The sequence below is a fragment of the Enterococcus canintestini genome (assembly GCF_001885735.1).
Classification (GTDB): Bacteria; Bacillota; Bacilli; order Lactobacillales; family Enterococcaceae; genus Enterococcus_C; species Enterococcus_C canintestini.
Window position 1 is genome coordinate 1 of record NZ_JXKG01000003.1, and the last position, 57,671, is coordinate 57,671.

The window sequence follows — 57,671 nt, forward strand, 5'->3', positions numbered from 1 at the left end:
TTAGAGCTATGAATTATTCAGGTTAAAATAAACTCAAAATCAGTTTGTAAAGGAGCACGAAATAACGATGGATTTAAAAGAAATGGTCGGAAAAGAAGCTTGCAAACATATAAAAAGCGGGATGACAGTCGGTCTTGGAACTGGTTCAACAGCCTATCATATGGTGGCAGAAGTAGGTCGCATGATAAAAGAAGAAAATTTGACAATTACAGGGGTCACAACTTCCACCCAAACCTTAATCCAAGCTCGTGAGTTGGGAATTCCATTGGCTTCAATTGATGAAGTCGATCACATCGACATCACCATTGATGGCGCAGATGAAGTCGATCCAAACTTTCTGGGAATTAAAGGCGGCGGTGCTGCTCTTTTATATGAAAAAATTGTGGCAACTTATTCAGATAAAGTGATTTGGATTGTCGATGAATCTAAAATGGTACCACAATTAGGCAAGTTTCCCTTACCAGTTGAAGTGATTCCTTTTGGTAGCCAACAAATCTTTAATATTTTAGAAAAACGCGGCTACCGTCCAACTTTCCGCAAAACCAGCGATGGTGAATTTTTACACACGGATAGTGGTAACTATATTATTGATCTTCACCTAGAAGCCATAACAGATCCTCACGCCCTAGCCGAAGAATTAATTCACATGACAGGGGTCGTGGAACATGGTTTGTTTTTAGATATGACAAACTTTGTCATCGTCGGTGAAAAAGAAGGCCCTAAAACACTGCTTAATCCAGCATTAGAAAAATAATTAACCATAGCGGTGTAAAGAGGCGTGACAAAATTTGGTCACGCCTCTTATTTTCGAATAAAGATTGCAGCAGAAGTAGCTTCTATCACAACCTCTTTTTGCAAATCTACGGTGTTAGAATAATAATTTCTTCTTACCTAGGCCAAACATAAGCCAAAATTTTTGAAATTTTAAGCAGCAATTAAAAAAATCCCTTCTTTTTTCTTACAACTGATCACTTGTTCCCACCGCTTTTTTCTCCATCAAGAGTATCTGATCAACAACTTATCTCATCACATCTTTTACCTGCAATTTTTAAGACTATAGATCCTTGTAATTTTCACTCTTTAGTTTTTTTGATTTTTTTGCAAGAAACGGTACCATTTTCACGGAGTTTATGCTACATTTTTCTTAATGAAAATGAAGACTGAGAGGATTTATCATGACAATTTTTGGCTATGCCCGGACAACAATCAACGACAATGATTTAGATTCCCAATTGAAGTCTTTGACTGACTATGGTTGTGCAACAATTTTTCAAGATACTTTTGAACAAAAATATCACGAAGAAAATCATGCGGATTTAGACACTGTGATTGCACAAATGCAACAAGGAGACGCTTTGGTGGTGTCCGATTTGCATCGCTTGGGACGTTCTACGCGTCAATTGACAGAATTAACTAGTTTATTTAAAAAGCGTAACCTTCATTTAGTCAGCTTGACTGAAGGTATCGATACTCGTAGCGAAATGGGCGATATTTACTTTAATTTAATGGAAGGTTTAGCCCAAATGGAATGTGCGCTAATTAAAGAGCGGACCTTAGTCGGCTTAAACAAAGCTCGCCAAAAGGGAAAAATTGGCGGTCGTCCTAAAATTGATATGAAGACCGTCAAAAAAATTCGCCAACTTTATTACGATAAAAAAGAAACAATCCAATTCATTTCTTCCAAGTGTGGTGTATCAGTGGGAACTTGTTATAAATACATTAATTTAGCTCCTGATGAATTGGCAAAAATTACAAATTAAAATGACGCACAGCAGCCTATTCTCACCTGAGAAACAAGTTGCTGTGCCTTTTTTTAGTAGCAAAATGAACCAAAACAGTGTACAATATGGAAGGAATTGAAAATTTCAGAAACCAAATGACAAAGGAGAGTTATTCATGCCAAAATTAGTATTTTCTCGTCACGGTTTGAGCGAATGGAATGCATTAAACCAATTTACTGGTTGGGTTGACGTAGACCTAGCTCCAGAAGGTGTTGAAGAAGCAAAAGAAGGCGGCCGCAAAATTAAAGAAGCCGGCATCGAATTCGATATCGCTTATACTTCTGTATTAAAACGCGCTATCAAAACTTGTAACTATATCTTAGAAGAATCTGACCAATTGTGGGTACCACAAATTAAATCATGGCGCTTAAACGAACGTCATTACGGTGCATTACAAGGTTTGAACAAAAAAGAAACCGCTGAAAAATACGGTGACGAACAAGTTCACATCTGGCGTCGTTCATACGACACATTACCTCCATTATTGGATGCAACTGATCCTGGTTCTGCTGCAAACGATCGTCGTTATGCAATGTTAGACCCTCGTGACGTACCTGGTGGGGAAAACTTAAAAGTTACTTTAGAACGCGCATTACCATTCTGGCAAGATGAAATTGCCCCTGCATTAAAAGACAACAAAACTGTTTTAGTTGCAGCTCATGGTAATTCATTACGCGCTTTGGCAAAACACATTGAAGGAATCTCTGATGATGACATCATGGATCTTGAAATTCCAACTGGCCAACCACTTGTTTATGAATTAAACGACGATTTAACAGTAGCGAAAAAATACTACTTATAATTAGCAATAAAAATAAGGTATGACAAGACTCTTGTCATACCTTATTTTTTTGAATAAACGATGTTTCAAAAGCAACTGCTACTTACATAAGCTAAAATTTCGCAAAAACCTGAGTAGCAGTTTTTCTTAAAATTCCTTCTTACTGCTTGAAGCAGAACACTTCTGTCACAATTACTTTTATTTCAACATGCTAGCAAAATGTGCCATTGCTTCTTTTACTTCTGTTTGATACTCAGGCGCAATTAAAGGCAGCAACTTTTCTCTTACATTCGTAAATTCTTCAGTTGTAAATTCATCAGTGGCTAATTTGGCAAAAGCATCGACTAAAATTGCTTCAATTTGTTCTTCATTTCCTTTAACAGCACGTTCTTTGATGAAGTTTAAAAACATTTCTTGTTCTTTTAACATCGCAATTACTCCTTTTTACAGATAGTTTTGTTCTGTCATGCTCGCTTGATAAATTTTAACAACATCTTCCACTTGTAATGGTACAAAAGCATCGGTGGCAATTTTACTATAAGCTACAGCCTGTTGGGCCATTTCTTCAAATTTACTCTCATCTTTAATCCCAACTTCAGGTAACGTCATTGGAATCTGGCAATCTTTGAAATAATCATAAGTTTTTTGAATCGCCATGCGGGCAGCCATCATCGGTACTGTTTCGGTAATTCCCCATACGTTACGACCGTATTGGGCAAATTGGGGTGCGTTTTCTTCATTTAAAACGTGATGCATCCAACGCGGCGTTAAAATTGCCAAGCCAATCCCGTGAGTAATATCATAAAAAGCACTCAATTCATGCTCCATCGCATGACAAGACCACGTTCCGCCTTTACCACTACCAGTTAAACCATTTAAAGCTAAGGTGCTCGCCCACATCAAGTTAGCCCGGGCATCATAATCATCTGGTGTTTCTAAAGCAATTGGACAATTTTTAGTAACTGTCCGCATTAATCCTTCACTGATGCCATCTTGAACATCGGTTGCTGGTGTATTGTTGAAATAATTTTCAAACAAGTGACTCATAATATCGGCTGAACCAGCAGCTGTTTGATATTTGCTGACACTAAACGTATTTTGAGGATCTAAAAAGGAAACTTTTGGCAATAGATTTTTACCACCCATACCTAATTTTTGGTTGGTTTGCCAGTTAGTAATCACCGCACCGCGATTCATTTCACTACCAGTGGCAGCAAGCGTCAAAATGGTCACAATCGGTAAAGCAGGTCCATCGTAACTTCTTTTTTCAATTACAGCCCACGGTTCCAAATCAGGACTACCATAAACCGCAGCTACCGCTTTGGCACAATCAATCGTTGAACCACCACCAACTGCTAAAATAACATCCACTTCATTTTCAGCACAAAGTTTAGCACCTTTTGCAACTGTTTCAATTCGCGGATTTGGTTCCACACCAGCTAGTTCAATGATAGTAAAATCACGCAACTCTTTTAAAACACGGTCATACAAACCATTTTTCTTAATACTACCACCACCGTAGACTAGTAAAACGGTCTTGCCAAATTCTGTCAAAACAGGCGCTAATTCTTCAAGCCGATCTTTTCCAAAACGAATATCCGTTCCAACTTGAAATGTAAAATTATTCACTGACGTCACTCCCTTAAAAATTAATTGATACTTTTACTTTAACGCGAAGTTTAAATAAAAGAAAGTCCGGGCTCCTCTAACTACAAAAAGAAGAGCCACTAAAGAAAGGTCTTCTTTAATAGCTCTTTTTTCTTAATCTTTAATTGCTGTTTCTAAGCCGACTTCAATCATATCATTAAAGGTTACTTGGCGTTCTTCAGCAGTTGTTTCTTCACCAGTAATCATGTGGTCACTTACCGTGCAAATAGCTAACGCTTTAACGTGGAATTTAGCCGCCAAATAATAAAGTGCTGCTGCTTCCATTTCCACACCTAAGATTCCCATATCAGCTAAGGCAAATGTTTCAGTTAAATCATCTTTATAAAAAGTATCTTCTGATAAAATATTCCCAACGTGAGTCGTAAAACCTTTGGCTTGGGCGATTTCATAAGAATTTTTCAATAGTTCAAAATCAGCAATTGGCGCATAATGAAACGATTGAAAGTTCTTTTGAACAATCGAAGAGCTAGTGGTAGCAGCTTGGGCAATAATTAAATCTCTGACGTGTACATCTTCTGATAAAGCGCCACAAGTTCCTACTCGAATCAATTTTTTCACACCATAAGAGTTGATTAACTCATGGGCATAAATACTCGCAGAAGGCATCCCCATCCCTGTTCCTTGAACAGAAACACGTTCTCCTTTATAAATTCCGGTATAGCCTAACATGCCCCGCACATTATTATAGCAAATGGGATCTTCTAAAAATGTTTCGGCAATATATTTGGCCCGTAACGGATCTCCTGGTAACAAAATTTTATCGGCAATTTCACCGGCTTGTGCTTCAATATGAACGCTCATGAATAACTTCCTTTCTGGGTAAATGTCAGTATAACTTTTTTATAATTGGGCTAATGTTTCTTTTACTAAAGCTTTGAATTCTGCTTTCACACGTTCTGTGGTTTCCACAACTTCTTCGTGGTTCAGATTTTTTTGCATTCCAGCAGCCAGATTAGTGATACAAGATATCCCTAAAACTTTCAAACCACTGTGGGCGGCAACGATTACTTCTGGCACAGTAGACATCCCTACCGCATCTGCTCCTATCGTACGAGCAAAACGAATTTCAGCCGGTGTTTCATAAGTTGGACCAGAAAAGCCCATATATACGCCTTCTTTTAAATGTAACCCAGAAGCTTTGGCTACTTCTTTAGCGACTGTCATATATTCAGGTGTATAAGCTTGGCTCATATCCGGAAAGCGCGGTCCCAATGTATCTTCATTTGGACCAATTAAAGGGTTTGCCCCCATAAAGTTAATGTGGTCAGTAATTAACATTAAATCACCGGGCGCAAATGTTTCATTTACTCCACCACAGGCATTGGTCACAATGACTGAATGCGCATCTAGCGCTTTCATGACCCGCACAGGATAAGTCACTGTTTGCATTGCGTTTCCTTCATAATAATGGAAACGTCCTTGCATCGCTAATACTTTTTTACCGGCCAACTGGCCATAAACTAATTGTCCTGCATGACCGACAACCGTGGAAATGGGAAAATGCGGAATTTCATTATATGGAATGACGACCGGATTTTCGATTTCTTCGGCCAATTCTCCTAAACCAGAACCTAAGATTAAGCCAAATTCAACGTCTTTTACCCCTTGTTCTTTAATAAAATCAGTTGTTTCTTTTAATTGTGCTAAAATCGCTGTCATAAAGACCTCCACTAAATAAAATTTAAATAAGCGGTTTGTTTTCTTACACGCTTAAAATAAGCTAGTTACTAAAAATACGTTTGTTAACTATCACTAAGCAAAAAAACTATTTTAAAGCGGCTAAGAAGCTTTTGCCATTTTCTGTCGCCGGAACCGCAAAGTTTTCTGCAATAGTTGCCGCAATATCCGCATAAAAACCTTGTGGCAAAGCGCCTTGTCCTTGCATTTTTTTACTGTAAGCTAACAATGGTACATATTCTCGTGTATGGTCAGTTCCTGAAAAAGTCGGGTCATTGCCGTGATCAGCGGTAATTAACAACAAATCATCTTCAGCTAGATTGTCTAAAATTTCTGGAATCCGCAAATCAAAATCTTCAATCGCATGAGCATAACCGACAACATCACGACGATGACCATATAATGCGTCAAAATCAACTAAGTTTGTAAAACTTAAACCGGTAAAGTCTTTTTTCATTACCGTTAATAATTGATCGACGCCATCCATATTGCTCTTAGTGCGAATTGCTTCTGTAATCCCTTGACCATTAAAGATATCATTAATTTTACCAACGGCAATTACATCTTTGCCATTATCTTTTAGTGAATCTAATACCGTTTTTCCAAAAGGATCTAAGGCGTAGTCATGACGATTACTAGTGCGGGTGAAATTACCTGGTTCGCCAACATAAGGTCGGGCGATAATGCGGCCAATCATATAAGGTTCATCTTTGGTAATATCCCGGGTAAACTGGCAAATACGATACAATTCTTCTAAAGGAATGATTTCTTCGTGAGCTGCGATTTGTAACACCGGATCAGCTGACGTATAAACAATCAAGTCTCCTGTTTTCATTTGATGTTCGCCGTAATCGTTAATTACTTCTGTCCCAGAATAAGGTTTATTGCAGACGACTTTACGACCAGAAAAATCTTCAATTTGTTTTAATAATTCATCAGGAAAGCCATTAGGAAAAACACGAAAAGGCTTTTTAATATTTAGTCCCATAATTTCCCAGTGGCCTGTCATTGTGTCTTTACCAACAGAAATTTCTTCTAATTTTGTCGCATAGCCTTGGTGATCTTTTTCATCTTTTACACCGGCTAGTGGGCGAATGCTGCCTAAGCCCAATTGTTCTAAATGAGGAATAGTTAAACCAGCTTCTTTAGCAATGTGTCCTAATGTATCGGCACCGACATCACCAAATTTTTCAGCATCTGGCGCTTCACCAATTCCAACTGAATCCATGACGATTAAATGTACACGTTTAAACATTTTATTCCCTACTTTCTATAATTTTAAGTTATCTCTATCTTACTAGATAGTTGCCTTATTTGACAGTTGTAAACAACTAAAAAGGGCAGAACAAAGCAACAATGTCCCTTAGTCCCACCCTTTAAATAAACTATTTTGATTTAATATAATTTGTACCATTAGCTTTAGGGCCAGAAGCTTTCCCTAAGAAGATTACCAAGACTAAAATGGTTAATACATATGGTGCTGCTTGCAAGTAAACCGCTGGAATTGAAGAGATGATTGGCAATTTTGAACCCGCGATACTGATGTTTTGCGCAAAGCCAAAGAATAAAGCTGCCCCCATCGCACCCAGTGGATTCCATTTACCAAAAATCATTGCTGCCATGGAAATGAATCCTTGACCAGCAATTGTAGTTACCGCAAAACGGCCGGAAATAGATTGTGCAAAAACAGCACCACCCATACCGCCAAGAAAACCAGAAATTAATACGCCAGAAAAACGCATAAGATAGACGTTAATTCCTAATGTATCTGCCGCTTGGGGATGTTCCCCGACTGAACGCAGACGCAGGCCAAATTTTGTTTTAAAGATAATAAACCAAGCTAAAACTGCAATTAAAATCGCCACATAAGCTGGTAAAAAAGTATCTTTAAAGAAAATTGGTCCAATGACTGGAATATCTTTTAAGACAGGAAAACTAAAGTAACCTAACGTGCCATTAATGTTATCAGTTTGGCCTTTGCCATAAATAGCTTTAACTAAAAAGACAGCTAAAGCAGGCGCCATTAAGTTCATAACCGTACCAGAAATGATGTGGTCAGCCCGAAAGTTAATTGTTGCTACTGCATGTAAAAGTGCAAAAATAACTCCGGCTAAACCGCCCACTAAAACACCTAACCAAGGTGTCATCGCACCTAATTGATCATACATCTCCAAGTTGAACACGATGGAGGTAAAGGCCCCCATTACCATGATTCCTTCTAATCCCACGTTAACAATCCCGCTACGCTCTGAGAAAACACCACCCAAAGCTGTCAAGATTAAAGGCGTCGAATAAATCAAGGTTTGGGTTAAAATTGAGGCAATCAAATCAATATTCATTAGATTTTCCCTCCTTCTTCATCTTGATCGCTTGGATTAGCTTCCACTTCTTCTACTACCGCAACTTCTTTTTTAGTACCAAAGAATTTTGCCAATACAAAACGGATCACAAAACTAATTCCGACAAAGAAAATAATAATCGCAATATTCACATCGACTAATTCAGATGGAATACCTGCTACCTGCATCCCTTGACCGCCAAGTTTTAAAACACTAAACAATAACGCTGACAATAAAATTCCGACTGAATTACCACTCCCTAATAACGAAACGGCCATCCCGTCAAAACCAATTGATAATGAGGACCCTTGGATAAAGAAGTTTTGGAAGGTTCCTAAGCCTTGAACGACACCACCAAGACCTGCTAAAAAGCCTGAGATTACCATCGAGATAATGATCGTTCGCTTACTACTCATCCCCGCGTATTCTGAAGCAAAAGGATTTAACCCGACTGACCGAATTTCATAGCCTAATGTTGTTTTCTTCATTAAAAAGTAAACGAGAACTAAGAAAATCAAAGCCAGAAAAATCCCCATGTTTAAACGGGAGTGATCGGAAATTTCCGTCAAAAAGTTAGTCCGTAATGAACCGTTTGCCCCAATCATTTTGGTGACACCTTTATTGCTCATCAACTTTTCGTCCATTACATTATTGACGATATGTGTACTGGTATATAACAAAATGTAGTTCATCATAATCGTTACAATAACTTCACTTGTACCAAACAACGCTCGCAATATCCCTGGAATTGCAGCTGCCACTGCCCCAGAAAACGCACCAGCAAGAATCGCTAAAGGTAAAACAACAATTTTGGGCGCATCTGGCATGGCTAAAGCGACCCAAATACTAGCCACCCAGCCACAAAGGGCTTGGCCGGAAAGACCGATATTGAAAAAGCCAGCCGAATTAGCCACTGAAAAGCCTAGCGCGGTAAAAATTAACGGTCCTGCCGTCACAAAAATTTCACCGATATTCCGTGGATTAATGGCACCTGTTTGGGGATTTAAAAAGGCTGTTTTAATCATTTGACTATAACCGGCCATTGGACTAAAACCAAAAGCTGCCATAATGATGCCGCCAATTACAAAACCAAGTAATACAGCGATAATCGGCACCAACATATTTCGAATTTTTTCGGAACGATTATTCAACTGCCTCACCTACTTCCTCAGCTTGTGCTTGTTTGTTTTCTTTAATTAATTCAGCCCGTGCTTCTTCTAAGGAATACCCTGCCATTAATAAACCAAGTTCTTTTTCACTAGTTTCTTTAGGATTAACTTCCCCAACGATTTCACCAGCGTGTAAAACCACGATGCGATCGGAAACATTCAAAATTTCTTCTAATTCAAAACTGACCAATAAGACAGCTTTAAATTTATCCCGTTGTTCAATTAAACGTTTGTGGATAAATTCAATCGCGCCTACGTCTAATCCACGCGTCGGATTGGCAACAATTAGTAGATCCGGATCGCGATCTACTTCTCGTGCGATAATAGCTTTTTGTTGATTCCCACCAGATAATGCTTTAGCAGGTACCAATTCATTTGTGGTTCGTACATCGTATTCTTTAATTAAGTCCCGGGCTTTTTCGTTAATTTCACTATAATTTAAAAAGCCATTTTTGCTTAACGGTTCTTGATAATACGTTTGTAATGCCATATTTTCAGCCAATGTCATCTCTAAGACAAGCCCATATTTATGTCGGTCTTCTGGTACATGACCGACCCCTTTTTCCACGATTTGCCGTGGTTTTTTATTGGTAATATCATCACCATCTAAAAAGACTTTACCACTTTCGACTTTCCGCAATCCTGTTAGTGCTTGAATCAGCTCAGACTGACCATTGCCGTCAATTCCGGCAATCCCTAAAACTTCTCCTGCCCGCACTTGTAAGCTTAAGTTTTTCACCGCTTCTAAACCACGGCTTTCTTTTACAACTAGATTTTCAACTGACAAAATAACTTCTTGCGGATTGGCATCTTTTTTCACTGTTTTAAACGAAACAGCACGTCCTACCATCATATCGGCTAATTCTTGACTGGTCACATCTTTAACTGCCACCGTGCCAATTCCTTTACCACGTCTAATGACGGTACATTGATCGGCAACTTTTTTGATTTCATCCAATTTATGAGTAATTAAAATAATGGATTTACCTTCTTTAACTAACCCATGCATGATAGCGATCAACTCATCAATTTCTTGAGGCGTTAAAACGGCTGTCGGTTCGTCAAAAATCAACACTTCGGCACCACGATACAAAGTTTTTAAAATTTCTACCCGTTGTTGCATTCCGACTGAAATATCCCGCACATAGGCATCCGGATCAACAGCTAAACCATATTGTTCAGAAACCCGCATGATTTCTTCCCGGGCTTTTTTCCGATTAATGACGCCGCCTTTTGTCGGTTCACTACCCAATATGATATTTTCAGTTACAGTAAAAGCATCCACTAACATAAAGTGCTGATACACCATACCGATACCTAATTTATTGGCAGCAGTTGGGCTTGTAATGTTCACTTTTTGCCCCTTCATAAAAATATCGCCAGAAGTAGGCTCTAATAATCCGGACAAAACATTCATCAAGGTTGACTTACCGGCACCATTTTCTCCTAAGAGAGCGTGAATTTCTCCTGGTTTGACCCGTAGATTGATATCGTCATTGGCTTTGAAATCGCCAAAAGCTTTGGTGATATGTCGCATCTCAATGACATATTTCTCTTCTTGTGCCAAATTTTTTCACATCCTTACTTTTTGTCTTGCGCAACTTGTAAAATGAAATACGTTATCTATAAATGCAAAAATTTTTGCGGCATTACCGCCAGGAAATTGCTTTCCTTAAAACTAAGTTTGGCTTACTTTACCGTTTTTTTACGTAAATTTAAGCCAGTCAAACTCACTATTAAAGAAATCAATTGAAAAATCAGGTCTTGTCCGTCAAACAGACAAGACCTGAAAAATTAATTATTTAACATCTTTTGGTGTTTCAGGAACTTCAACTTTACCGTCAGCAACTTCAGTTTTCACTTCGTTAATTGCATTTTTAGCATCGTCTGATAAGAAACCTTCTGTTAAATCAACACCGCCGTCTTTAAGACCATATACTAAGTGTTCGCCACCAGGGAATTTGTCTTCTAAAGCACGGTTAGAAATATCTTGTACTGCTGCACCGACACCTTTAAGGGTAGAAGCTAGTGTACAGTTGTCTTCTTTACCATCAGCAGTTTCAAATTTACCTTCTGCTTCTTGGTCACTATCTACACCGATAACCCAAACTTTGTTGTCTTTTAATTCTGCTTCAGTTGATTTTTTGTTTAATTCTTTTGCTTCAGAGAAGACACCGGCACCAGTACCACCAGAAGCGTGGAAGATTACGTCTACGCCATCACGGTACATTGCTGCTGCTAAAGCTTTCCCTTTAGCGGCATCGTTAAATGAAGCTGCATATTCGTTTTCAATTGTAATTTCTTTGTTTAATTTTTTCGCTGCATCTTTAACACCTTGTGTAAAACCAGCATCAAAACGGTCGATTACGGCACCTTCTTCACCACCGATAAAACCAACTTTATTAGTTTTTGTTGTGTAAGCTGCTGCGTAACCTGCTAAATATGAAGCTTCATTATCTTTAAAAGTTGCAGAAGCGACGTTGTTTTTGCCATCAATAACGCTGTCGATGATAACAAAATTAGTATCAGGATTTTGATCTGCCGCTTGGCTGATTGCATCTGTTAATAAGTAACCTACACCAAAGACAGTTTTAAAACCATTTGAAACAGCAGTGTCAATGTTTGTTGTGTATTGTGACGCATCATCTGATTGGAAGTAGTTAAAACCGCCCACGCCTTTTTCCAACTTGTGTTCTTTACCCCAAGCTTGTAAACCTTCCCAAGCAGATTGGTTGAAAGAACGGTCATCAATCCCGCCAATATCTGTTACGATTGCTGCACTGTGTTTTGGATCTTTGCCTTCGTCTGAACCGCCACCTGTGCTATCAGTGCTGTTGCTACCGCCGCTACCGCAGGCACCCAACAACATGATTGATGCTAACGCAACTGTTGCTAGACCAAATAATTTTGCTTTTTTCATTTCTGTAAAGCCCCCTAAAAGTAAGTTTTTTTCAACAGCCCGAATGACTGAATGAACATAGTTAGCGACTAGTCAAAACTAGTCAAAATCTTTGTCAGTAAAAGAATATGGTAATAATTCTCCTACTGTCATCTCTTTTGTCACACCGTTTTTACCCACTAATGTAACAGGCATATCCGGCGGGCAAAATTCTGCCATCACTTGGCGACAAGCGCCACATGGTGAAATGGGTTCTGGCGTATTTCCAGCTACCACTAAATGACTAAATCCTCTTTCGCCTTCAGAAACTGCTTTAAAAAAAGCGGTCCGCTCGGCGCAATTGGCTAGCCCATAAGAAGCATTTTCAATATTTAGCCCTTGATAAACTTTGCCTTGTTTTGTAACTAAACAAGCCCCCACAGGAAAATGAGAATAAGGCACATAGGCTTTTGTTAGCGCATCTGTAGCCACTTCAATCCATTCTTCTTTTGCTTTCATTTTTTCACCTGACCTTAATTATAGATCTCAGATTGCATATTAATTGCGTTTAATAGCCGCCACCTTGTGCACCAGTTACAATCGCAATACTAGCAGAAGTACCTAAGCGATTAGCACCAGCTTCCACCATTGCCATTGCTTCTTGTTCGTTGTGGATGCCACCAGATGCTTTCACACCCATTTCAGGTCCTACAGTTTGACGCATTAAACGAACATCCTCTACCGTTGCCCCACCAGTTGAAAAACCAGTAGATGTCTTAACAAAATCCGCTCCCGCAGCTTTGGCTAGCTCACAAGCTTTGACAATTTCTTCATTCGTTAACAGCGCCGTTTCAATAATTACTTTGACTAACGCTTTATCTTTAGCAGCATGAACTACTGCTTCAATATCTTGTTGTACTTTTTTGTATTGGGCAGATTTTAACGCACCAACATTAATGACCATATCAACTTCATCAGCACCATTATGAATCGCATCTGTTGTTTCATAGGCTTTCACTTCAGATGTATTTGCGCCTAAAGGAAACCCAATTACGGTACAAACCGCTGTTGGTTCACCTTTTAATTGTTCTGCTGCAAAACTTACCCACGTTGGATTGATGCAGACAGAATAAAAATGATATTTTTTTGCTTCTTCAATAATTCGCAATACGTCTTCTTGTGTCGCGTCTGCTTTTAAAATAGTGTGGTCAATCATGCGATTTAATTCCATTTTGGACAACTCCTAAATATTTAGTTTGTAAATTTTTTATCCTTTACAAAACCCAATTTTTTAAAAAACTTTCATCATTCTTATTTTACCATGTATTCAGCTAATCAAAAAATGATTCCTGTAAAGACACTTATTCAGTAATAATGTCATGAATAAGTGGTGGTTCACTACCGTTTTCACCAATGGTAATATTGTTATAAAGCAATTCTTTAACATTTGTGACATCTTCTGTGTTGCTGTAAATTGTCAGTAACGATTCACCTTTTGCTACTTTGTCACCAACTTTTTTATGCAGTTTTAACCCGACTGCATAGTCAATTTCATCTTCTTTAGTTTTTCTTCCCGCCCCTAAAAGCATGGCGGCAATACCAATTTCATTGGCAACAAGTTGGGTCACTACCCCGCTTTTTTTAGCCGGTAAAGCAATCTCATATTGAGCGGTTAGTAAACGTTGGGGCGCATCAACTATTGTTTCGTCGCCACCTTGATTTTTAATCATCTCTTTGAATTTTGCTAATGCCTTACCAGAAGATAGGGCTTCTGCTAACATTTCCCGCGCCTCTTCTAAAGTTTGCGCTTGTTTGGCTAACACTACCATTTGGCTTCCTAAGGCATAACACATTTCGACTAAATCTTCAGGGCCATTACCTTGTAGCGTTTCAATTGCTTCCACTACTTCTAAACTATTACCAATGGCTTCACCTAAAGGTTGGGACATATCAGAAACTACTGCCATTACTTGGCGATTGGCTAATTTCCCAATTCGTACCATCGTATGGGCAAGGCGGCGGGCATCTTTAATGTCTTTCATAAAGGCGCCATCTCCTGTAGTTACATCTAAGACGATAGCATCTGCACCGGCCGCAATTTTTTTACTCATAATGGAGCTGGCGATTAATGGAATCGAGCTTACTGTCGCCGTCACATCTCGCAGGGCATAAAGTTTTTTATCCGCAGGGGCTAAATCACCTGATTGTCCAATCACCGCTACTTTACTTTCATTTACAACCCGAATAAATTCTTCATCCGTAAGTTCAATTTTAAAACCAGGAATTGCTTCTAATTTATCCAATGTGCCACCAGTAAAACCAAGACCACGACCAGACATTTTAGCAACTGGAACCCCGACACTTGCCACAAGGGGAGCTAAAACCAAAGTCGTCGTGTCTCCCACACCACCAGTAGAATGTTTATCGACTTTTATACCGTCAATAGAAGACAAATCAATCACTTCACCAGAATGCGCCATCGCTAAGGTTAAGTTCGTAATCTCCTCATCTGTCATGTCGGTAAAATAAATTGCCATTAGTAAGGCACTCATTTGATAATCAGGAATTGTACCTTTAGTGTATTCCGTAATAATAAAGTCAATTTCTTCTTTAGATAACAATTGACCATCACGCTTTTTTTCGATCAAATCGACCATTCGCATGCTTTTTCCTCCTCAAGTCCAGTGTCATTATACAACAATTTTTCGATTGGTAAACCACTTTAGTAAAACAGTTTACCTAATAAACTCCATTGCGCTAAAGCGCTTACAGGAGCAATATACTGTATTAATTCTCGCTTGTCAAGGTCCTCACACTCTCACGAATAATTAATTTAGTATCAAATACTTTATTCGGAATTCGGCGTTCTGGAAACTCAATCGCATCGACTAAAAACTTCGCGGCATAAAAACCAATATCAAAAGCTGGCTGTAAGACCGTCGTCAGTGGAGGTGTGACGTATTCTGTTAAATTCAAACCATCAAAACCAATCACAGAAATATCTTCTGGTACTTTTTTACCTAACTCGTAAATAGCTTGGTAACACCCAATCGCCATGGAATCATTGCTACAAAAAATAGCCGTTAACTCTTTTTGCCGTAGTAATTCTTTAGCCGCCTGATACCCACCAGCTACTGTCAATTCATTTTCCACCACGTAACGACTTTTATAAGCAATTCCGTGATCTTTTAGACAGTGACGGTAACCATTAAAACGTTCTTGGAGTTGATAATAACCCGTACTTTCCTTTAACATACCAATATTTTTATGTCCTCGTGAAATTAAATGATTAATCGCCTGGTAAGCACCTTCATAATCTTTCACAATTAAACGACCACTATTACGCTGATTAATCCCACGGTCGATTAAAATCGTTGGCATATTGTTATAAATCGGACTCCCCAACTCATAGCCACTTGCTAGTAAATGCGGTGTCGCCAATAAAACACCATCGACAGAACGATGACTCAATTCCTCCAGATAAGTAATCTCTTTTTCCTGACTTTGCTGGGAGTTACAAAGAATAATCATATAGCCGAGTGGATTAACATAGCGTTCTGCGCCTTCCACCACTTTTGAAAAGAAAAAGTCGGTCACATCTGGAATAATCATTCCAATCGTTTTGGAACGCCGATTAATTAAGTTTGAGGCAAAAAAATCGGGTTTGTAATGGTATTTATTCACAATATCCCAAACTCTTTGTCGTGTTTCACTACTAAAACGTGTTCCTTTGTTATTTAAGATTTGCGAAACCGTCGTCACCGAAACGCCCGCCATCTCTGCTATTTGCTTAATTGTCAGCTTCATTTTTATCCCCCCATACGCAATAGTGTACCAAAATCTACTTTAAAAAAATAGGGAGTTAAAAGAGGATGTAAGAAATTACAAAGTACTATTTCATTTCTAAAATACATTCATGCATCAAAAATCTTTCCCCTTTTCCATCAAAAAAATCTCCTCCACCAAATCGGCAGAAGAGATTTTTAACGAATGATTAAGCGGTGTGGGATCGTCAGTTGAGCATTTTTTTCTTCATAAAAAAGTTGAAAGGCCGCTTTGCCACATTGTTTTAATTGATGATCAACAGTCGAAAATTGCAACAATTGGCTGACTAACAAATTCTCCCGACCAATTACAAAAGGCTTTTGCTCGGGCGGGTATTGGGCTAAAATCATCGCTGCTACTTCATCCCCATTAGTGATAATTCCGTCTACTTGGCGCTTTTGGAAAAATTCTGCGGCTTGAAAACCATCTTCAGCATGAATACAGTCCCAGAAAATATCCGCTTCATCAAAATCAGGAAAATACTTTTTGCTTTGGGCAATCGTTAAAATTGAGTTGCCACTTAGCCGTTTACTACGCCCTAAAGTTAGGCCTAAACGCTTTATACCTTGCTTTTTTAAATATAGAATACTGGCTTTTAACGAAGCGGCCAGATCAATGGCGACAAAACGGACTTCTTTTAAATCTGATGCTTCACAAAACACAATATTATTTTTCGCTAAATAAGGTAAAAAAACATCCATATGATTGGCTCGCGTGGTGACAATTAGACCGTCAAAACTTTTAGCGGCTAATTCTTCCAGATAACTTTTTTCCAATTTTTCGTCATAATTTGTCGGTAATAATGTAATTTTATATTGGTGGGCAAAAGCGGCTTTCATAATTCCCTTTAATAACTGATTATAAAAAGGGTGATCGACAAAAGGCACGATAACTCCCACATTCTTCGTAATGCCTTTGCTCAAATTTTGCGCCGTTCGGTTAGGCTTATAATCTAGGGTGTTCATGACTTCCAAAACTTTTTGTCTTTTTTCTTCTGCCACATAAGGATGATTGTTAATCACCCGCGAAATGGTCGTCACCGAATACCCCGTCATTTTTGCAATATCTCGAATATTTGCCACTTTTCCCACCTCTAATTTATCTTACTTAGACAGCTACTTGTAATTGTTGATAAAGATAGTCTATCACAGCTAGGCCTGCTTCATAAACTTGGCAACTCATTTCTCCTTTACCAAAAGAAAAGCGACGACCGCCATAATATTCATCAAAAACCTGCCAATCTAATTCACAAATATCTTCTGCTAAAAGCACTTTTGATTGCAAGCCGCTAACATCAGTTAATATAATTTTTTCTGCTTTAATCTCCACTTGCACATAATAAAGTTGCGTAATGCCATTTTGAGTTAATTTCACATAAGTAAACATAAACCTTCCTCCTATTTCTGTTTCAGATTGCCGGTTAAAAAGCGCTTTTTTAACTACATTCAAAGCATAATCTATGAAACTCGTTTCAGAGCAAGGAAAAAAACTCACTTTTTATCAGAAAAACTGAATGAACGTGGTTAGCTCTTAAGTAATAAGCCATAATCTTGATAAATTGTTTGGCAAAATTCTTAAATTTCCGGCTGATTAACGCAGAGAGTTCGTTCATGCTGCTAGATCAATAGAAAAGCTAAACAAATGCGTTTAACTCTTTAGCATTCAGGCAAAATGATACGAAATTTGAGGAGAAATTCGCTATCATTTCGCCTGAATGTCGCTAAGAGTTGGTTTGCAAAACTAGATCAGTATATATCCCGCCTTACAAAAAAACGCCAGCCCCTCATTAAGTTTGCGAGAAGCTGACGTTTTTTTATTAATCTTCTTTGATGCTTTGTAAAATATAGTAGCCTTTATCTTTGGTTAAAATTGTGCAGTTGCCAAAAACTTCTTTCATTTTTTTCTCGGCGCTCGGTGCACCTTGTTTTTTCTGAATGACCACAGTTAGCGTTCCACCTTCTGTTAAAAGCGGATAGGCGTCACTTAAAATCGTGTGGACGACTTTTTTACCTGCGCGAATCGGCGGATTACTTAAAATTGCCGCATAAGCTGTTTCGTTCACAGTTTCGTAAATGTTGCTTTCATGAATTGCGACATTTTCAATCTGGTTGCGCCCAGCATTGCGTTTTGCTAAGTCGATGGCACGTTGATTGACATCGATCATTTCTACAAAGCGCTCAGTAGTTGCGGCCAATGTTAAACCGATTGGTCCATAGCCACAACCCACGTCTAAAAGTGGGCCTTTAGGCAAATCCGTAGCCGAAAAAGTTTCAATTAAAACTCTTGAACCAAAGTCGATTGTATTGCGGGAAAAAACACCACTATCTGTTACAAAATGAAATTTATGTCCTTTTAATTCAAAATCAAATTCAGTAAAGTCGTGGTCCGCATGGGGTTGGTTGGTATAATAATGATCACTCATAATTTCATCCTAATAATTTATTTTTAATATCACGAGCAATTAAAGCTCCTAATAAATGATACCCAAATTTAGAAGGATGTAAACCATCACTTTGTAAAAATTCTTCTGGCTCTGGGTAAACTGACATATGATGATACATATCAATGTAATTGACCCCTGTTTCTTGGGCAATATCTTTTGCCATTGCAATGTATTTTAGTAGTGTTTCTTTATCGCCAGTGGTGCGAATTGTAAAATCAACCCAACTCGGTCCTACCAAAATAACTTTTTCAGCGGGGAAAGAAGCAATCATTTTCTTTAAGTTTTCGCCATAGCCTTGGATATTTTGACCATCATTTAAAGCGTCATTAATCCCCACATTTAGCGCGATAAAATCAGGATTTTCCGCCACCGCTTGAGGTAATTGTTCTAATGCTGTAGTCGTTGAAGCTCCTCTTTCACCTAAATTTACGACTGTATAATCAGGAAAACCCATGCCAGTCAATGTTTCTAAAACATATTCATTTAACAAATTTGTTACTTCGCCTTCAAAAAAACCAGCTGCGATACTATCGCCCATGATGACAATTTTTTTCATCTTCCTCGCTCCTTTTTTAATTTTCGCACGTATTTTGTCTCTTTTTGTCAGACTCTTCCTCTTTATACTAGCAGAAAGGTTGGTAAACTGCATTTATTTGTGTTTTCACTAATAAAGCGGTCTGTTTTGTGTTAAAATGTTCGCGAAGTCTGCCAATCAGGTAGTCCACCATTATTTTGTCAGTATCTTTTATTACGCATTAATTAATGGTAGCAAAGCAACCTAAAGGAGTCGCTTATGGAGGAAAAAATCAATTACTACAAAATCTCGCGCCAAGAATGGCAAGGATTTTACAATAGTAAGAATATGCCACTAACCCAAGAAGAATTAGATGGCATTAAAAGTTTAAATGATCGCTTATCCATGCAAGATGTGGAAGATGTTTATATTCCGTTGTGCCATTTGATTCACCTTTATATGAAAGAAGCGGAATCTTTAAATTTAAGTAAAGGTCTTTTTTTACATCGCTATGTCAAAACACCGCCTTTTATTATTGGAATCGCCGGTTCGGTTGCTGTAGGAAAATCAACGACTGCCCGCTTAGTCCAAACCTTGCTGTCTCGTCTGTTTCCAAGACGCAACGTCCAATTGATAACTACAGACGGTTTTTTATACCCTAATGCTACACTCCAAGAAAAAGGCATCATGGATCGCAAAGGTTTTCCTGAAAGCTATGATATGGAGCGATTAATTCAATTTTTAAATGAAGTCAAGTCAGGTAAAAAAGAGATTAAAGTGCCAGTTTACTCTCATAGTGTTTATGATATTGTGCCCGATCAATTTGAATTAATTGAACAACCAGATATTTTAATCGTTGAAGGAATCAATACTTTACAACTGCCACAAAATCAACAAATTTACGTCAGCGACTTTTTTGACTTTTCTCTTTTTGTGGATGCAAAACCAGAATTAATTGAACACTGGTATCTGGAACGCTTTGAACAATTACTCGACACCGCCTTTTTAGATCCAACCAATTATTACTATCAATTTGCTATTGGAGACCGCAAAAAAGCGCTCGCTATGGCTGAAAACGTGTGGCAAAATGTGAATTTGAAAAATTTAGAGGAGTACATCTTGCCTACTAGAAGCAGAGCAGATATAATTCTCCATAAAACAAACCATCATTTAATTGATGAAATCTATTTGCGAAAATATTGATTTTATTTTCATGCCTGTTAAACTGCTTGTAAGAAGCTTACTTCTTTACAATAAATAATCTAAAGAATCGAGGGATTTAACTGTGACAAATGTTGACCACCTACCCACAGTCGAAAAGATTATCGTTTTAGACTATGGTAGCCAGTACAACCAATTGATTACACGCCGCATCCGTGAGTTTGGTGTCTTTTCTGAATTGATGAGCCACAAAATCACTGCAGAAGAAGTCAAAGCCATTAATCCAAAGGGAATTATTCTTTCTGGCGGACCAAATAGCGTTTATGATGAAGGCGCCTTTGGCATTGATGAAGAGATTTTGAAGTTAGGAATCCCAGTTTTAGGTATTTGTTACGGCATGCAGCTAATCACTTATAAATTAGGTGGTAAAGTTGAGCCCGCATTAAACAAAGAATATGGTAAAGCCGAATTAGAAGTAACCGCAGATGACGCGGAGCTTTTTGCTGGCACACCGAAAAAACAAACCGTTTGGATGAGCCACGGTGACTTGGTAACCCAGACACCAAGTGGTTTTGAAGTTGTTGCAACAAGTAAAGATTGCCCAATTGCTTCCATCCAAAATAAAGCAGACAAAATTTATGGTATCCAATTCCATGCTGAAGTTCGTCATTCAGAACACGGCAATGAATTATTAAGACACTTTGCAATGGACGTTTGTCAATGTAAAGGCGACTGGTCAATGGATAACTTTATTGACATGCAAATTGCTGAAATTCGCAAAACTGTTGGCGACAAAAAAGTCTTACTTGGCCTATCAGGCGGGGTAGATTCTTCTGTTGTTGGGGTTTTATTACAAAAAGCCATCGGTGACCAATTAACCTGTATTTTTGTAGACCACGGCTTGTTGCGTAAAGATGAAGGCAAACAAGTAATGGAAAGTCTTGGCGGCAAATTTGGTTTAAACATTATTAAAGTAGATGCCAAAGATCGTTTCTTAGACAAATTAAAAGGCGTCTCTGATCCTGAGCAAAAACGTAAAATCATCGGGAATGAATTCGTCTACGTCTTTGACGATGAAGCAACTAAACTTGCCGGTAAAGAAGGCATTTCCTTCTTAGCCCAAGGCACACTTTACACTGACGTAATCGAATCTGGAACTGAAACTGCCCAAACCATTAAGTCTCACCATAATGTTGGTGGTCTTCCTGAAGATATGCAGTTCAAATTAATTGAACCATTAAACACTTTATTTAAAGATGAAGTGCGGGAATTAGGAACACAACTAGGCATGCCGGATGCTATTGTCTGGCGCCAACCATTCCCAGGCCCAGGTCTTGGCATTCGTGTCTTAGGTGAATTAACCGAAGAAAAATTAGAAATCGTCCGTGAGTCAGACGCCATTTTACGAGAAGAAATCGCTGCAGCAGGTCTTGATCGAGACATCTGGCAATACTTCACTGTATTACCTGGCATCCGCTCTGTCGGTGTTATGGGTGATGGCAGAACTTATGATTACACAGTCGGTATCCGTGCAGTAACATCAATCGATGGCATGACAGCCGATTTTGCCCGTATCCCTTGGGATGTATTGCAAAAAATTTCTGTCCGCATCGTTAACGAAGTAGATCACGTTAACCGCATCGTGTACGATATTACCTCTAAACCACCTGCAACTGTGGAGTGGGAATAAAGAGCCAACATAATATGGATGGGGAATGCCTATAAATCAACATTCTTCAGTTGCTAAAGTGCTTGATTTTCATTAAAAATGATATGGTTCCCTACCATTTTCCCTACCAAAAATCCCTTGTCAGATTAATATTTGACAAGGGATTTCTTTATTTATCCTACTATAAAAATTGGAGTGTTTTTTAGTTTGATAAGTATTTTTAGTAACATCTGCAATTTCTAATAATTTTAGAGAACAATAATCAAGACATCTTTTTCGATACATTGATACATTATAGTAACTATTCTTCTGTTATCTCTACATAAGTTGACCAATAAGTTTAACTAAACTGGATTTATGAGTTTGTTTTATCTTCAGTAACTAACCCATAAAAATTATTTTTTTTAACATTAAAGAAATTACGAGTAGAAAAGTCTTCCCCAATTGTTTTAGCCACATTAAAATAATAGGTTTTATCCGCTTCGATTGTCATAAGGTATCCCCAACTCATTCCTAAAACTACCCAATTTTTAATCTCGAATCGCTTTATCTGTTTTTTGGGAATTCGAATAACATTTCTGTCAAAGCTTTTTTCTTTAATTTTCACTAACGAAAATCCACTGCCTACTTTTTTAATAACCAATTCATTTGGGGTAAATACAAGTAGGTTAACCTTTACCAGCATAGCCTGAACAACTGCTTTAAAAGGAATTATCCCTAAAATTGGCAAGGGGTACCTATAACACGTAAAAAAATTAGATTGAGATTTAATACCAAGATAACTTAAAAATTTAATTGCTTGTTGCTCAATTTTAGCATCTGAATCCACGTTTAATCCACCTTTGATCTAATTTAAAAACAAGTAGGATTCATTTTGAAGTCCTACTTGTCATATTATATCCTAATTTCCCCAACAAGAGACAGCATTTATTGCTACACTAGCAGCAATGGTTATAACATTAAATTTTGCAAATTGTGACGGAGTTAAAGATTCTTTAGCAATATCGAGTAAGATATCAACTGCTTTATCGTAGTTTGCACCCTGTAGGTAATTAATTAAAGTCTGCATAATATTCTCACCTTCAAGAATATCCCAAATAACTCCTCCAAATGGAAGTGAATTAATTACGACACAAGCAGCATATTTTTGTAAGTCATCTCCTAAGGCAGGTATAACAAAGTTTTCATAAATGAATTTTCCCGATTGACCTTCAGCACCTGGCAACTCAGCTTTCTCCTTCAAAGCTGCTAAATCTGTAGGTATATATTGATGAGTTACAGGATCAATATATCCTGCATCTTCCAAATAGAACTTCAAACTTTGAACTGCCTGTTCTTTCATTTCTTGTTCACTAAGAATCGCTTCTTGTGCGTCATTATTACTCTCACTAGCATAAACGCTAGATCCAGCAAACACAAACGAAGCACTAGCAAATAGAGTAGCAACAAACGCAATAACAATTTTTTTCAAATTCATTTTTTTCACCCTTTCTAAATTAAATATCCCCGACTTTTCTATTTTTTCTCTTGTCTCAAAATCTCCGGCTTCTTAGGTTCGTAAAAACCTAATTGACATTTAGCACCATCACCAAAAATAAACCCTAGCTTCTCGACAACTTTTGCTACCATTCCTGCTTCTTTCATACTTTTCCTCCTTAAAATATATTATTTGGTATTAGAAATATGATTGCTATCCCCATACCGTAAGCCATTAATAACCCAAATTTAATTGGTAACGAATATGAAACACAAAGCAAAATCAAAAAAGTAATCAGACAAATATATTTTAAAAATTTTACTTTTTTTTGATTATTCGTATATGAATTTTCAGTAAATGAAGGGGCAAATAAGCAGATAGCAATCGATCCAAATGTGCCAAATACTACGAAGAAGAATAAAGTTGACCCCTGCTGAATTTGTCCAATCACATTATCAAGAACGAATGGAAGAACTGAAAACAAAAAGACACTCGATAAGTTACAAATAGTATTCGATTTGGCATGGTAGCCAAATCCAGATACCCGTAACAGACAAAACGGAACATAACAAATCAAAGTTTCCTTTAATGAATAGAGTAATACTGAAACAAGTAAAATCAATAAAACTTTAAATAGATTGTAAAATAGAACCGTCCAACCATAGACTATTCTTGCTTTTTCATAATCTGAACGTTCTTGCTTTGCTAGACTTTGTTCATAAACCCATAATGCTAATCTTTCTTCCACCATCTGGTTCCTCCTTGTGACTATTTTGGCACGAAAGTTATACCTATAGTTGATTTCTGCCTAAGAGGTCAAAATTTATGCCTGAACGCAAAAGAAAAAGCCATCTTAATGATGACTTTCCAACTGGTTCAATAAATTTTTTTGAAATCGAAGAGAAATATAACAAGTTTCTCCATTTTCAAATGTTACTATTCGTTCTTTCACGTCAACACTTCTAATGTTCTCAATGTTTACCACAAATGATTTATGACTTGCGATAAATGAAGAATGTAGTTTAACGATATCCGTTAGTTTCCCATAAAACTCAAACTGCTGATTTTTTAAATGAACTTCAATTCGGTGTGACTTAAAGGAACTTTCAAAAAATAGAATTTTACTTACTGGAATCCTTTCAATTTGATCGCCAATCTTCAAAGTAATCATCTCTTCTTTTGAAGCACTACTTAAAAAAAATCGTTCAAGAGCTTTATCTATACAACTTTTTATTCTATCTTCTACTGTAGCATACTGATCCTTTTCAATATAATCCATGGTTTCTATTTGATACTGAAATACAAGGGAATAAAGCTCCCCATGAGTAGTAATAAAGACAATTTTTGCATTTGGATCACGAGCTTTAATCTCTTCAGCTAACTCTATCCCAGTTACAGTTGCTTTTAAATCTACATCAAGAAAAAATAAATTGTCCTCCTCAATATTCTGTTCAACCGCATTTAAAATTTTGTTAGGATCTGTCGTACTCAATTTCAACACGACTTGACGGGTCTTAAAAAGGATATAATTTTGAATAATCCTAGTAAGTTGATTGAGGTAATGTTGCTCATCATCACAGACAAAGATATTCATCATGAATCATCCCTTCCCATTTCAGATAAGATCACTATTTTCTGCATAAAGTAATCATTTTCAATTTTTGTCTCTAAAAAAACATTATCTACCTCATGAATTAATTCTTGTAGTATCGCTAATCCGTGCCCTCTTCCAGCCCCTTTAGTAGAAAAGCCACTTTGTTTTATCTGATGTAAAGGTGGAATATTTTCTAAGCAAGAATTTCGAATAATAATCGTCAATGTTCTTCCAACCTCAAACATAGCTATCCTTAATTCAGGATTTTCGCTCTTATCAGCACCTTCAATAGCATTATCCAAAATAATTCCCAATGCACGAATTAATAGCATAATTAAGTTATCAGGAAGTTCTTTTATTAATTTGGGGATTTCGATGATTGTGTTAATCCCCTTTTGTTGAGCAATTAACACTTTGTTCACCACTAAGCTCTTTACTTCTCTACTTTCAATGTTTGAAGCCTTTGAGATTTTAAAACTATCTTTCTCTAAATAGGTAACTGTGGGCATAATAACCTTTCGAAAATAGTGATCTAGGGCGGAATAATCTTTTTCATCTAGATAACCTTCAATTGTCAACAAAATATTTTTATAATCATGTCTAAAGTTTCTTATTTCATTGTTAGTTAACTCTAGCATCTTCATATATTCCGTTAAACTTTGATATTCTTGTTTCAGAAGCCTATTTTTGATAGATTGTTTAATCAAACCTACTGAAAAAAATGCACCAATGATTAAAACACCTGTATACATACTAACAAAAAATAAGTTAGTTAATCCATAGTAAGAATGAACATTCAAATAAGATTCTTCAATGATTAGAGCATAGTAGCTAATAAGAACTAATATACATAGGATACTAAGAACCCAACCTACTTCTTTTTGCTGAGTTAAATGCAATAAAAATTTTTTTATCTTCATTGATAAAACTAAACCAATAATCAAGTAACAGGTAATAATCGTTCCTAAAATTTGCACCATATTTAAACGATCATAAATGTTTAATTTTGTTAAAGCAAAACCCACTACATAATTTAAAAAGATGTACATTCCTAAAGACATTGTACTGGTAATGATAGCAACAAATTTATCTTTTTCCAAATTGAACGATAGTATCAACAATAATATGCCAAAACAGACAGAAGAAATATTGCCAAAACTGTAAAATAGAGCCACGCTCATGATTATTATTACGAACGACCATAAAAAATACTTTTTATCAAATTTTCTTTCCAGCATTCTCCCGTTTATAAACCCAATTGAAAAGTATTCTATTCCCAAAAGCAGTAATTCAAATAACGTTGCCATATAGACCCCTCGCTTATCCAAAAGCTTTCTAAGTTTATCCTCAATTCTATTGTTTATCTTAATCTTTCTATCTGTTTATCAATCTCATCTTTAAACATAGACAAAGTTTCTGAAGTTTGAATTTCTCGGTACACATCTGAATCTTTATCGTATATAAACGTTTGTATATGAGGTGTCATTGACTTTTTCTGAATACCATAAAAAATTATCCTTGAATTTTTCAAGGACAAGCCAATTTGATTAAAATTTTCAGTAAATACTACATGTTCATGTGCTTTTTCTATAAAGTCAGGATACTTATAAAAAAGCTTGATATTTTCCTCAACAGGAGTAAAAGGCATGATATGTAAAATATTGTTATCTATATCTGAGTAAGCATAATACTTTACATTCTTTTTATTGAAATCCTCTCGCTGTTCAATAAAATCATTTTGATACTCTGCCATGTATAGACTGGAAATTCCCAACATAGATTCGTAACTATATCTTCCCACAGCCTTTCCACGTCTACCATGTTCAAGAAAGTATTTTCCAATTGAAAGCCAAAGAATATCATCATAAGAACGTTCTTCTGGAGGAATACTTTCAAAAATTTCAAATAAAATATTATCACTGAATTTAACATCTAAATTCTGACTAAATAAATCATAAAGGTATTCATCAGCTCGTCCATATAAAATCTGATCTGGCATCATTTTGCCTAATAACGCAATTTTGTCTAACTTGTCCTTTTTGGGAATACTCACTCCTTTTTCCCAGTTGTTAACAGAGCTTCTAGGAATATCCCCGATTACTTTGCCAAATTCGTCCATACTATAACCTAAGTCAGTTCGTATTTTTTTTATTCTTTCACCGACTTTTCTCTTATCAGGTTTCATTTAAATTGATCTCCTTATCTTTCAAAAAGATTCTCAGCTTTCCAGACAATTTAATCATATCAGAAAAACAAAATAAGTAAATTATTTTTGTACTATTTTTTGTACTAAAAAAGTTGACAAACAAATCAAATAGGTTTATTCTATTTTTGTACTAAAATATGTACTAAAAAGAAAGAGGGATTTATATGCCAATTAGAATTAACGATTTAACTTTACCAAAAGAAAAACTGGAAACGGAGTATCAAGTAGTTCAAGTCACTCACTGGCAAAAGGATGGAGAAGAGATTGGCTGGACATATGAGTGCATTCTTCCAAAATTACGGTTTGAAAAAATTAGTATTAAAGTGAAGTCTGAATTTCCCGTAATTTCAAAAGAAGAGCTTGAAAAGCAAGGACTAGCGGTTGTTCGATTTGACAACTTACTAATCGCTCCATGGGGAAGAGCTAACGGGCAATTTGTTAGTTATGGTTTATCCGCAACTGCTTCTAAAGCTACACTCATTCAAAGCAAATGAACAAATACTTTACTGCTCACGAAGTTCTCGAACAAGTAACAGGGCTAAACTCGATTTCTACTTTAAACAAATGGGCAAATCTTATCCAAAAAGAATGTGACTATGAATTTCATTACGATTATATTCCATTTAATGTTTATTCAAAAAGAGGACAAACTACTTCCCACCGTAAAACAAGAATGTTTACTAGTGAAGAGATTAAAAAATTTCAAGAAGTAGTCCACTTAATTCCATCACTAGGAAGAAATCAATCTTTAATGAAAATTTTTTCTGACAAATATATTATAGACGGCTTGAAGCATAGTGAACTAATGCCTATTATATTTGAAAAAGTAGACGCAGAGTTATCAAGCAATACAGAATTAATTCAATCACAAGCTAAAAAAATTGAGATACTGGAAAACCACTATCGAGCAATGCTAAGACAGCTTGCAACTTTAGAAGAAAAATTCACTTCTCTAGATCAATCCTCCGGCGGGTGGTTTCGACGGAAGCGGTAGAGCCTAAAAGCTCAAGCCGCTTTCCGCTCGAAAGTAACCACACGATGGACGAAGGATCTGGAAGAAAGTCGAAGACTTTCTTCCCCTTAACTTGATTTATAGAACAACATCAGGAGAAAACTGACTGCTCTTTGACAATTGAATACGCAACAAGGAGTGATGATTTTTGCAGGCTTATAATCAAAAAATCATTGAAACTCCCACGTATATTGAAATTTATGATTATGAAGCAATCATTACTCCCAAACGTAAAACGATCGAAAACGAAATGAATCCTGAACGAAAACAACAATTAGCTTGGCTTTATGAAGATGACACTACTCTTGAAAAAAGAAAAAACTATGATGAACTATCCGCTCAAGGACAATATGACAGTTTAAAACGCAAACAGAAACATTATCAAAATATGCGATTTGAAATTGCCCGCCTTGTAGACACGAATTTTGACAATCAAACAAAATTTTTAACGCTCACTTTCAAAGAAAACATTCAAGACATTGAGTATGCGAATAATGAATTCAAAAAATTTATCAAACGACTGAATTACGACCTCTATAAAACTAAAAAAGCAAATTTGAAATATCTCGCCACGTGGGAAAAGCAACAACGCGGTGCGATCCACTACCATATTATCTTGTTTGACTTTCCCTTTATCTCCTTTGATCGCTTAACCACGATTTGGGGTCAGGGTTTCGTTAGGATCAACAAGATCGATGTGGATAGCATCGAAAATCGTGGGCGCTATATCAGCAAATATTTCGATAAAGAGCTGGAATTGAAAGAGCATAAGAAAAAAGCTTTTTTCAAGTCACGGAATCTCAAACTACCAATTGTCACTAAAAAGATGGTAAAGAAACCCTATGATTCCACGAACCAAGATGTGCTCTATACAAACGAATATATCATTAGACGCCCATATTTTTACAATGCTTTAAATGAGTTTGGAAGTCCTGAACAAGTGATGGATTTTCAAGAAAGTACCGTTCATTATACAAAAATAAGAAAGTAACACTATTACTCAATGCTAGTGTTTTCTTTGAAAGTGAGTTTATAAAATGAAGAATACAATTTGTCGAAAAGATTTAGAAGCTTTAGGATTTAAAGCACATCAAGCTGCCACAATAATCCGCCAAGCAAAAACAAGAATGGTAAATCAGGGATATCCATATTATAATAATAAAAGAGTTGGGGTTGTACCTCGACAAGTAATTGAAGAAATTATAGGTGTTCCTCTTTCACAGGAGGAATAACTATGAAAACAAAATACCCTTGTGTGTATCAAGATAAAAATGGTCGCTTTTCCTATCTGGTTGAATTAGGAACAGATCAAGTAACCGGAAAGAGAATTCAGAAGAAAGGAACAAAAGATTCTCTAGGCAAACGATTTTCATCCGCTCGTGAAGCACACAAAGAAGTCATGCGTATCAAAAATGAATACATGGTTGTAAATGGATTTGCGAATTATGATTTAACTTACAAAGAATTTATGGAGCAGTCTTACGTTCCACACTACAAAGCTAGTGTACAAAAAAGTACCTGGAGTTCTCGTGAGTGTGGATTAGTTCAGATTACTGAATTTTTTGCTGATAAGAAGCTTCGTGAAATCAATGTGCGAGATTGCGAAAATTATCGAATTTGGTTATTAAACGATAGCGGATACTCGCAAGCTTACAGTTCACTTATGTATGGTATGTTTCGCAAATCATTAGACTATGCGGTCACCCTGCAATTTCTGAATGAGAATATTTCCAAAAGAACAAAAGCAATTCCAAAAGGAAAATCAATCGTTCCCTACTGGACAAAAGAAGAATTTGAAGATGTTTTGGCAAAAATCTATAAAGATGATTTCTATGAACATATGTGTTTTGTAATGATATGGCTATATTACATGACTGGTGTTCGTGTGAGCGAAGGATTAGCACTTAATTGGAATGACGTGGACTTTAAACGTAAAAAGTTGAGAGTTCATCACACCTTGGAAATGACAAATCAAAAAGATTTTATTCGAAAACCCTACACAAAAACTGAAAGCGGTCTGCGAATCATTTCTTTGGACGATGATACAATTGAAGTGTTAAAAGAGTGGAAAGTTGTTCAAAAGAATCATGGTGTAGAACAATTTATTCTTAGCTACACCGATCTCCCGCTCTATCGTTCAACTGTTCAGCGAATTATTCAGCGCTATGCCAAATTAGCTAAAGTTCCGATAATTCAAGGAAAGGGATTACGACATTCTCACGTTAGTTACTTAATCAATGAGTTCAATGCAGATATTTTAGTCGTCTCCCAACGGCTAGGGCATTCTAGTCCTGAGATTACTTTGAAGCACTATGCTCATCTATGGAGCCGTAATGATGAAGGAATTGCTGAACAAATGACAGGAAATATCAAATTTATTTACGCAACAAAATCTAATTTAACAAACTTTAACGGAAATCAAGCAGTAAAAATCTAACCCTACCATTTCCCTACCTAAATGTGATGTTTGTTCAAAGAATGCTGATATAACAGTGTTTCTACGAAGTAACTTACGTGGAGTGGGAATAATATACAGGTGAAATAAATCTCAATTGTGAGTGCTGAACCAGTCGAATAATCTCGACTGGTTTTTGTTTTAATTATTTAGAGGAGACTATTATAATGAACCGTTCGACTAAAATTTTTGCTATTTGTGCACTAGCTGTGTGCGTTAATATTATTTTGGGAACAATTATTGCCTCTGCCCGTATCCCTTTTCTTTATTTTGATGTAGTTGGGACCATTTTTGTAGCGGCAAATTTTGAAATACGTTATGGCATTTTGACCGCAATCGTAACCAGTTTAGTAATCAGTATCGTCAGTGGACCACTTTTTTTACCTTTTATTTTCGTCAGTATCGCGATTGCGATTATTACAAATCTGATGGCAAAAAATGGCTTTGACTACAAACGGGCCTTTTTTACAGGCATCTTGTTAACCTTACTTGGTTCTCTGATTAGTGCGCCGATTCGCTTAATCATGTTCGGTGGCTTTTCAAATTCTATTACTGATTTTTTGATTATTAGTTTAAAAGCCAACGGACAAAAAATGATTACATCAGCTTATTGGGGAGCAGTGACTGACAGCATAGTTGATAAGATATTGTCCTGTTTAGTTGTCGCTTGGATAATGAAACATCCCATTTTGAATCGTTCTCGCCTACATTTTTAATCTGTCACTAAAAGCCACCTCTCAAAAAGAAATGGTTTTTTGCCAGTCATATAATGACTACCTAATGCGTTATACTAAAAGAGATGAGAATTATAAAACCTTTCTCTAAGGAAAATTTTCTCTGCAAAGTGCGCGATTCATGTGTTAATAACTCTTTGGCAACTGGAATTCACCAAAGAAAACAACATCTGTCAAATTGCGCAAATGGCACAGTTTGTCATCAGATGTATTCTTAGCAGTAATTTCCATACACCAAAGATTTATTTAATATCATAGCATCACTTTTGTTATGAACTAAAAAAAGTTCATAAGCACATAAAAAGTATAACGAACTGTTTTGGCTCTCAAGTAGTAAACTGAAATTAAAAAATTTCAGCAACTTACTATCCTAGAGAGCCCGTTCGTTTATAATGCTTAACTAAAGAAAAACACAATGCCTAAATCATTGTGAAGCATATAATCACTTTATCTTTAAAATAACCCGCTATAAACATACGCATAAAAAGCGTTTGCTAATAGCGGGTTTTACGTTACTAAAAATAGTCACATTTTTGGAGTAAACAAAATCTATCCTCGATTTTCAACACTTAGAGTGCAGTTTGTTACATCTAAGTATTTTTTCCATATACCTGTAAGGGGTTGAAAAAACCACTGGCTTTAACATTGCCTATAAATTTACTTACTTTATACACTTGCCTTTTACTTCTATATATCACTTAAAAAAATCAAACCAACACGCTTCATACTTCCCCATTTTTATAAAGGATCAATTACTATCCAGATCTTGCACATGTTTTTGCTCACCATCTTTATATACTTCAAAACCATAACTTTCTAAAGCACCAATCATCTCATTAACAGTATAATCCCGCATGGATGCAGGCGAGAGCACTTTAATCATATCTCCTTGGCTCAATAACCACATTTTCATTCCATAACCATCATTAACTTGCATTTCAATGGTGTAGACATTATCTTCTTGTCGAATAATTTTAGAATTGGGAAAGCGATCCAAGACATAAACTGGATCAAAATAAAATTCCACTACCATGGTAATTGGCTGACCAAAATATGAAAATTTACCGGTCTGATTGCGTAACACGCCCCCTTCATAACGTTCTTTGTATGCTTTGTGGGGTAAATACTCCGCTAACTTTTGCAAGTTTTCCATGTTGTTAATGCGAAACTTATTCATCTCAGTTAAATTTGCATTGTCTTTACCATAATGATTATCTGAAATCATATAAAAATACATATCTGAAAAATGTATCGCTTCTGGTAGACGTTTCAACGTTTTGGTAACCCCGTTTTTTGTATAAGTAAACTCTACCAATCGATTTTCTTGAATCGCTTCCCAAATTAGCTGAATTTGATCTAATAAGTTATTTTTGGCTACACCTTCATAATAAAATTCTTCATTACGTAAGAAATTTTGCAATATTTCGGGTTGTTGGGCCATAGAAAGTAACTTTTCGTGCATTTGTTTTAACTCATGGGCATTAAATACGCGGCTGCCATAAAGAATTTTTAGCAAAACAAGTAACTCTTCATCTGAAAATTTTTCTAAATCAAATAAATTCCCGTAATCTTTTAATTGATAATTTCCTTTACCATCACGAGCCACAAAAACCGTTTCACGCATTGTTTTTCCTTCTATTTCTTCTAAAAGAACTTCATCAATAATCGCCATATCCCGCTGAATCGTGGATTCTTTTTTGTCAAATGTTGCCATTAATTCTCTTTTCGTAATTTTTCTACCACGCAACAATTGCAAAAAAATCATTAATATGCGCTTTTGTCCATTCACAAAAAAGGCCTCCTTGCCATTACTTCTCACTCTTTATTATAAACTAAAATTTCTCGCACATAATATTTTCCCACAACTTCAGTTACGAATTATCTTATCATCAAAACCAATTTCCTCCGCCCCTTTAAAATGCGAGTAAAAACTAATCCAGTTTCAAATGGTGCAACAAGGACTAAAAAAGGAAAAACCGCACCAAACAGCACGCTTTAAAGAGCACTTTTGGATACGGTTCAAATTGGAAATTTTATTATCCATTAGGAAGTAAAATTAAGCTTAAAATCTACAGCTAAATTACAGCACAACTTATCACGTTATTTCTTAGTCAAATAGCTTTTTTGTTTTATATCGAGATAACATTACCAAAGATACAATTGCACCAGCTAAATCAGCCAGAGGCGTTGCAGTCCACACACCCGCTAAGCCAAAGATGCGAGGCAATAATAACAGACAAATTACCAAAAATACAAACGTCCTTAAAAAAGATAGTATCGCAGATAATTTGCCATTAGATAAAGCTGTAAAAAATGCTGTTGTAAAGACACCAATCCCACTGAAAAGAAAGCTAAATGAAAACAACTTAAAACCATTTAAAGCTATTTTATATGCTTCCGTTTCTGCAGGAGCATATAAACTCGTTATTAATGGCGCTCCTATAAAACAAATGAAAAAAATAAAAATTGAGATTGTAAAGATATACTTAAAACAAAGGCGCATAAGACGCTGAAGTTCTTTTTTATTTTTTGCACCATACTGATAACTTAAAATCGGTGCCACTCCCATTGAAAAACCTAAAAACAATGTTGTAAAAAGATACTGGGTATTTCCGATAATAGTATTTGCTGCTACACCTTCTCCGCCGGCAAATTCAATCAAGGTTCTATTCATAATGAAAATGGTAATCGCAATTGCCATCTGTGTAATTAGCTCGGATACGCCATTATAGCAACAAAAGAAAAATTCTTTAACCTGTATTTTAGGCTTGGTAAAATGTAGTTCGCCTTTTGAAATGAAGAAAAAAATAATTCCCGCCAAAGCAGAAATTAAATAACCAATTCCCGTTCCCAAGGCGGCACCTAAAACTCCTAGATTGACTATCGCAATAAAAAAATAATCCATGATAATATTCATCAATCCCGCACCAATCATTACAAATAAGCCAAAACCTGGCTTTCCAGCTGTCACGAAAAGGTTTTGAAATAGCACTTGAATCAGCACCATAGGAGCAAATAAAATCAAAATTCCAAGGTAGTCCATTCCATAATGCAAAACTTGTTGATTAGCTCCCAACAACAAAACAGTTTCTTCCAAGTAAAAAAGGACACCCATGGTAATAATAATTCCCAAAATAGTTGCAATTAAAATTAAAGCTGAAAAATTCTGACGGGCTTCATCAGATTTTCCTTCCCCCATTTTTTTAGCTATCAAAGCACTACCCCCAGTAGCAAACATCGTTCCTAATCCCCACATTAAACTTGTTAGTGGCAAAACAATATTTATCGCAGATAGTGCGGTTGTATTCACAAATCGTGCTATAAATACAGCATCTAAACCTGTATAGATCGCATTAAATAACATCATTGACATAGTTGGTAGCGTAAATAAAATTAAAGAGCGCATTGTGTAACGTTTTGCTAAAATATTTATTTCATTCATACTGCTCATTTTTTCCTCCAAATTTCAATTGAATTTACCAAGCAGCAAAAAAAGCATGACACTAAGCCATGCTAAAAAATATCATATCTATGCAAAGAAGACGTCGGCATAAATACATTTCTGCAAGGCATAACAAAAAAACATCTAGTGTTTTAGACATTTGTTTTTTTATTAAATCTTTACAGAATTTCCGACAAACAAGACAGCTCCTTCTTCTAACTATTATAGTATTTAATTATTCCATCTAAATACCTATCTGTCAACATTACTAAAATTAAATTTGATACCTACTCTTGGCTTCATCAACTTCCCTTCTTCATTTAAACATTTCTTTAAAGAAAGATAGCAAAGCGCATACTAAAATCACTCAATTGAATTTTTTGACATATTTTTTAGTAGGCTAATAAACAAAAAAATGGCTGTACTGGCTTGATTCCTTCTAAAAATCATACAATTTCTTCCTAATAAAAACCGCACCAAAAGTCCGCTTTAAAGAGCACTTTTGGATGCGGTTTTTAGAATTTAATTTTGCCTAGTCATTATTTATTTTTTCGATAAAACAGATAAGCTACTCCAGCTAATAGCCCCGTTCCACCAATCACCAAATACCAGTTTGGCTGATCTCCTGTTTTAGGATAATGGGTATTAGTTGAGCTGGTGGGTCTATTGGTGGTTGCATCAGACTTCCCTGGCGTAGAATTTGTCGTACTTGTCGTTGAATCTGTTGTCGTTGTGCTATCTGTCGTACTTGTCGTTGAATCTGTTGTTGTGCTATCTGTCGTACTTGTCGTTGAGTCTGTTGTCGTTGTGCTATCTGTCGTGCTTGTCGTTGAATCTGTTGTTGTTGTGCTATCTGTCGTGCTTGTCGTGGAATCTGTTGTTGTTGTGCTATCTGTCGTGCTTGTCGTTGAGTCTGTTGTTGTCGTGCTATCTGTCGTGCTTGTCGTGGAATCTGTTGTTGTCGTGCTATCTGTTGTACTTGTCGTTGAGTCTGTTGTCGATTCAGTCGTTGAATCTGTTGTCGACTCTGTTGTCGACNCGTGCTATCTGTTGTACTTGTCGTTGAGTCTGTTGTCGATTCAGTCGTTGAATCTGTTGTCGACTCTGTTGTCGACTCTGTTGTCGACTCTGTTGTCGACTCTGTTGTCGACTCTGTTGTCGATTCTGTTGGTGTTTCCTTTTCATTCACCATATTTAACAACAGGACTTGTGTCTCATTTTCTTGGGTCAAACTAAAAGTTAACGGTGTTTGATCAAGAACATAGCCTGGCAAAGTTTTTTGTTCGACAAATTGATAATCTCCAAAAGGTAAATCTTTGACAAAAATACGGCCATTTTCATCTGTCGTATAAGTACCCAATGCCGTACCATCCGCTTTTTCCAAACTGAAAACAACGCCACTCATTACCATGTCACTCGTATCTCTTTTTTCAAGGGCAACTTGGCCTGTAGTAGTAGTTTTCTTTTGGTTTGTAATCGTTAGCGTCTCTTCATCTGTTTCGGCGTTACCGACAAAGAGATGATACATTTTTCCATCAAGTTGATAGCCAGCGGGCGCTTTTGTTTCAATTACGTCATATTTGCCAAAGGGTAGATTGTCAAAATAAGCTTCCCCTTGTTCATTTGTGGTGGCCTTATGACTAAACTCTCTTTCATGATCGTTACGAATGGCAAATTCTGCCCCTGCGAGTGGTGTGCCACTTTCATCTGTTTTAATGATTTTACCACTACCAAGTTGGACTGCGGTCTTCACATTTGTCCACTTTTCAACCGTCAGCAAATTTTCTTCATCATAACCGACGCTAACTTTTTTAACCAGATTGGTACTTCCATAGCCAAGGGGGGCTTTTAATTCCCGCACTTCATAAACGCCTTGGGCTAAATCATCAAAACGTACCATACCGTTAGCATCTGTTTCTTTTTCATTATATTCTCTTTGACCTAATGCGCGTACCCCAAAAATTGCCCCTGGGAGTGCTGCACCAGTATCTTGATCGGTTTTCTTAATTTGTAAAGAACCTGTCTTGAAGACTTCTTTTTGGTTGGTCCAGTTGCCAATATTGACATCTTGTCCTTTTTCACTGACTTTTACAATTAATGGTCGGGGTGTCAATTCATAGCCCGGAATAGCTTTTAATTCAGCTACCGTATAAAATGCGCCTGCTTTTAGATCGGTAAATTGGACTACACCCTGACTATCCGTCTTTTTGGTGATAAAATCTCGTTGTCCTAATTCCCGCACCCCAAACTCAACGCCAGCTAAGGCTTCTCCTGTCGTGGCATCAATTTTTTTCAGTTGAATGCTCCCTTTTTTTGCTACTTTAGCTTTATTTTCAAAGTTAATCACTTTCTTTTGCTCTTGACCATCCACATAAACAATTTGCGTTTGTGGCGCAATTTCATAACCTTCTGGTGAAGTTAATTCAACAAGTTCATAAAAACCAGGTAGAAGATCACCAAATTCAGCATTACCATTTGCATCTGTTTCTTCTTTGATAAAATCATGTTCCCGCAATCCTCTTAAACCAAAGACTGCACCAGATAAGGATGCCTGATTTTCAGAATCAAATTTATGAATCTCAAGGCCAACTTTCATCATCAGTTCTTTTTTGTTTTCTAAGGTCAGTTGAATTGTTGTTTTTTCTTCATTAATCGTCACTGCATGAACAGTTGTAGATAATTGATAACCTGCGGGGGCTTTTGTTTCTACTACTTCATATTCACCATAGGCCAAATTATTAAAGCTTAAATCGCCGGCTTCATCTGTTGCTTTCACCGCGATAAAATCGGTGTCCCCTTTTTTACGAATACCAAATTCAGCTCCAGCAAGAGCTGTTTTATTAGCGGCATCTTCTTTGTGCAACTGCACTTCCCCGTCTTGTTCTTGTTCAATCTCTGGTAACCACGGATTATAGAAGTTATGGATCTCCATGCCGTCACGTTGATGTAAATTTTTGGCAAAAACGTAACCGTTAATACTACCTGAGTGATAAACTATCGTCGCATTAGGAGCGATCATACTCCCAATGGTAAAACTATGGTAATAATTTTTGCCATTATCTTTACCGTAGTTATCCGACCCATCTTCTGCAATACCAGGGTGTGATGTGTCAGGATAAGAACCGTCATCTTCTAAATAATTTGTAATGCTTTGCGCATTGGGAAAATAAAAGGCAACTTTACTGGCTAATTGACTATACGTCCCCACATCTTGTTGAACAGCACCAGCAATACTGGTTCCATTCATCACAACTTTTGTAGCTGCGGAACTGACAATAATTTGTTTGTAACGATTCCCTTGGAGATATTCTGCGGGAATAGAAAGTGTTTTAAGCTCTAAAGAATCTTGGGTACTCGTTGGTTTTAAAATCAATACTTGGGCGTCACTTTTTGAAGTGACTAAGTTAAAATTGTCCCCTTCATAAACGGTTTCCCCTAAATTAGTTGTCACTTGCGTTAATTTTTCAGTTAACTGGTCTTGTTGTGCTTGCAGTTTAGCAAACGCACTATCAATGACACTGTCACTCGTTTTGTAAGCAATAGCTGAAAACCATTCCCCTAAATTTTTATAAATCCAATCGTTCATATTCATCCGGCCCACTAGCCAGCCTTGCGTTTTCTCATCATTCGTCCGATTTTCGACGACTGGTTTTACCCAATCATTTTTGGCGCGATTATCAATTTTACCCCCAATCAAGACATTGACGTACTGATCTGGTCGAATCGGGTCTCCAATTGTCGTGTTCACTTCCCGAAATGAAGCACCATAAGTAAATGTTTGCAAATCATCAGGAAAAACGCTATCGCCTTTTACCGCTAATGCGCCTTCAGTATCCGCCATATTTGCCGAATGTTGTCCGGTTAAATAAGCATTGTAATCCCAAAGATTTCCTAACTTATCTTCATCTTCTGCTGGTAATTCTGGGACAGTTGCTCCTTTTACCGCTTTACTTGTTGCTTTTTCTTGTGTTGTTTGAGACGTACTTTGATTAGTTATTTGCTTTGTTTGTGGTGTACGTGTACTTTCACTGACACTTGTACTTTCTTTACTGCTGGTGGCAGTTTGATTTTGCGCAGTTTGTGTACTCGTTTGCGCTCCGCTGGTAGCCGTCGCTGGTATATCTTTAGTTGTCGTAGTATTTTTTGCTGCAATATCAACCGTCACAGACTCTACATCATTTTGATTTGTACCTTGTTTGGCGCTAATCGTGTATTTCCCGACCGCATCTACCTTGTAATGATATGTAACAATACCAGCCATCACGTTCTTTTTAGTCAATTGCAATCCTGTATCTGGCGTCACCGTAACCATTAAATTATCAGGATTTGCAGTTGTTACCAATAATTCACCTTGATCTGTAACTTGTGTCGGCTGTGGCTGAAATGTTAACGCCAATTTTTGATCTGCAGCCAGTACTGATCCAGAAAAAATAACAGGCAATAAAATTGGTAAAACCAACATTGCCGCAAAAAGAAACTTACCCAACCTTTGAACCTTTCTTTTCATGCTAATCCCCCCTTTTTTGCGAGTATATAATTCTAAAATCGATCTTTCAAGTAATTACCATTTTGGCAAGAAAACGATCCCAAGAAGTGGGTTATTACCGCCATAATTCAAACTTTTTGACAAATTAATTTTTGCTAGCTTTAAGACTAAAACTTAGAAAAACATGTAAAAAAAACGGTTAAAATAACGAACAAAAAATAGAATTTAAAATTCATCAAAACCGCACAAGTATGATTGATTCAATTTTATTTCGAATTTATTTCCAATATAAACCTCTTTAAAAAGAGTCCGCCTAAATATCTTAGTTACTAATTATTTCGTTAAATTAAGTTCTTTTATCTCTATCTAGATAAATAAAATCAAACAATTTTTTCTCGCCTTTTATTAATGGTACACTGTAGAAAAAGGAGCGTAGCAGATGAAATTCAAATTGAGTCATTTAGATAAGCAACTACGTGTCGTAGGTGGCCTTTTGCAGCCTATCACACAAGTAAAATCACCCAAAACTTTCAAAAAAGTCCAATGGCTTTATAAAAAACTTTATGCCAAAAAAAGACCCAAAAGTGACGACATTTTTTATCGTGAAGAATGGATTAAAGGAAACGCCGGCAATAAGATTCGTCTTTGTATTTACGGCCCTAAAAACCCCACGACAACAAAGCCAATCACCGGGCTACTTTGGCTCCATGGCGGTGGCTATGCCAATGGCTTGCCAGAACAAGAAACAGGAACAATCGAAGAATTTATTCATACAAGTGAGACAATCGTAATTGCGCCAGACTATCGTCTATCTATTGAAGCACCTTTTCCTGCGGCTTTAGAAGATGCTTATGCTAGCCTTTTATGGATGAAAAACAACGCAAAAACGCTTGGTATCAATGAAAACCAATTATTTATTGGTGGCGAAAGTGCAGGCGGAGGTCTGACGTGTTGTCTTTCGGCTTATGCCAAAGATAAAGGTGAAGTAAACATTGCCTATCAGATACCACTTTATCCAATGTTAGATGACCGGATGCAAACACCTTCAATGCAAGATAATAATGGGCCTTTGTGGAATATCACCTCCAATAAAACTGCCTGGAAACTCTATCTAGGTACAGCTTTTAAAACAGATGATGTTTCTGTTTACGCTGCGCCAGCCCGTCTTAACACCTACGCAGGATTACCGCCGACTTATTCTTTTGTAGGCCGCGAAGAACCTTTTTATGATGAGACCAAAAATTATATCGAGCAGTTGCAAAAAGCCGGTATAAAAGCGCAGCTAGACGTCTATCAAGGCGTATTTCACGCTTTTGATTTAGTCGTTCCTAAAGCCAAAATTTCCAAAAAAGCCCATCATAACTTGATGAAAAATTACAAAATGGCAACAAAAACGTTTTATCAAAGCCAAAATTAATTTATTTTTAGTTTCACCCTTTTTGCGACCCTGATCTCAACTCTAAAAGTAAATTTTTGCAATCAAAAAAGACGAAATAGGCTACTGTGTTAGCTTGCTAAAATCCATCTTCTTTTAGCAAGTACAGTCAGACTAACTCGTCTTATTTTTTTGATTAAATTAGTGGACTATTTCTATTTTATTGAGTGGATAAAAGCGAAATTTCATTACCCCTTCAAGATTATTTTTGGGGATAAGACCTAAGACGCGGCTATCTGCCGAATTTTTACGATTATCTCCTAAAACCAAATAATAGTCTTTCGGAATTTGGGTTTTATTACGTAAGTTATCTGCCACTTTTTTATCCAACTGCAAAACTTCCGTACTGTCCGGTAAATTACTGGTATAGCGCATAGCTTCAAAATCTTCTACAATACTTTTTTGGAAAAATAAATACATATTCGTTCCTTGAATTACAAATTTATCACCTGGCATTGCGATGACCCGTTTAATATAAGTTTCTTCTGTATTCTTTTCATCCGGACGAAAGGTAACGATATCAAAACGTTGAATATTTTGTGTTTTTTTTATTAGAATACGATCGCCGTTTGCTAAGGTTGGCAGCATAGAATTGCCAACAATTTGATGGGCTTTGTAGTTGGTCAAAAAGAAAATACAAAATGCAATCGCTACAAATAATAAAAAGTAATCCCAATACTTTTGTAATCGTTGCTTTCGACGGTGACGTAAAATAAGGGCGATTTGAGCTTGTGACAACTTTTTACGCTTTCTTTTTTGAGTCATTGTAGGCGATGTAATTTGTGATTTTTGCTGCTTTTTCTTTATTTCTGCCATCACCTTCAACTCCTAAACTGCATCATACCATATGCGGAAATAGGAAAAATTATTCCACTGGCAACGCCTAAAATATTTTCTTTGGCAATCAGACCATAGTCACGACTATCCATACCAAAACTACGGTTATCTGCCAAAACCAAATAATGATTTTCAGGAATTCGTTGCTTTTTTGTTCCACGAATATCCTGCAACGTAAAATTTTGCGTCAATTGATAATCTTGTTCTTTAGCTGCTAATAACTCCTCACTTAAGAAGCGTTCAGGTATTTCGCGACTTCCCACGTATAAAATATCGTCGTAATAACGAATATCTTCTCCCGGTAAACCAACTACTCGCCGAATTGCTTGTTTGTTTTGCCCAGGGATGTCAAACGCGATTAAATCAAAGCGCGTAATCTCTTTATGTTTGGCTAAAAGTAAATGATCCCCTGCTTGCAAATTAGGCAACATGCTAAAATCTTCAACTTGCCAAACACGAAAGAATGCTAAGAAAGTACCGATTACCAATAGACTAAAAATCAGGATTGTAATCAGACTATCCCGCCAAATTTGCTGACGCCTTTTTTGCTCAATATGACGAGCTAGGATACTAAGTTGATAGGGCGTTAATTTCTTTTTCATCATTAGCCCTCCTATTCTTGTTGGAGGGCAGTTTTATTGACCTTGAAGTGCTCAAAAACTTTTTCCTGGGCTAATTGCGTTCTTTTTATATCATTTAAATAACCGGTATTGACATCTTCTGTTTTTAGCTGGGTAATGGAAAGTCCAGCTAAATTAATTCCTAATTGTTTCATGCGGGTGTAGAGTTGTTTTAAGACCAATTTTTCTTCTTTTCCTAATCTTGGTTCGGGAACATTTGAGCCATAACTAACCAAACGCGAAGACAGTTCATAAATAGTCGCTTGCGTCTTTTTTTCATTGCTACTATTAGGAAGTTCGGTTAATTGTTTTTCCAATTCTTGCAAGATAAAATAGCCTTGCACTACATTTTCTGAGTCTTTGGCGGTCAAACTGGTAGATTGGTGATACTGAATATAAAAGCTTCCACCAGCAAAAACTGCTGCAAAGATCACCGCAAAAAGCGCGTGATTTCTTTTTTTACTAATTTGATTCGTCAATTCCAGTCGATACTCTAGCCAAGCACGTCGCTGTTTTTTGTTGGGCTTTAGTGCACTAACTTTACTTAACTTTTGACTACCTACAGTCCAGCCAACTAGTGAAATAACTAAGAAAATTACCGCGAAAATAGCCAGTGATAAGAGGATGACAAAAAGCCAATCAAGTAGTTCCATCACTACCTCCCCCTATTCTTTTTTCTTTTTCGCTGCTAATTTTTTGGCAATTAATTCTTTTTTACGACGCTCTTTATTCATTTTGCGGACAATTAAATAAATAAGCAGCAACACCAGTAATAGACCGCCGACAATTAGTAAAATCAAACGCCAGTTCAGACCTGGTTCTTGTACCAAGGTTAAATCGCGTGCATTGTATTTATCTGCTTCTTCATCGGTAATGGTGAATTTTTGCTCCCATTCCCACCGGCCACCTGCTTCCGTTGTTACTAAAATTTTAGCTCGATAATCTCCCGGCACCATTTCCGAACCTTCTAAACTAATCGGAAAATCAATCATCGAGTTTGGGGCCATGCGCATTTGCGATTTTTTCGCATCATATACTACTTCATCGGCATCTGCTTTCATAATCTGCACATCTGTCGTCATACCATCAACAAAATCTGGTTGGATATTGGAATAATTCACATTGATCACATTGCGATGATTTTTAGATGTTGCATAAACCCGATTTAATTTCATTTCTTGTTTTATATTATCTGTTTTCTTCTCACTTAGTAACATGCCGGTTAGATAGGCAAACTTATTGACTACCATTCCTTGTTGGCTTTGGGATTTTGCCCCTTCCGCATCTTTTTCTTGTAATAAAATACCACCAGCAATATAGCCTTCAAATTCTGATTTAGGCATTGCAATTTCAATATTTAAATCTTCTGATGAATTAGCCGCCAGTTTGACTTCTTTTGGTACTTTTACAACCGATTCAAAAGGATATTTTAATGATTTGTCATTTTCAATCGCATTATTACTATACTCAATCACACCACCACTGTTGGTTTTTCCACCATAGGCTCCCACCAAAATGGTGATTTCTTTGTCACCTGTATTGTTCAACTTTATTTTGACTGTCTGTTTTTGTTCTGGTTTCATTAACAAATCAAAATAGCCGACACCTTTATCTATTTGATTTTCCGGTCGAATGACTTCATAAGAGAAGCCACCTTCCACCTCACCGCTCTCATCAGCGTAACTGATAGTTGCATTTCCGAGAAATAATCCTGTTATGTAGACTAAGATTATTCCCAACCAGGCCTTTTTATTCATGGTACACACCCCTTTAGTCATTAAATCAGACGGCTACTTGAAAATGACCACACACCGCAGCCGTCTGAATGGTAAAACTATGTCTTACAAATTATCGTGCATCACCAATTGTCCACGTAACCTCACCGGTATATTCACCTTCTTGCATATTTACTGCAGCCGGTACTTTTAAGGATACGCTATCGTAATTATCATAATTATCATTTTCATCGTAACCAAAAACTAAATCAAATAGACCACGACCGCCATCTGCATCTTGATTGTTGTTTACTATTTCAACCGGCTCATCTGAAATTTCAACACTCGTTTTAACTCCAGTTTGAGGAACTTGTGCGGTTGGTGTTGGTGTTACTGGCAGAATAGAAATATCGTTATAAAGAATCGAGGCACCCTCTAATGTACTACTCGCATTTGTTTCGTGTGTAAATGGTGATGTCAGTTGCGCCATAATACTATGATGATTTTGTTGACCGTCTGCCCGAATATCCATATAGCGAACAAAATGCGCCATTGTTACATCATCTTCTGTACCTGTTGCTTTGGTTGTAAAAGGTTTCGCTAAATATTCGCGATCCGCATTCCCGACTGGAATTGAATGCGTGTCAAAGTCTAAATCCGTTACCGATACAATCATTAATGGCCCTTTATCTGGGTTAATTTCGGGTTCATCAATTTCAGGTTCATCTTTTCCTGGTGGTGTTACTTCAGGAATTTCTGGATTACTTTGGTCAAAGCGAATCACACCTTTTCCCGTAACTTCTTCTGGGGCTGCATTTGCGACTGGGGCAACCACGCCTAACGCCAATGCTCCTAGTAATGCTGTGGTAGTTAATTTTGTAATGTTTTTCATCTTCTTTTCCTCCAATTTTTTATGGTAACTCAGATAAAATCCAAGTTAGCTCCGTTTTATAAGGTTTACCGATAACTTTTTCTGTTCGTCCTGGGACTGTCAGTTGGATAGCAGAATTTAAAAATAATGGTTTGTTAAACGTATCGTGCATAATTACTTGATCGTCACGGTCAAGTCGCGGTTCTAAAGTATTTTTTACACCCTGCGAATTATTTTGTGATGCGCCAAATGAGATAAACCAAGTACCATCACCTGTGCCTTTTTTGGCATTGGCGATTTCTTGTGTTTCGCCAATTTTCATTTCAATGATGTCTTTTTTTACAACGGGCGCTTTGTTTTTATCCGAACCATTCGTCCAAGAATAATCAAAAGACAACATCGCACCGTCTAACTCTATATTCTCTGCTGTGGCAAATTGTTTTTCTTGTCTGACACTAACGTTCCACCCTGCCTTTGTTCCTCTGCGATCGGTTACTTGAATAAAGTGTGCTCGTGGCATTGTGTCATCTGCAAACATCATGGCATTTGCTGCATATTTTTGATCATTTGTATCACTTTTTTGCGTTGAAAAGTTTAAACTCGGAACATAATCCAACCGTAATAAATCTGAACTAGGGGGAATTAAATCTTCTGGTTCAATTGGATTTACTGGATTTTCAGGATCGGCTACTTGTTGCTGATCATTAAACTCAATTTTTCCTGTTCCAGCAGTGTCGCTTTGTGCCAATACCACCTGTGGCATCATCAAGCAAAGGAAAGAAGACAGTAAAAAGAATTTTTTCATCCCTTCTCCTCCTTTTTGCGTTTCTTCCAAAAAAGTAACAAGAAGAATAGTAAGATGAGGCCAACACCTGTGTACATCAAACTTTTCTTTATCATTTCCCCTGCAGCAGGGTAACTTTTACCATAAGGTTTTGACGTGCCACTAGGTTTTGCAACTGGTGTAATACTTTGTGACTGTTGCGTGGATTCAACACTTCCTTGTTCTCCTGCTTCAAATACAATCACACCTTCTGTCGTTACACTTTGCGATTTTTGGCCTTGTTCTTCGGCGTAAAATTCACCAAAGGATGTAAACAACGCAAGAAAAATAACGGCGGTTGTTACAATTTGTTTAAGACTAAAAATTCTACGCTCCATTTTTTCTCACGTCCTTTCTACCTTGCATCCCCTAATGTCCAAAGAATTTCTGCCTGGTAATCGCCGAGTTTTTTGACATTGGCAGCTGTTGTTTCAAATTTCAACCCAGGTCCGTTTTCATCCCAAGTATCACTAATGTTATATTCTGATTGATCCTCAGCATGCTGCGCTGAATAAACTGCTTCTGCTTCATCGTGAAGTACCACTGCTGAATTTTCTTCAGTAGTTTTTTGATAACTTAAGACATCTGTCAAAACAAAGTTTGGGTCATCAACATCTCCTGCTTGCAAGGTGAAGTCCTTTGTCAAGGTTGCCGTTAATGTCCAGTTAGCTTTTATGCCACGATTATCCCAAATCACTAATGGTTCTTGATATTGTGGTTTATCCACACGAATGTCAGAAAACCAAACTTGATGTGTTTCAAAATCCAATGTTTTAGGATAAGAAGAGATAAATAAAGTACCGTCAAATTCATACTTCACAATTTTACCGGTGGAAGTCACTTCTACTTGATCCTCATCTTCAGGCCTAGTTAAAAGCAAGTAATGTAAATCCTCTGCCTCTTGTAATCCTTTTAAAACAGCTTGCTCTGCCGTTAAATCAACTTTATCGCCTGGAATCTTGTCGCTAATTACGACTGGTGTCACAATATCTTGATCTTTACTATCGACAAATCGAATCGTTAAACTATTATCAAAAATTGTAATTTCCACTGTGATAATCGCTTTATTGCCGGCTTCATCTACTAGTTCAATCAGCAACTCTTTTGGACCTGGAGTTTGTACCATTTCATCAAAATCTTGATTTTCAGCAAATTCCACACTTATCTTGTCTACTTCACTCACATTATCAGTCAAGTTTTTTAAAAATATTTTTGGATCGGCATTTTGAATGGCATTAACATTCCCAATATTAATCTCTGTCGGTTTCGGCTCGGCTGTTGGTGCTGTTTTATCATTAAAAGTTACTTGAATAGTTTTTGAAACTTTATCCGTTCCATTGTCGACAGTTAATGTAATCGTCATTGGTTGTTCTTCATGAGCACTATCGACGATGACTTCTTCCACATCAATACTGACCTTATCTGTATCGGTCACAGAAGTAACTACACCTTCAATCAGTTCCACCGCTTCTACTTGCCCATTTGCTAAAATGAATTCTTTTAATTGATTTTCTGTAACTGCATTTTCCCATTCACTTCGATCCAAACGAAAATCTTCTCCGGTAATTGCAACATTGCCACTTACTTCGCCTTCTACTACAGTAATTGGAATTTCGATTGGTTCACTATCATTTTGGGCTTTATCCGTTAAAATTACATGGACAACTTTACTACCGACAGAACTTACTAAGGTTTCAATTTCATTTGTATCTTCTACCAAGCGAATTTGAAGCTCCTCAGCTTCGGTTACATTATCCTGATACGTACTTAAAAACTTAAATAAATCGACATCTGATCCAATGAGGTAGTCTGCTTTATTTAGCGGTACCAAGGTATGTTTCCCTGTACCAGTCGGAGGTTCCACATCTTTTACTGTCACCACTATTTCCTTTGTGATACTTTCTTGTAACCCATTTTCGACATCTGCCGGTACAATTAACTTAACGGTATATTCTCCAGATGCTGTTGATAATCCACCTAAATCTGCTACTTCAATCTTCTCTGTTACATCAACTTCAGCACCATCTTTTAAATAAAAAGCGCTTGCGCTACTTTCGGCCAAAATAAAATCTTTAATTTCTGCTTCTGTTTTATCTTTTATGTCTGTTGCGTCAATTTCAATATCTTTAGCGTCAATGCCGGTTCCTTCGTCGTAAACAATCAATTTGGCTTCAACTGTAGCTGTATTGCCAGCTGCATCTGTTACATTAATTTCAATCACATGGCCTTCTTTAGTCGGCTGATGAACTAATTCAGAAATATCTGTCTTGTAAGAAATTGCAAATGTTTGATTTTCCATTGGATTTGTATCCTGCACATTTTCTAAAAAGACATCAGCACTAGGTGGCATAACTCCTTTTTCAACAATGTAAGACCGGCCATCAGCAGTCGGTGCAGTTGTATCTTTTACTGTCGTAATCGCATAGTTTTCTTTCCCGTTTAGCCAACCTACAGCCATTATTTTCTGACCAGCAACTAAATTTTCACGCTCATCTTCAGGAACTGTAAATTGATAGTCACCAGTAAAAGAATCCGCAATCGTATGGAAAACCCGCTCATCCCCTTCTAAAGGAGAGGCAACTGCTGGGGTTCCAACTGGTCGATCTAATGGTGGCGGATCATCTTCTGTATAATCATCACGATCAACATAGTAAAAGGTAATAGCTGTTCCATTGCCATACTCTGGATCGGGATTTACCACCCCGCTGAATTCTTTATGAGCATCTTCGTTTGGATTATCCGTAATATCGTTTATGCCAATATTGACATCCTCAATAAATTCAAACAAAACTCGTGAGAAACCGGTATGACTAGCTGGCGGAACACCGCTGCCAGAGCGTCCACTCGTATAATAATTCGCCAAGAAGTCATCCGTAATTGCGTTTGTTACACTTTGACCTAATAAACCCGTCTGATTCGTCCGATTATAGGTCACATCCACACCATAAATTGGTGCCCAAGATTTATATAATACCGTCGGATCAGATTTTAGCCATGTCGAAACTTTTTGAACATCGGCAATAAAATGACCTGGATTTGACATGTTAATCAAGTCGGCATTTGGATTAGCGCGAGCATCTAAATCAATGGAGTAGGCATCAGCGAAGCGAAAAGCCCCCCTGGCTCCAATATCAATCAAATTTCGCGAGCCTGTTCCATCTGCTAACTTAATATTGAAAACTGATTTTCGCCCAATTTCAAAAGTACTATCTCTACCAGCAGTGATGACATCCCGGCTATCGTTCCCTTGGTTTGCCAAGTTAACGTGTAACTCACCTTCATCCCGAACTTTCAGGATTGAATCATTACCGATTGATATCGCATTTCTAGTTCCACCCATTTGGCCGTTGATATTGATATTTACTTTTGCCTTATTGGAAATATCAATGCTTGTGGCGTTAGCAAGTTCTATCCCACCTTTAGTTGTACCATCTGCTGTATTCAAAGTTAATTCCGCTTCGTCTTCTACAATGACATCGCCTTTATCAAGCGCTAAAACATAGTAGCCCAAACCAACATTTTCACCTGTATTTCCAAGAGTAGTAATATTTACTTTAGCTTTCCTTTTCAATAGCGCATAAGCGTCTTCTCCTGAAGTGGAGCCTGTGTTTCCATAGTAACTTGCTAAGATAAAACCATTACCATTTTCAACTTCCACCTCAGTTTCACTATTTTCTTCAAATACAGCGCGAAAAGCTTCTAAACCCGATTGGTTTCCTTGCGTACTAATAATTCTCCCAGGGGTAAAGGGGTCTTCGTAACTATTGACAGATTTAATAGTATTTTTACCAATAAAACGCATGGTCGCTTGATATGAAGCGGTTAGCTGGCCACCTTCATAATAGACATTTTCAATTGCTAATTCTGATTCAAGTGAAGTTGCAGTTCCTATTTGAAAAGGTCCGTAATAATTCGTTCCGTACATCGCTAAATCTTTGACATAAACTTTTCTGACATCACTACTATTGGAGCGCCAACTGTATGACGTCCCATGGAAATGAATCGTATTTCCTAGTCCGTCTACAACAAAATCTACACGATTAACTGGAAGAGTAGGACGATCAGAACTAGACCCTGTTCCAGTCTGAGGATTTGAAAAACTTGCGGTTACTTTAATATAATCCGCATCATTTTTTTCTGCTTCATCTCCTGAAAAGCCATTGGTGACAGCCTTATTAAAATCTGACCAGTTATCTACTTCAATAATCTTCGTCGCAGCTGCTTCTGTACCCCAAACCGCGGTTTCATCTGCTGTGGCTTTTATTAATCGTGCTTTTGATACTTTTTCATCTGATTCATCAGCTTCTTCAACTGTTTCAGATGCTTCAGATGACGAGACTTGTGTTGAGTGATCACGGTTGTCTGAATCGTCAATTTCTTCTAAAATAGCTGAACTAGCAGTAGTTTTTATATTTGTACTATCTGTCGTTTGGACGGTCTGATCTTCACCCGCAAAAATCGGCTGTAAATAGCCAATAACATTTCCAACTAGCAACAAACCCGCAATTGCCATTAAAACAATCAACCCTTTTTTCTCTTTCTTCATTCAATTCTCAACTCCTTTCTATTGTGTTTTTTTGCCCATTGGAGAAAAGCAATGAGCGTATTTTCAACCACTAAATTGTGGTGAAACCTTGGGATATGAAGTCATCTAACCACGGTATTAGCCGTAATTGTTGTCCTTCATATATCAGATAGCCCTCTAAATTATTCCATCGTCTTAAAGATTGCACCGATATTTTAAAGCGTTTCGCTATTTTTGCTAATGTATCGCCGCGTTGAACACTATAAAAACCAGCAGGACGTTGTCTGTAGGCCTTGACGGAATAATTTTTGAAAAAGGGTGTGTTCAATCTCAAAAACAGCTCGTTTCCTGCTGGCTTACTAAAATGCTCAAGGTCTCTTTCAAAATATTTTTCACTATAATGCAATTTTTCTTCTTCTTTTAAACGAATTGTTTTGCCAACTTCTAATACTTGGCCGACCGCTAACAAATAGCTATTTAAATCATTTCGTGAAATGATTTGATGAAGTGGAACTTGATATAATTGACAAATAGAAGCTAATGACTCCCCAGCTTTAACCGTATGGGCGACCGTACTAGACTTTTTATCTACTAATTTATTCGGTTTGGCTGCTTTTTCTTTTGTTGCCGTCAGATTTTTTGCAAGATCGCGCTCATTGTTTTTTGAATTTTCTGTTTTTTCACTCGAGATAGGATTAGTCAAATTTTCAACTTTTACTACCGGAGTATCATAAGCCGTCAAATTATAAGTCCGAATTAAACCATTTAATTTTGCTGCATAGCTAGTATCCGTAGCGTATCTTCCCATTAAAAAGCGGGTCGCATCTTGATAAGATTTCGTATTGCTTTTCCAAACCCCACTATAAAAGTTGTGATTATAAGGAAGTCCCCCACGAATTAATTGAACGTAATCTTCCAATGATTGTTTATATGAAGGATATTTTCTGAAGTTAGCCCGAATGGTATAGTGATTGCCACTACCATCATCTTCTTGGGTGGCAAAATTCACGCTAGTGCCTTTATAACTTCCTTTAATTCCAAATAAATTGTAATTTGGTGGGCTTGCCAGTGAACTGTTTCCTGACGCACTTTCTAAAATAGCTTGCGCTATCATGACAGATGCATATAATCCATGCTTTTGCCCTAACTGTCTAGCATCTTCACCAATGGTTTTCACAAATCGTTGCGTCGTAAAATTGGGTGAAAAAGTATAACTGTTTTCACCAATGGTTACACCACTTGTAGTATTACCATTCGTCGTCGATTTTTTAGAATTTTGACTTTTAACGGGGACAAACAGGGTGCTTTTACGAGCTTTTTTCTTAACAGCTTTGTTTTCTTTTTTAGAGGCTGTAATAGTCTTTTTCTGACTGGAACTTGTGCTAGGTTTAGTAGATTGGGGTGTTTCAGCTGAGTTTGATGTTGTGCTAGCGTTTGTTGCCTCTTGCGTAACCTTGTCTTTTTGTGATTCATCTTTTGCTGAAGTTGATGTTGTAGTTTCGGTACTTTCAGTTGAAGTAGCATCTTCAGTACTTTCTTCTGTTGTTTGCGTATCTTCTGTTGTTTCCAGTTGTTCATCAGTAGTATCACTCGTTTTTTCAACTTCATCATCAGATGATTCGACTTGTTTTTCATCTTCTAACGCTGTTAACTCTGAACTTTTTTCTCCTTCTATTTCTTCTTGTTCAGCTTCTTTTTCCCCATTATCACTAGCTAAGAGAGGAATCTCCTGCTTGTCACTTTCGTTTGTTTCTTTGACTTCATTTTCTTTATCAGCCAAATTTTTTGCATTGACTGGTGTTGATAAAAAAGTGGTAGTAGATGAAGCAATCACAAACGCTCCTGTTAATAGTGGTACGATCTTTTTCATGGATTTTCCCCCCTTACTTTTATTATTTAGTGGCACGATGGGATTGTTGTACTAATTGCTCTAACAATGAAATGGACTCATCACGCATTTTTTCAATGTAATTTTGATAACGTAAGCATCCTTGTTTTAACTCTTCTAGTTCTTCTTCTGATTTCATTTTGAGATCGTGAGCCTCAAATTCAGCTTTACGTACAATTTCTTTGGCTTTAGATTTTGCGGCCAACAAAACATCTGCCAGTTCATTTTTTGTCAGTTCCAATTCATCACGTTCTTGGCTTGATTTTAATGCGGTCAGTTCTGCTTTTACCTGTTGATATTTTTCTTCTAATTCACTGTAAGCATCACTTGTCAGATTGTTTGCTTCAAAATCATCATCTTGTGATTCTTGCTTTTCCAGACGTTGGGTTAATTCCATCGCGCGGTTACTGGCAAATTCTAAATTTGCGGTTAATTGTTTATTTTCAGCTTTTAAAGTTTCTATTTTTTGATTCAGTTGCTCACTTGCTTCTACCCGACCATCATAATCAGCAGGGATTGCCGCCACAGAAGCCAACTCCTGCTCCATTTTTTCAATCGTCGCCTGTAAATCTGCCACTTTAGTCGTTAGTTCTTGCTTTTCTTTTTCCAAAGTTGTGTTTTTTTCTTTTAAGTCGGCAATTTCTTTGGTTAATGCCGCATTTTTTTCTTCTAATTCTTTGACAGTTTCATCGTCACCTTCATCATGGAAACCCAATTCTTCTAGTTCCGCTAACAAATCATCTTTTTTCTTTTTACCAAACATTTTCTTTGCCCCTTTCTTACGTTTATTCCGTCAATTCTATTAGTAAAATTAGCGACCTAAGCTAATTTACCTACCATTCTCCTTTGTTGCAGTCTTAGTATATAAAAATCTCACCCGCTTTTTTTCTCAAAAATATTATAGTTATTTAATAAAAACGAAAAAAACTGCGGTACTTTTCTCAAAAATTCCAGAGACTTCAAAAAAAATTGAGAATTACCAACTATTAGTTGCTTGTCTTTTCAACATTTGTCCATTTTTTGAAATAAAAAATACAACAGTTGTTTTTTATTTCACAATCAAATTTTTATTTTTAAATAAAAAAATTGATTGTATGAAAAACTTTTTTCCTCATAGAAAGTAATAACTATCTAAAAAACATCACTTTTTTAAATAAAAAAATTGAAACATGATATAAATACTACATCTTATTCTTTCCGGCACAATTATTCGTCTTTTAAAAAAAATCGTAGTACACTTTAGATAATTATCAGATGATTCCTGATAAATAAAAGGAGGTTATCCAACATGAAAAAAATTGGTTTTTTGAGTTTTGGTCATTGGATGGATCGCGGTTCATTGGTTAAGACCGCAAGTGATGCCTATTTGCAATCAATTGAATTAGCAGTTGAAGCAGAAAAAATTGGCGTTGACGGTGCTTATTTCCGTGTCCACCATTTTGCCCCTCAAATTGGTTCACCATTTCCACTTCTTTCTGCAATTGGTGCAAAAACAAGTAAGATTGAAGTTGGAACAGGCCTAATTGATATGCGTTATGAAAATCCATACATGATGGCTGAAAATGCAAGTTTAACGGATATTATTACCCAAGGTCGTGTGCAACTTGGGGTGGGCCGTGGTTCACCTGAACAAGTTTTAGATGGCTGGAAATACTTTGGTTATGATTACAGCGAAGAAGAAGTTAAAGAAGTTACTCGGGAACGTACATTGGAATTTTTGGATTTATTAGAAGGCAAGTATTTTGCAGAACCAAATCCACAACCAATGTTCCCTCAAGGCCCTGGTAAATTACGACTTGAACCTTACGCTGAAGGATTACGTCAACGGATTTGGTGGGGTGCAGGTTCTAAAGAAACTGCTATTTGGGCAGCTAAACATGGTATGAATTTACAATCATCCACTTTAGTAAACTATGAAAGTAATGAACCTTTCCATGTGCAACAAGCAAATCAATTACGGGCCTTTAAACAAGCCTGGAAAGAAGCTGGGCACGACTTTGAACCACGAACATTAGTTACACGCTCAATTCAACCCATCACAACTGATTTAGATCGCCAATTATTTGGTCAAGATGGGCAACCACAACAAGATTCGGTCGGTTATTTAGCTTATCACCGCAATCCAACCATTTTTGGTCGTACATTTGCAGGCGAACCAGATAAATTAGTCAAAGAATTGGCAGAAGACGAAGCAATTAAAGAAGCCGATACGGTTTTAATCACCATTCCAAATACTTTGGGTGTTGAATACAACATGCACATTTTAGAAACAATCATGAAAGATGTTGCACCAGAACTAGGCTGGCGTTAATCAGTTTTTAGTTTAGGCACAAAAAAAGCGTCACATACATTATCGAAAAGTAAAGACACTCACTTTTCTTGTTGTATGACGACGCTTTTTACTATTTAATTATCCTTTAGTAGTAGCCTGTCTTTTATCAAAACATGATATTTTTCAGGATTTTCTTGGCAATTGCGCACATCCTTTTCTATTGTACTTCCTCTTAGCTGATGATGACTTACGAAAATCCTACTAAAGAAAATCGTGATAGGCACTGATTTTCTCATCTGTCATTATCACTTATCGCCACTAAATCTATCTTTTCTGATCTGAAAGGCTTTAATAATTTAAAATTATTGTGCTGAAAGTTAGCCTTCAGCGACAACTGCCCCTTGCCATTCCATCATACCACCCAAGATATTCGTAGCCTGGTAGCCTTTAGCTGTTAAAAATTCCCGCGCCAGCTCAGATCGTCTGCCAGAGTGACAAATCACATAATAATGAGTATCTTTAGCCAGTTCTATAAAACGCGTTTCCAATTGACTTAAAGGGATATTTTTTGCATTGGGAATGTGTCCTGCAATAAATTCCTCGGGTTCTCTCACATCAATTATAGCTACATCTTCTGTTTGGATTAGTTTATTAAAATCATCATTTGAAATTGTTTTTTCCATCGGTCTACTCCTTTTACCTTTTCTGTTTCACTAAGTCTAGTGAACGATGGCAAGCAGTCTTTGTCAAACATAATGCCCTTTACTCTTTAAAGCAGTGTAATAATTTAGCATACGCTATAAACGCAACAAAAAACTAAATCTACTCAATATTATGCTAAATTATTTTAAATTTTGAGTTTCACAAGGCGAATTATTCGATTATTTTTTCTAAATAAGGTATTCTACCTAAAAAATAAAGGATTGTTGCATCATGACAAAAACAAATATTACGCAAACTTACCAAGCAAAAATAATCGGTTTAGAAGGTATTCACGATATTATTTTAGTCAAAGAATATCAAAATGTGGCGATTGTCGAATGTTTAGATACCAATGAATTAGCTGTCGCCAAGCGTTGTGATATTATTTCATGTGACACAGAGGAGCTAAAAGAATAATAACGCCCTACAATCGTTTTATTCGTTCCACTATGTAAAAAGTGTTACCCTTAATATGAGGTGATAGCAATGCATTACGCTATTTTTTATAATCCCACGGCTGGACGTGGCAATAACGAAGATACAGCGAAAAAAATCGCGACTAAATTAAAAGCCGCCGGTCATACTTCTGAGCCCTTAACAGCGCCTAATCCCAAAAAAGCGGTCGAAAAAATCTGCCAAGCTGTCACAGAATATGACGGTCTCATTTCCATTGGTGGCGATGGTACGCTTAATTTGGTGGCAACCGCATTTTTACAAGCAAAAAAAACAATCCCATTAGGAATTATCCCGGGAGGCACAATCAATAATTTTGCCAAACGGTGGCAAATTCCCCATGATTTAGATGCCGCTGTGAATTTAATTTTAGACCAACATTTAAAACAAGTGGGGATCGGCGCTTGCCAAGATCGGCAAAAAGCCATTGTCAGTTCCTTGACATTTGGATCGTTAGCAGATATTTCCAACCAAGTTCGGCAAAGTGAAAAACGAAAATTTGGTTTATTAATTTATCCTTTAAAAGGCATTAAACAAATTAGTCAAAAAGCTTCTTACAAAGTGCAGGTTCAAACAGAAGATTTCAACGAAAAAATTAAGGTCTGGATTTTCTTATTAACGACTACGCACTTGGTAGGTGGGATTGATTATGTTCCTTCTAGTCCCCATGCTTTTCACGTTAGTATTTTGCACAATATGCGGCTGGGCAAATTATTTCAATTACTCTTTTTTGTTCTAACTGGTAATTTACGGCAGAAAAAGGCCCATACGCTGACTTATTTAAAACCTAAAAAAATTAAGTTGACACCTTTAGAAAAAAAACAAATTTACAGTCGAATTGACGGTGATAAGGGACCTGTTTTACCTTTAACCATTGAATTTTTAGATGGTTTTTTACCGATATACGCAAAAAAGACACAAGATGACACCTCGAGTAAATAAGGACGAAAAGCACAACGAACTGCTTAAGTTTGCGGCAAGAAGACGGAGCCTATCGACTTTATTTCTTGTGCAATATAATCTTAGCAAACATAAAAACACGAATTCCACTTCTCTTAAAAAAAGCGGAACTCGTGTTTTTTTATCTAGACTGACTTAATTATTCAATGTGCATGTAAATATTTTTTGTTTGGGAATAAGCGTCTAAAATAGTTTTATACGTTTCGCGTCCAATACCCGATTTTTTATATCCGCCAAACGGTGTTCCAGCTGGTAATTCGCCATAAGTGTTGACCCACATAGTACCTGTACGAACCGCTCGAGCAACCCGAAATGCCTTATTAATATTTTCTGTAAAGACACCGCCAGCTAAACCGTAATCTGAATCATTGGCAATTTCAATTGCTTCTTTTTCATCTTCAAATTTAATTACGACAATAACTGGACCAAAAATTTCTTCTTGAGCCACGCGCATATCATTTTTAACATCGGCTAAGATAGTTGGTTTGACAAAGGCCCCTTTTGATAGTGGGCCATCTGTATAGCGTTCGCCACCAACAATCACTTTCGCCCCTTCTTCTTTCCCAATTTTAATATAGTCTAAAATAGTTTCAACTTGTCCTTCATTAATTTGAGAACCCATGACTGTATCTTCTTCCCACGGTAGACCAACGTTCACTGTTTTAAAACTTTCAGCTAATTTTTCAACAAACTCATCGTAAATATCAGCTTGTACTAATAACCGGCTTCCCGCTGAACAAACTTGTCCTTGATTGGTTAAAATGCCATTTTTAGCAAATTCTAAGGCACGCTCTTGGTTGGCGTCACTGAAAATAATGTGCGCTGATTTACCACCCAATTCTAGTGTTGCTGGAATTAAATTCTTGGCAGCACCTTCAGCTACTTTATAGCCCACTTCTGTTGAGCCAGTAAAAGCAATTTTAGCAAAACCTGGATGGGTTAACATATAATTTCCAGATTCAGATCCTTTACCAGTAACAACATTCAATACGCCTTTTGGTAAAAGTGGTCCAATTAGTTTGGTAGCTTCTAATAAACTAAGCGGAGTAGAAGACGAAGGATGAATCACAATCGTATTACCCGCGGCTAAAGCTGGAGCAATTTTCCACGCTGCCATCAGCAAAGGAAAATTCCACGGAACAATTTGTCCTACAACACCAATTGGTTCTTTTAAAACCATCGTCAAGGTATGTTCATCTAACTCTTTAATCGTTCCTTCTTCTGAACGTACCAAGGCCGCAAAATAACGAAAATGATCG

54 protein-coding genes and 1 pseudogene (1 of these 55 running past the window's edge) are annotated in these 57,671 nt (G+C 36.9%); 15 read left to right on the plus strand and 40 right to left on the minus strand.

Annotated elements, in window-relative coordinates:
- The first annotated feature begins 67 nt into the window (after positions 1–67).
- From rpiA to RU96_RS02860, 3 genes are all read left to right on the plus strand, one after another.
- A complete protein-coding gene (gene rpiA / locus RU96_RS02850) occupies positions 68–754 on the plus strand; it encodes a ribose-5-phosphate isomerase RpiA (RefSeq protein ID WP_071864045.1) in 687 nt (228 codons plus the stop codon).
- Between the two features lie 421 nt (positions 755–1,175).
- A complete protein-coding gene (locus tag RU96_RS02855; protein ID WP_071864046.1) occupies positions 1,176–1,760 on the plus strand; it encodes a recombinase family protein in 585 nt (194 codons plus the stop codon).
- 136 nt (positions 1,761–1,896) lie between these two features.
- Positions 1,897–2,583, plus strand: coding sequence for a 2,3-diphosphoglycerate-dependent phosphoglycerate mutase (locus RU96_RS02860; RefSeq protein WP_071864047.1), 687 nt, complete (start codon positions 1,897–1,899; stop codon positions 2,581–2,583).
- A 177-nt stretch (positions 2,584–2,760) separates the two neighbouring features.
- Here RU96_RS02860 and RU96_RS02865 read toward each other — a convergent pair whose 3' ends face one another.
- The 17 genes from RU96_RS02865 to RU96_RS02945 form a co-directional block, all read right to left on the minus strand.
- Complete coding sequence (locus RU96_RS02865) at positions 2,761–2,991, minus strand: hypothetical protein (protein WP_071864048.1); 231 nt, start codon at positions 2,989–2,991, stop codon at positions 2,761–2,763.
- Between the two features lie 15 nt (positions 2,992–3,006).
- Complete coding sequence (locus RU96_RS02870; RefSeq protein ID WP_071864049.1) at positions 3,007–4,191, minus strand: iron-containing alcohol dehydrogenase; 1,185 nt, start codon at positions 4,189–4,191, stop codon at positions 3,007–3,009.
- A 132-nt stretch (positions 4,192–4,323) separates the two neighbouring features.
- Positions 4,324–5,031 (minus strand): purine-nucleoside phosphorylase, encoded by a 708-nt coding sequence (gene deoD / locus RU96_RS02875; RefSeq protein ID WP_071864050.1) that lies wholly within the window; start codon positions 5,029–5,031, stop codon positions 4,324–4,326.
- Positions 5,032–5,070: 39 nt separating this feature from the next.
- Entirely contained in the window at positions 5,071–5,889 is an 819-nt protein-coding gene (locus tag RU96_RS02880; RefSeq protein WP_071864051.1) for a purine-nucleoside phosphorylase, read from the minus strand.
- Between the two features lie 106 nt (positions 5,890–5,995).
- The gene (gene deoB, locus RU96_RS02885) at positions 5,996–7,162 is read right to left on the minus strand and encodes a phosphopentomutase (RefSeq protein WP_071864052.1); all 1,167 of its coding nucleotides are present in this window, start codon (positions 7,160–7,162) and stop codon (positions 5,996–5,998) included.
- 130 nt (positions 7,163–7,292) lie between these two features.
- Positions 7,293–8,246 carry an ABC transporter permease gene (locus tag RU96_RS02890; protein WP_071864053.1) on the minus strand — a complete coding sequence of 318 codons (954 nt, stop codon included), beginning with the start codon at positions 8,244–8,246 and terminating at the stop codon, positions 7,293–7,295.
- Positions 8,246–9,397: an ABC transporter permease gene (locus tag RU96_RS02895; RefSeq protein WP_071864054.1), complete on the minus strand. Its 1,152-nt coding sequence runs from the start codon at positions 9,395–9,397 to the stop codon at positions 8,246–8,248. The genes RU96_RS02890 and RU96_RS02895 overlap by 1 nt, the downstream gene beginning before the upstream one ends.
- On the minus strand, positions 9,390–10,952 hold the full coding sequence (locus RU96_RS02900) for an ABC transporter ATP-binding protein (protein ID WP_071864193.1): 1,563 nt from the start codon (positions 10,950–10,952) through the stop codon (positions 9,390–9,392). Before RU96_RS02900 ends, RU96_RS02895 begins: the two co-directional genes overlap by 8 nt.
- Before the next feature lie 261 nt (positions 10,953–11,213).
- On the minus strand, positions 11,214–12,335 hold the full coding sequence (locus RU96_RS02905) for a BMP family lipoprotein (protein ID WP_071864055.1): 1,122 nt from the start codon (positions 12,333–12,335) through the stop codon (positions 11,214–11,216).
- Between the two features lie 78 nt (positions 12,336–12,413).
- Positions 12,414–12,812: a cytidine deaminase gene (locus tag RU96_RS02910; RefSeq protein ID WP_071864056.1), complete on the minus strand. Its 399-nt coding sequence runs from the start codon at positions 12,810–12,812 to the stop codon at positions 12,414–12,416.
- Positions 12,813–12,861: 49 nt separating this feature from the next.
- Positions 12,862–13,524 carry a deoxyribose-phosphate aldolase gene (gene deoC / locus RU96_RS02915; RefSeq protein WP_071864057.1) on the minus strand — a complete coding sequence of 221 codons (663 nt, stop codon included), beginning with the start codon at positions 13,522–13,524 and terminating at the stop codon, positions 12,862–12,864.
- A 130-nt stretch (positions 13,525–13,654) separates the two neighbouring features.
- Positions 13,655–14,956: a pyrimidine-nucleoside phosphorylase gene (locus tag RU96_RS02920; protein WP_071864058.1), complete on the minus strand. Its 1,302-nt coding sequence runs from the start codon at positions 14,954–14,956 to the stop codon at positions 13,655–13,657.
- A gap of 124 nt (positions 14,957–15,080) precedes the next feature.
- A complete protein-coding gene (locus tag RU96_RS02925; RefSeq protein ID WP_071864059.1) occupies positions 15,081–16,100 on the minus strand; it encodes a LacI family DNA-binding transcriptional regulator in 1,020 nt (339 codons plus the stop codon).
- A 176-nt stretch (positions 16,101–16,276) separates the two neighbouring features.
- Positions 16,277–17,200 (minus strand): LacI family DNA-binding transcriptional regulator, encoded by a 924-nt coding sequence (locus tag RU96_RS02930; RefSeq protein WP_071864060.1) that lies wholly within the window; start codon positions 17,198–17,200, stop codon positions 16,277–16,279.
- 25 nt (positions 17,201–17,225) lie between these two features.
- On the minus strand, positions 17,226–17,504 hold the full coding sequence (locus tag RU96_RS02935; RefSeq protein WP_071864061.1) for a hypothetical protein: 279 nt from the start codon (positions 17,502–17,504) through the stop codon (positions 17,226–17,228).
- A gap of 430 nt (positions 17,505–17,934) precedes the next feature.
- Entirely contained in the window at positions 17,935–18,540 is a 606-nt protein-coding gene (locus tag RU96_RS02940) for a class I SAM-dependent methyltransferase (RefSeq protein WP_071864062.1), read from the minus strand.
- Between the two features lie 4 nt (positions 18,541–18,544).
- Entirely contained in the window at positions 18,545–19,117 is a 573-nt protein-coding gene (locus RU96_RS02945) for an SGNH/GDSL hydrolase family protein (protein ID WP_071864063.1), read from the minus strand.
- Between the two features lie 237 nt (positions 19,118–19,354).
- Here RU96_RS02945 and coaA point away from each other — a divergent pair, with 237 nt between their 5' ends.
- On the plus strand, positions 19,355–20,278 hold the full coding sequence (coaA, locus tag RU96_RS02950) for a type I pantothenate kinase (RefSeq protein ID WP_071864064.1): 924 nt from the start codon (positions 19,355–19,357) through the stop codon (positions 20,276–20,278).
- A gap of 82 nt (positions 20,279–20,360) precedes the next feature.
- A complete protein-coding gene (guaA, locus tag RU96_RS02955; protein WP_071864065.1) occupies positions 20,361–21,926 on the plus strand; it encodes a glutamine-hydrolyzing GMP synthase in 1,566 nt (521 codons plus the stop codon).
- Positions 21,927–22,260: 334 nt separating this feature from the next.
- Here guaA and RU96_RS02960 read toward each other — a convergent pair whose 3' ends face one another.
- The 7 genes from RU96_RS02960 to RU96_RS02985 form a co-directional block, all read right to left on the minus strand.
- The gene (locus RU96_RS02960; protein ID WP_071864066.1) at positions 22,261–22,734 is read right to left on the minus strand and encodes a hypothetical protein; all 474 of its coding nucleotides are present in this window, start codon (positions 22,732–22,734) and stop codon (positions 22,261–22,263) included.
- Positions 22,735–22,806: 72 nt separating this feature from the next.
- Positions 22,807–23,382, minus strand: coding sequence for a streptococcin A-M57 (locus tag RU96_RS02965; RefSeq protein ID WP_211269894.1), 576 nt, complete (start codon positions 23,380–23,382; stop codon positions 22,807–22,809).
- A gap of 38 nt (positions 23,383–23,420) precedes the next feature.
- Positions 23,421–23,549: an AgrD family cyclic lactone autoinducer peptide gene (locus RU96_RS12680; RefSeq protein ID WP_084035446.1), complete on the minus strand. Its 129-nt coding sequence runs from the start codon at positions 23,547–23,549 to the stop codon at positions 23,421–23,423.
- Between the two features lie 11 nt (positions 23,550–23,560).
- Positions 23,561–24,133, minus strand: a complete 573-nt coding sequence (locus RU96_RS02970) for an accessory gene regulator B family protein (protein WP_071864067.1) — start codon at positions 24,131–24,133, stop codon at positions 23,561–23,563.
- Between the two features lie 102 nt (positions 24,134–24,235).
- A complete protein-coding gene (locus RU96_RS02975; RefSeq protein ID WP_071864068.1) occupies positions 24,236–24,979 on the minus strand; it encodes a LytR/AlgR family response regulator transcription factor in 744 nt (247 codons plus the stop codon).
- Positions 24,976–26,283: a sensor histidine kinase gene (locus RU96_RS02980; protein ID WP_071864069.1), complete on the minus strand. Its 1,308-nt coding sequence runs from the start codon at positions 26,281–26,283 to the stop codon at positions 24,976–24,978. Before RU96_RS02980 ends, RU96_RS02975 begins: the two co-directional genes overlap by 4 nt.
- 53 nt (positions 26,284–26,336) lie before the next feature.
- Positions 26,337–27,161: a helix-turn-helix domain-containing protein gene (locus RU96_RS02985; protein ID WP_084035447.1), complete on the minus strand. Its 825-nt coding sequence runs from the start codon at positions 27,159–27,161 to the stop codon at positions 26,337–26,339.
- A 185-nt stretch (positions 27,162–27,346) separates the two neighbouring features.
- Between RU96_RS02985 and RU96_RS02990 the strand changes: the two genes are divergently transcribed.
- The 6 genes from RU96_RS02990 to RU96_RS03015 all read left to right on the plus strand — a co-directional run bounded on the left by RU96_RS02990 (position 27,347) and on the right by RU96_RS03015 (position 31,365).
- Positions 27,347–27,676 carry a hypothetical protein gene (locus RU96_RS02990; RefSeq protein ID WP_071864070.1) on the plus strand — a complete coding sequence of 110 codons (330 nt, stop codon included), beginning with the start codon at positions 27,347–27,349 and terminating at the stop codon, positions 27,674–27,676.
- Positions 27,673–28,176, plus strand: a complete 504-nt coding sequence (locus tag RU96_RS02995; protein WP_071864071.1) for a hypothetical protein — start codon at positions 27,673–27,675, stop codon at positions 28,174–28,176. The genes RU96_RS02990 and RU96_RS02995 overlap by 4 nt, the downstream gene beginning before the upstream one ends.
- Before the next feature lie 166 nt (positions 28,177–28,342).
- On the plus strand, positions 28,343–29,185 hold the full coding sequence (locus tag RU96_RS03000) for a rolling circle replication-associated protein (protein ID WP_071864072.1): 843 nt from the start codon (positions 28,343–28,345) through the stop codon (positions 29,183–29,185).
- Positions 29,186–29,231: 46 nt separating this feature from the next.
- On the plus strand, positions 29,232–29,426 hold the full coding sequence (locus RU96_RS03005) for a DUF3173 domain-containing protein (protein WP_071864073.1): 195 nt from the start codon (positions 29,232–29,234) through the stop codon (positions 29,424–29,426).
- Positions 29,427–29,428: 2 nt separating this feature from the next.
- Positions 29,429–30,631, plus strand: a complete 1,203-nt coding sequence (locus RU96_RS03010; RefSeq protein WP_071864074.1) for a tyrosine-type recombinase/integrase — start codon at positions 29,429–29,431, stop codon at positions 30,629–30,631.
- Positions 30,632–30,816: 185 nt separating this feature from the next.
- Entirely contained in the window at positions 30,817–31,365 is a 549-nt protein-coding gene (locus RU96_RS03015) for an ECF transporter S component (RefSeq protein ID WP_071864075.1), read from the plus strand.
- 766 nt (positions 31,366–32,131) lie between these two features.
- On the opposite strand, the gene RU96_RS03020 is transcribed toward RU96_RS03015, so the two are convergent.
- The 4 genes and pseudogenes from RU96_RS03020 to RU96_RS13460 form a co-directional block, all read right to left on the minus strand.
- Entirely contained in the window at positions 32,132–33,172 is a 1,041-nt protein-coding gene (locus RU96_RS03020) for a helix-turn-helix transcriptional regulator (protein WP_071864076.1), read from the minus strand.
- Between the two features lie 318 nt (positions 33,173–33,490).
- Complete coding sequence (locus RU96_RS03025; protein WP_084035448.1) at positions 33,491–34,834, minus strand: MATE family efflux transporter; 1,344 nt, start codon at positions 34,832–34,834, stop codon at positions 33,491–33,493.
- A gap of 530 nt (positions 34,835–35,364) precedes the next feature.
- Positions 35,365–35,863: LPXTG cell wall anchor domain-containing protein (locus RU96_RS13525; RefSeq protein WP_143350944.1), on the minus strand; the 499-nt coding region annotated here is incomplete at its 5' end.
- Between the two features lies 1 nt (position 35,864).
- Positions 35,865–39,332: pseudogene (locus RU96_RS13460) on the minus strand (SpaA isopeptide-forming pilin-related protein); the annotation flags it as partial.
- Between the two features lie 418 nt (positions 39,333–39,750).
- On the opposite strand from RU96_RS13460, the gene RU96_RS03040 reads away from it, so the two are divergent.
- Positions 39,751–40,728: an alpha/beta hydrolase gene (locus RU96_RS03040; RefSeq protein WP_071864077.1), complete on the plus strand. Its 978-nt coding sequence runs from the start codon at positions 39,751–39,753 to the stop codon at positions 40,726–40,728.
- Between the two features lie 159 nt (positions 40,729–40,887).
- On the opposite strand, the gene lepB (RU96_RS03045) is transcribed toward RU96_RS03040, so the two are convergent.
- The 10 genes from lepB (RU96_RS03045) to RU96_RS03090 form a co-directional block, all read right to left on the minus strand.
- Complete coding sequence (lepB, locus tag RU96_RS03045; protein WP_071864078.1) at positions 40,888–41,562, minus strand: signal peptidase I; 675 nt, start codon at positions 41,560–41,562, stop codon at positions 40,888–40,890.
- A 5-nt stretch (positions 41,563–41,567) separates the two neighbouring features.
- Positions 41,568–42,185, minus strand: coding sequence for a signal peptidase I (lepB, locus tag RU96_RS03050; protein ID WP_071864079.1), 618 nt, complete (start codon positions 42,183–42,185; stop codon positions 41,568–41,570).
- Positions 42,186–42,196: 11 nt separating this feature from the next.
- Positions 42,197–42,856, minus strand: a complete 660-nt coding sequence (locus RU96_RS03055) for a hypothetical protein (protein WP_071864080.1) — start codon at positions 42,854–42,856, stop codon at positions 42,197–42,199.
- Between the two features lie 12 nt (positions 42,857–42,868).
- Entirely contained in the window at positions 42,869–43,960 is a 1,092-nt protein-coding gene (locus RU96_RS03060) for a WxLIP family cell surface protein (RefSeq protein ID WP_071864081.1), read from the minus strand.
- 91 nt (positions 43,961–44,051) lie between these two features.
- A complete protein-coding gene (locus RU96_RS03065) occupies positions 44,052–44,810 on the minus strand; it encodes a WxL domain-containing protein (protein ID WP_071864082.1) in 759 nt (252 codons plus the stop codon).
- 19 nt (positions 44,811–44,829) lie between these two features.
- The gene (locus RU96_RS03070) at positions 44,830–45,594 is read right to left on the minus strand and encodes a WxL domain-containing protein (RefSeq protein ID WP_071864083.1); all 765 of its coding nucleotides are present in this window, start codon (positions 45,592–45,594) and stop codon (positions 44,830–44,832) included.
- Positions 45,591–45,950, minus strand: a complete 360-nt coding sequence (locus tag RU96_RS03075; protein WP_071864084.1) for an EF2685/EF0750 family sortase-dependent surface protein — start codon at positions 45,948–45,950, stop codon at positions 45,591–45,593. The genes RU96_RS03070 and RU96_RS03075 overlap by 4 nt, the downstream gene beginning before the upstream one ends.
- Positions 45,951–45,967: 17 nt before the next feature.
- Complete coding sequence (locus RU96_RS03080) at positions 45,968–50,158, minus strand: pectate lyase-like adhesive domain-containing protein (protein ID WP_071864085.1); 4,191 nt, start codon at positions 50,156–50,158, stop codon at positions 45,968–45,970.
- Positions 50,159–50,228: 70 nt separating this feature from the next.
- On the minus strand, positions 50,229–52,007 hold the full coding sequence (locus RU96_RS03085; RefSeq protein ID WP_071864086.1) for a glucosaminidase domain-containing protein: 1,779 nt from the start codon (positions 52,005–52,007) through the stop codon (positions 50,229–50,231).
- Between the two features lie 22 nt (positions 52,008–52,029).
- Positions 52,030–52,788 (minus strand): hypothetical protein, encoded by a 759-nt coding sequence (locus RU96_RS03090; RefSeq protein ID WP_071864087.1) that lies wholly within the window; start codon positions 52,786–52,788, stop codon positions 52,030–52,032.
- A 525-nt stretch (positions 52,789–53,313) separates the two neighbouring features.
- Here RU96_RS03090 and RU96_RS03095 point away from each other — a divergent pair.
- Entirely contained in the window at positions 53,314–54,336 is a 1,023-nt protein-coding gene (locus RU96_RS03095; RefSeq protein ID WP_071864088.1) for an LLM class flavin-dependent oxidoreductase, read from the plus strand.
- A 338-nt stretch (positions 54,337–54,674) separates the two neighbouring features.
- On the opposite strand, the gene RU96_RS03100 is transcribed toward RU96_RS03095, so the two are convergent.
- Positions 54,675–54,980 (minus strand): rhodanese-like domain-containing protein, encoded by a 306-nt coding sequence (locus RU96_RS03100; protein WP_071864089.1) that lies wholly within the window; start codon positions 54,978–54,980, stop codon positions 54,675–54,677.
- A 250-nt stretch (positions 54,981–55,230) separates the two neighbouring features.
- Here RU96_RS03100 and RU96_RS03105 point away from each other — a divergent pair, with 250 nt between their 5' ends.
- The gene (locus RU96_RS03105) at positions 55,231–55,416 is read left to right on the plus strand and encodes a hypothetical protein (protein WP_071864090.1); all 186 of its coding nucleotides are present in this window, start codon (positions 55,231–55,233) and stop codon (positions 55,414–55,416) included.
- 69 nt (positions 55,417–55,485) lie between these two features.
- A complete protein-coding gene (locus RU96_RS03110) occupies positions 55,486–56,394 on the plus strand; it encodes a diacylglycerol/lipid kinase family protein (protein ID WP_071864091.1) in 909 nt (302 codons plus the stop codon).
- Positions 56,395–56,551: 157 nt separating this feature from the next.
- Here the strand turns inward: RU96_RS03110 and RU96_RS03115 are convergent, their stop codons facing one another.
- Positions 56,552–57,671: the 3' portion of an aldehyde dehydrogenase family protein gene (locus RU96_RS03115; protein ID WP_071864092.1), read on the minus strand. The gene runs 344 nt beyond the window's last position; the window shows 1,120 of its 1,464 coding nt (coding positions 345–1,464); the start codon falls outside the window, past its right edge — the gene reads right to left on this strand; the stop codon is at positions 56,552–56,554.

What these genes read in the sequence shown, in the direction of transcription:
- rpiA (WP_071864045.1), top strand. Translation starts at nt 68, where the DNA reads ATGGATTTAAAAGAAATGGTCGGAAAAGAAGCTTGCAAACATATAAAA.
- RU96_RS02855 (WP_071864046.1), top strand. Translation starts at nt 1,176, where the DNA reads ATGACAATTTTTGGCTATGCCCGGACAACAATCAACGACAATGATTTA.
- RU96_RS02860 (WP_071864047.1), top strand. Translation starts at nt 1,897, where the DNA reads ATGCCAAAATTAGTATTTTCTCGTCACGGTTTGAGCGAATGGAATGCA.
- RU96_RS02865 (WP_071864048.1), bottom strand. Translation starts at nt 2,991, where the DNA reads ATGTTAAAAGAACAAGAAATGTTTTTAAACTTCATCAAAGAACGTGCT.
- deoD (WP_071864050.1), bottom strand. Translation starts at nt 5,031, where the DNA reads ATGAGCGTTCATATTGAAGCACAAGCCGGTGAAATTGCCGATAAAATT.
- RU96_RS02880 (WP_071864051.1), bottom strand. Translation starts at nt 5,889, where the DNA reads ATGACAGCGATTTTAGCACAATTAAAAGAAACAACTGATTTTATTAAA.
- deoB (WP_071864052.1), bottom strand. Translation starts at nt 7,162, where the DNA reads ATGTTTAAACGTGTACATTTAATCGTCATGGATTCAGTTGGAATTGGT.
- RU96_RS02890 (WP_071864053.1), bottom strand. Translation starts at nt 8,246, where the DNA reads ATGAATATTGATTTGATTGCCTCAATTTTAACCCAAACCTTGATTTAT.
- RU96_RS02900 (WP_071864193.1), bottom strand. Translation starts at nt 10,952, where the DNA reads ATGCGACATATCACCAAAGCTTTTGGCGATTTCAAAGCCAATGACGAT.
- RU96_RS02905 (WP_071864055.1), bottom strand. Translation starts at nt 12,335, where the DNA reads ATGAAAAAAGCAAAATTATTTGGTCTAGCAACAGTTGCGTTAGCATCA.
- RU96_RS02910 (WP_071864056.1), bottom strand. Translation starts at nt 12,812, where the DNA reads ATGAAAGCAAAAGAAGAATGGATTGAAGTGGCTACAGATGCGCTAACA.
- deoC (WP_071864057.1), bottom strand. Translation starts at nt 13,524, where the DNA reads ATGGAATTAAATCGCATGATTGACCACACTATTTTAAAAGCAGACGCG.
- RU96_RS02920 (WP_071864058.1), bottom strand. Translation starts at nt 14,956, where the DNA reads ATGCGAATGGTCGATTTGATCGAAAAAAAGCGTGATGGTCAATTGTTA.
- RU96_RS02925 (WP_071864059.1), bottom strand. Translation starts at nt 16,100, where the DNA reads ATGAAGCTGACAATTAAGCAAATAGCAGAGATGGCGGGCGTTTCGGTG.
- RU96_RS02935 (WP_071864061.1), bottom strand. Translation starts at nt 17,504, where the DNA reads ATGTTTACTTATGTGAAATTAACTCAAAATGGCATTACGCAACTTTAT.
- RU96_RS02940 (WP_071864062.1), bottom strand. Translation starts at nt 18,540, where the DNA reads ATGAGTGATCATTATTATACCAACCAACCCCATGCGGACCACGACTTT.
- RU96_RS02945 (WP_071864063.1), bottom strand. Translation starts at nt 19,117, where the DNA reads ATGAAAAAAATTGTCATCATGGGCGATAGTATCGCAGCTGGTTTTTTT.
- coaA (WP_071864064.1), top strand. Translation starts at nt 19,355, where the DNA reads ATGGAGGAAAAAATCAATTACTACAAAATCTCGCGCCAAGAATGGCAA.
- RU96_RS02965 (WP_211269894.1), bottom strand. Translation starts at nt 23,382, where the DNA reads ATGAATTTGAAAAAAATTGTTATTGCGTTTGTTGCTACTCTATTTGCT.
- RU96_RS12680 (WP_084035446.1), bottom strand. Translation starts at nt 23,549, where the DNA reads ATGAAAGAAGCAGGAATGGTAGCAAAAGTTGTCGAGAAGCTAGGGTTT.
- RU96_RS02970 (WP_071864067.1), bottom strand. Translation starts at nt 24,133, where the DNA reads ATGGTGGAAGAAAGATTAGCATTATGGGTTTATGAACAAAGTCTAGCA.
- RU96_RS02975 (WP_071864068.1), bottom strand. Translation starts at nt 24,979, where the DNA reads ATGATGAATATCTTTGTCTGTGATGATGAGCAACATTACCTCAATCAA.
- RU96_RS02980 (WP_071864069.1), bottom strand. Translation starts at nt 26,283, where the DNA reads ATGGCAACGTTATTTGAATTACTGCTTTTGGGAATAGAATACTTTTCA.
- RU96_RS02985 (WP_084035447.1), bottom strand. Translation starts at nt 27,161, where the DNA reads ATGAAACCTGATAAGAGAAAAGTCGGTGAAAGAATAAAAAAAATACGA.
- RU96_RS02990 (WP_071864070.1), top strand. Translation starts at nt 27,347, where the DNA reads ATGCCAATTAGAATTAACGATTTAACTTTACCAAAAGAAAAACTGGAA.
- RU96_RS02995 (WP_071864071.1), top strand. Translation starts at nt 27,673, where the DNA reads ATGAACAAATACTTTACTGCTCACGAAGTTCTCGAACAAGTAACAGGG.
- RU96_RS03005 (WP_071864073.1), top strand. Translation starts at nt 29,232, where the DNA reads ATGAAGAATACAATTTGTCGAAAAGATTTAGAAGCTTTAGGATTTAAA.
- RU96_RS03010 (WP_071864074.1), top strand. Translation starts at nt 29,429, where the DNA reads ATGAAAACAAAATACCCTTGTGTGTATCAAGATAAAAATGGTCGCTTT.
- RU96_RS03015 (WP_071864075.1), top strand. Translation starts at nt 30,817, where the DNA reads ATGAACCGTTCGACTAAAATTTTTGCTATTTGTGCACTAGCTGTGTGC.
- RU96_RS03025 (WP_084035448.1), bottom strand. Translation starts at nt 34,834, where the DNA reads ATGAGCAGTATGAATGAAATAAATATTTTAGCAAAACGTTACACAATG.
- RU96_RS03040 (WP_071864077.1), top strand. Translation starts at nt 39,751, where the DNA reads ATGAAATTCAAATTGAGTCATTTAGATAAGCAACTACGTGTCGTAGGT.
- lepB (WP_071864078.1), bottom strand. Translation starts at nt 41,562, where the DNA reads ATGGCAGAAATAAAGAAAAAGCAGCAAAAATCACAAATTACATCGCCT.
- lepB (WP_071864079.1), bottom strand. Translation starts at nt 42,185, where the DNA reads ATGAAAAAGAAATTAACGCCCTATCAACTTAGTATCCTAGCTCGTCAT.
- RU96_RS03055 (WP_071864080.1), bottom strand. Translation starts at nt 42,856, where the DNA reads ATGGAACTACTTGATTGGCTTTTTGTCATCCTCTTATCACTGGCTATT.
- RU96_RS03060 (WP_071864081.1), bottom strand. Translation starts at nt 43,960, where the DNA reads ATGAATAAAAAGGCCTGGTTGGGAATAATCTTAGTCTACATAACAGGA.
- RU96_RS03065 (WP_071864082.1), bottom strand. Translation starts at nt 44,810, where the DNA reads ATGAAAAACATTACAAAATTAACTACCACAGCATTACTAGGAGCATTG.
- RU96_RS03070 (WP_071864083.1), bottom strand. Translation starts at nt 45,594, where the DNA reads ATGAAAAAATTCTTTTTACTGTCTTCTTTCCTTTGCTTGATGATGCCA.
- RU96_RS03075 (WP_071864084.1), bottom strand. Translation starts at nt 45,950, where the DNA reads ATGGAGCGTAGAATTTTTAGTCTTAAACAAATTGTAACAACCGCCGTT.
- RU96_RS03080 (WP_071864085.1), bottom strand. Translation starts at nt 50,158, where the DNA reads ATGAAGAAAGAGAAAAAAGGGTTGATTGTTTTAATGGCAATTGCGGGT.
- RU96_RS03085 (WP_071864086.1), bottom strand. Translation starts at nt 52,007, where the DNA reads ATGAAAAAGATCGTACCACTATTAACAGGAGCGTTTGTGATTGCTTCA.
- RU96_RS03090 (WP_071864087.1), bottom strand. Translation starts at nt 52,788, where the DNA reads ATGTTTGGTAAAAAGAAAAAAGATGATTTGTTAGCGGAACTAGAAGAA.
- RU96_RS03095 (WP_071864088.1), top strand. Translation starts at nt 53,314, where the DNA reads ATGAAAAAAATTGGTTTTTTGAGTTTTGGTCATTGGATGGATCGCGGT.
- RU96_RS03100 (WP_071864089.1), bottom strand. Translation starts at nt 54,980, where the DNA reads ATGGAAAAAACAATTTCAAATGATGATTTTAATAAACTAATCCAAACA.
- RU96_RS03105 (WP_071864090.1), top strand. Translation starts at nt 55,231, where the DNA reads ATGACAAAAACAAATATTACGCAAACTTACCAAGCAAAAATAATCGGT.
- RU96_RS03110 (WP_071864091.1), top strand. Translation starts at nt 55,486, where the DNA reads ATGCATTACGCTATTTTTTATAATCCCACGGCTGGACGTGGCAATAAC.